The 56,507-nt window shown below is 42.4% G+C and carries 61 protein-coding genes and 3 pseudogenes (2 of these 64 cut by a window edge); 48 read left to right on the top strand and 16 right to left on the bottom strand.

Features of this window, described 5'->3' with window-relative positions:
• Positions 1-18, top strand: the 3' end of a protein-coding gene (locus L3V31_RS15570) for a VOC family protein (protein WP_237317182.1). Its footprint begins 363 nt before the window's first position; 18 of the gene's 381 nt are visible here — the last part of the coding sequence; its start codon lies beyond the left edge, outside the window; its stop codon occupies positions 16-18.
• 178 nt (positions 19-196) lie between these two features.
• Here L3V31_RS15570 and L3V31_RS15565 read toward each other — a convergent pair whose 3' ends face one another.
• Positions 197-436: an RNA-binding protein gene (locus L3V31_RS15565; protein WP_237317180.1), complete on the bottom strand. Its 240-nt coding sequence runs from the start codon at positions 434-436 to the stop codon at positions 197-199.
• A gap of 228 nt (positions 437-664) precedes the next feature.
• On the opposite strand from L3V31_RS15565, the gene L3V31_RS15560 reads away from it, so the two are divergent.
• Positions 665-955: a YkgJ family cysteine cluster protein gene (locus L3V31_RS15560; RefSeq protein ID WP_237317178.1), complete on the top strand. Its 291-nt coding sequence runs from the start codon at positions 665-667 to the stop codon at positions 953-955.
• A 103-nt stretch (positions 956-1,058) separates the two neighbouring features.
• Here the strand turns inward: L3V31_RS15560 and L3V31_RS15555 are convergent, their stop codons facing one another.
• The gene (locus tag L3V31_RS15555) at positions 1,059-1,613 is read right to left on the bottom strand and encodes a TetR/AcrR family transcriptional regulator (protein WP_237317176.1); all 555 of its coding nucleotides are present in this window, start codon (positions 1,611-1,613) and stop codon (positions 1,059-1,061) included.
• Between the two features lie 95 nt (positions 1,614-1,708).
• Here L3V31_RS15555 and L3V31_RS15550 point away from each other — a divergent pair, with 95 nt between their 5' ends.
• From L3V31_RS15550 to L3V31_RS15485, 14 genes are all read left to right on the top strand, one after another.
• Positions 1,709-2,161: an HPP family protein gene (locus tag L3V31_RS15550; RefSeq protein ID WP_237317174.1), complete on the top strand. Its 453-nt coding sequence runs from the start codon at positions 1,709-1,711 to the stop codon at positions 2,159-2,161.
• 34 nt (positions 2,162-2,195) lie between these two features.
• Complete coding sequence (locus L3V31_RS15545; RefSeq protein WP_237317172.1) at positions 2,196-2,774, top strand: DJ-1/PfpI family protein; 579 nt, start codon at positions 2,196-2,198, stop codon at positions 2,772-2,774.
• A 34-nt stretch (positions 2,775-2,808) separates the two neighbouring features.
• Positions 2,809-3,504 (top strand): aspartate/glutamate racemase family protein, encoded by a 696-nt coding sequence (locus tag L3V31_RS15540; protein WP_237317170.1) that lies wholly within the window; start codon positions 2,809-2,811, stop codon positions 3,502-3,504.
• Positions 3,505-3,514: 10 nt separating this feature from the next.
• Positions 3,515-3,952, top strand: a complete 438-nt coding sequence (locus tag L3V31_RS15535; protein ID WP_237317168.1) for a GNAT family N-acetyltransferase — start codon at positions 3,515-3,517, stop codon at positions 3,950-3,952.
• 76 nt (positions 3,953-4,028) lie between these two features.
• Positions 4,029-4,547: a GNAT family N-acetyltransferase gene (locus L3V31_RS15530; RefSeq protein WP_237317166.1), complete on the top strand. Its 519-nt coding sequence runs from the start codon at positions 4,029-4,031 to the stop codon at positions 4,545-4,547.
• A gap of 54 nt (positions 4,548-4,601) precedes the next feature.
• Positions 4,602-5,159: a GNAT family N-acetyltransferase gene (locus L3V31_RS15525; RefSeq protein ID WP_237317164.1), complete on the top strand. Its 558-nt coding sequence runs from the start codon at positions 4,602-4,604 to the stop codon at positions 5,157-5,159.
• A gap of 90 nt (positions 5,160-5,249) precedes the next feature.
• Positions 5,250-5,600 carry a hypothetical protein gene (locus L3V31_RS15520; RefSeq protein WP_237317162.1) on the top strand — a complete coding sequence of 117 codons (351 nt, stop codon included), beginning with the start codon at positions 5,250-5,252 and terminating at the stop codon, positions 5,598-5,600.
• A gap of 125 nt (positions 5,601-5,725) precedes the next feature.
• Positions 5,726-6,358 carry an HAD family phosphatase gene (locus L3V31_RS15515; protein ID WP_237317160.1) on the top strand — a complete coding sequence of 211 codons (633 nt, stop codon included), beginning with the start codon at positions 5,726-5,728 and terminating at the stop codon, positions 6,356-6,358.
• 46 nt (positions 6,359-6,404) lie between these two features.
• On the top strand, positions 6,405-6,734 hold the full coding sequence (locus L3V31_RS15510) for a VOC family protein (RefSeq protein ID WP_237317275.1): 330 nt from the start codon (positions 6,405-6,407) through the stop codon (positions 6,732-6,734).
• A gap of 17 nt (positions 6,735-6,751) precedes the next feature.
• Entirely contained in the window at positions 6,752-7,177 is a 426-nt protein-coding gene (locus L3V31_RS15505) for a GNAT family N-acetyltransferase (protein WP_237317158.1), read from the top strand.
• A 181-nt stretch (positions 7,178-7,358) separates the two neighbouring features.
• Positions 7,359-7,673 carry a hypothetical protein gene (locus L3V31_RS15500; RefSeq protein ID WP_237317156.1) on the top strand — a complete coding sequence of 105 codons (315 nt, stop codon included), beginning with the start codon at positions 7,359-7,361 and terminating at the stop codon, positions 7,671-7,673.
• 17 nt (positions 7,674-7,690) lie between these two features.
• Positions 7,691-8,110 (top strand): GFA family protein, encoded by a 420-nt coding sequence (locus L3V31_RS15495; protein WP_237317155.1) that lies wholly within the window; start codon positions 7,691-7,693, stop codon positions 8,108-8,110.
• 94 nt (positions 8,111-8,204) lie between these two features.
• Positions 8,205-8,534, top strand: coding sequence for a zinc ribbon domain-containing protein YjdM (locus tag L3V31_RS15490; protein ID WP_237317153.1), 330 nt, complete (start codon positions 8,205-8,207; stop codon positions 8,532-8,534).
• A 37-nt stretch (positions 8,535-8,571) separates the two neighbouring features.
• On the top strand, positions 8,572-8,967 hold the full coding sequence (locus L3V31_RS15485) for an ACT domain-containing protein (RefSeq protein ID WP_237317151.1): 396 nt from the start codon (positions 8,572-8,574) through the stop codon (positions 8,965-8,967).
• A 96-nt stretch (positions 8,968-9,063) separates the two neighbouring features.
• On the opposite strand, the gene L3V31_RS15480 is transcribed toward L3V31_RS15485, so the two are convergent.
• The 4 genes from L3V31_RS15480 to L3V31_RS15465 all read right to left on the bottom strand — a co-directional run bounded on the left by L3V31_RS15480 (position 9,064) and on the right by L3V31_RS15465 (position 13,327).
• Positions 9,064-9,264, bottom strand: coding sequence for a hypothetical protein (locus L3V31_RS15480; RefSeq protein ID WP_237317149.1), 201 nt, complete (start codon positions 9,262-9,264; stop codon positions 9,064-9,066).
• Between the two features lie 364 nt (positions 9,265-9,628).
• A complete protein-coding gene (locus tag L3V31_RS15475) occupies positions 9,629-10,183 on the bottom strand; it encodes a DUF3750 domain-containing protein (RefSeq protein ID WP_237317147.1) in 555 nt (184 codons plus the stop codon).
• Positions 10,184-10,489: 306 nt separating this feature from the next.
• Positions 10,490-11,965 carry a Na+/H+ antiporter NhaC family protein gene (locus L3V31_RS15470; protein ID WP_237317145.1) on the bottom strand — a complete coding sequence of 492 codons (1,476 nt, stop codon included), beginning with the start codon at positions 11,963-11,965 and terminating at the stop codon, positions 10,490-10,492.
• Between the two features lie 18 nt (positions 11,966-11,983).
• Positions 11,984-13,327: a glutamine synthetase family protein gene (locus L3V31_RS15465; RefSeq protein WP_237317143.1), complete on the bottom strand. Its 1,344-nt coding sequence runs from the start codon at positions 13,325-13,327 to the stop codon at positions 11,984-11,986.
• A 340-nt stretch (positions 13,328-13,667) separates the two neighbouring features.
• Between L3V31_RS15465 and L3V31_RS15460 the strand changes: the two are divergent.
• From L3V31_RS15460 to gabT, 8 genes and pseudogenes are all read left to right on the top strand, one after another.
• Positions 13,668-14,454, top strand: a pseudogene (locus L3V31_RS15460) (gamma-glutamyl-gamma-aminobutyrate hydrolase family protein).
• A complete protein-coding gene (gene puuR / locus L3V31_RS15455; protein ID WP_237317141.1) occupies positions 14,432-14,989 on the top strand; it encodes an HTH-type transcriptional regulator PuuR in 558 nt (185 codons plus the stop codon). Before L3V31_RS15460 ends, puuR begins: the two are co-directional and overlap by 23 nt.
• Positions 14,990-15,024: 35 nt before the next feature.
• Positions 15,025-16,509: an aldehyde dehydrogenase gene (locus L3V31_RS15450; protein ID WP_237317139.1), complete on the top strand. Its 1,485-nt coding sequence runs from the start codon at positions 15,025-15,027 to the stop codon at positions 16,507-16,509.
• A gap of 48 nt (positions 16,510-16,557) precedes the next feature.
• Entirely contained in the window at positions 16,558-17,835 is a 1,278-nt protein-coding gene (locus L3V31_RS15445) for an FAD-binding oxidoreductase (RefSeq protein ID WP_237317137.1), read from the top strand.
• A gap of 17 nt (positions 17,836-17,852) precedes the next feature.
• On the top strand, positions 17,853-18,719 hold the full coding sequence (aguB, locus tag L3V31_RS15440; RefSeq protein WP_237317135.1) for an N-carbamoylputrescine amidase: 867 nt from the start codon (positions 17,853-17,855) through the stop codon (positions 18,717-18,719).
• Between the two features lie 12 nt (positions 18,720-18,731).
• Positions 18,732-19,814 (top strand): agmatine deiminase, encoded by a 1,083-nt coding sequence (gene aguA / locus L3V31_RS15435; protein WP_237317133.1) that lies wholly within the window; start codon positions 18,732-18,734, stop codon positions 19,812-19,814.
• A gap of 71 nt (positions 19,815-19,885) precedes the next feature.
• Positions 19,886-21,313, top strand: a complete 1,428-nt coding sequence (locus L3V31_RS15430) for an NAD-dependent succinate-semialdehyde dehydrogenase (RefSeq protein WP_237317131.1) — start codon at positions 19,886-19,888, stop codon at positions 21,311-21,313.
• 14 nt (positions 21,314-21,327) lie between these two features.
• Positions 21,328-22,599: a 4-aminobutyrate--2-oxoglutarate transaminase gene (gene gabT, locus L3V31_RS15425; protein WP_237317129.1), complete on the top strand. Its 1,272-nt coding sequence runs from the start codon at positions 21,328-21,330 to the stop codon at positions 22,597-22,599.
• A gap of 94 nt (positions 22,600-22,693) precedes the next feature.
• On the opposite strand, the gene L3V31_RS15420 is transcribed toward gabT, so the two are convergent.
• Positions 22,694-23,560 (bottom strand): EamA family transporter, encoded by an 867-nt coding sequence (locus tag L3V31_RS15420; protein WP_237317127.1) that lies wholly within the window; start codon positions 23,558-23,560, stop codon positions 22,694-22,696.
• A gap of 119 nt (positions 23,561-23,679) precedes the next feature.
• On the opposite strand from L3V31_RS15420, the gene L3V31_RS15415 reads away from it, so the two are divergent.
• The 4 genes from L3V31_RS15415 (at position 23,680) to L3V31_RS15400 (ending at position 25,679) form a co-directional block, all read left to right on the top strand.
• Positions 23,680-24,162 carry a MarR family transcriptional regulator gene (locus tag L3V31_RS15415; RefSeq protein WP_237317125.1) on the top strand — a complete coding sequence of 161 codons (483 nt, stop codon included), beginning with the start codon at positions 23,680-23,682 and terminating at the stop codon, positions 24,160-24,162.
• Positions 24,163-24,182: 20 nt separating this feature from the next.
• Positions 24,183-24,539, top strand: coding sequence for an MmcQ/YjbR family DNA-binding protein (locus tag L3V31_RS15410; RefSeq protein ID WP_237317274.1), 357 nt, complete (start codon positions 24,183-24,185; stop codon positions 24,537-24,539).
• 159 nt (positions 24,540-24,698) lie between these two features.
• On the top strand, positions 24,699-25,133 hold the full coding sequence (locus L3V31_RS15405; protein WP_237317124.1) for an Mpo1-like protein: 435 nt from the start codon (positions 24,699-24,701) through the stop codon (positions 25,131-25,133).
• Between the two features lie 225 nt (positions 25,134-25,358).
• Complete coding sequence (locus tag L3V31_RS15400; RefSeq protein ID WP_237317122.1) at positions 25,359-25,679, top strand: hypothetical protein; 321 nt, start codon at positions 25,359-25,361, stop codon at positions 25,677-25,679.
• 2 nt (positions 25,680-25,681) lie between these two features.
• On the opposite strand, the pseudogene L3V31_RS15395 reads toward L3V31_RS15400, so the two are convergent.
• The 3 genes and pseudogenes from L3V31_RS15395 to metA form a co-directional block, all read right to left on the bottom strand.
• Positions 25,682-25,920, bottom strand: a pseudogene (locus L3V31_RS15395) (sulfate ABC transporter permease); the annotation flags it as partial.
• A gap of 164 nt (positions 25,921-26,084) precedes the next feature.
• Entirely contained in the window at positions 26,085-26,807 is a 723-nt protein-coding gene (gene pilW, locus L3V31_RS15390; RefSeq protein ID WP_237317120.1) for a type IV pilus biogenesis/stability protein PilW, read from the bottom strand.
• Between the two features lie 148 nt (positions 26,808-26,955).
• A complete protein-coding gene (gene metA, locus L3V31_RS15385; protein ID WP_237317118.1) occupies positions 26,956-27,897 on the bottom strand; it encodes a homoserine O-succinyltransferase in 942 nt (313 codons plus the stop codon).
• A gap of 364 nt (positions 27,898-28,261) precedes the next feature.
• Between metA and L3V31_RS15380 the strand changes: the two genes are divergently transcribed.
• Together L3V31_RS15380 and L3V31_RS15375 are read left to right on the top strand one after the other, a co-directional pair.
• Positions 28,262-28,618 (top strand): hypothetical protein, encoded by a 357-nt coding sequence (locus tag L3V31_RS15380; protein ID WP_237317116.1) that lies wholly within the window; start codon positions 28,262-28,264, stop codon positions 28,616-28,618.
• A gap of 388 nt (positions 28,619-29,006) precedes the next feature.
• Positions 29,007-29,957, top strand: a complete 951-nt coding sequence (locus tag L3V31_RS15375; RefSeq protein ID WP_237317114.1) for an LpxL/LpxP family Kdo(2)-lipid IV(A) lauroyl/palmitoleoyl acyltransferase — start codon at positions 29,007-29,009, stop codon at positions 29,955-29,957.
• Between the two features lie 77 nt (positions 29,958-30,034).
• Here L3V31_RS15375 and L3V31_RS15370 read toward each other — a convergent pair.
• A pseudogene (locus L3V31_RS15370) lies at positions 30,035-30,304 on the bottom strand (carboxypeptidase M32); the annotation flags it as partial.
• A gap of 89 nt (positions 30,305-30,393) precedes the next feature.
• On the opposite strand from L3V31_RS15370, the gene L3V31_RS15365 reads away from it, so the two are divergent.
• On the top strand, positions 30,394-32,301 hold the full coding sequence (locus L3V31_RS15365) for a recombinase family protein (protein ID WP_109173706.1): 1,908 nt from the start codon (positions 30,394-30,396) through the stop codon (positions 32,299-32,301).
• 105 nt (positions 32,302-32,406) lie between these two features.
• On the opposite strand, the gene L3V31_RS15360 is transcribed toward L3V31_RS15365, so the two are convergent.
• On the bottom strand, positions 32,407-33,054 hold the full coding sequence (locus L3V31_RS15360; RefSeq protein ID WP_109173707.1) for a HEPN domain-containing protein: 648 nt from the start codon (positions 33,052-33,054) through the stop codon (positions 32,407-32,409).
• Between the two features lie 170 nt (positions 33,055-33,224).
• Between L3V31_RS15360 and L3V31_RS15355 the strand changes: the two genes are divergently transcribed.
• From L3V31_RS15355 to L3V31_RS15330, 6 genes are all read left to right on the top strand, one after another.
• Positions 33,225-35,915, top strand: a complete 2,691-nt coding sequence (locus L3V31_RS15355; RefSeq protein ID WP_237317112.1) for a hypothetical protein — start codon at positions 33,225-33,227, stop codon at positions 35,913-35,915.
• The gene (locus L3V31_RS15350) at positions 35,908-36,816 is read left to right on the top strand and encodes a hypothetical protein (protein ID WP_237317110.1); all 909 of its coding nucleotides are present in this window, start codon (positions 35,908-35,910) and stop codon (positions 36,814-36,816) included. Before L3V31_RS15355 ends, L3V31_RS15350 begins: the two co-directional genes overlap by 8 nt.
• A 1-nt stretch (position 36,817) precedes the next feature.
• A complete protein-coding gene (locus L3V31_RS15345; RefSeq protein WP_237317108.1) occupies positions 36,818-37,393 on the top strand; it encodes a hypothetical protein in 576 nt (191 codons plus the stop codon).
• Between the two features lie 73 nt (positions 37,394-37,466).
• A complete protein-coding gene (locus L3V31_RS15340; protein WP_237317106.1) occupies positions 37,467-37,787 on the top strand; it encodes a hypothetical protein in 321 nt (106 codons plus the stop codon).
• Between the two features lie 93 nt (positions 37,788-37,880).
• A complete protein-coding gene (locus tag L3V31_RS15335) occupies positions 37,881-39,137 on the top strand; it encodes a radical SAM protein (protein ID WP_237317104.1) in 1,257 nt (418 codons plus the stop codon).
• Positions 39,125-39,703, top strand: coding sequence for a dTMP kinase (locus tag L3V31_RS15330; protein ID WP_109173712.1), 579 nt, complete (start codon positions 39,125-39,127; stop codon positions 39,701-39,703). Before L3V31_RS15335 ends, L3V31_RS15330 begins: the two co-directional genes overlap by 13 nt.
• On the opposite strand, the gene L3V31_RS15325 is transcribed toward L3V31_RS15330, so the two are convergent.
• Entirely contained in the window at positions 39,660-42,065 is a 2,406-nt protein-coding gene (locus L3V31_RS15325) for a hypothetical protein (protein ID WP_237317102.1), read from the bottom strand. The two genes, L3V31_RS15330 and L3V31_RS15325, sit on opposite strands and share 44 nt — an antisense overlap.
• Positions 42,066-43,510: 1,445 nt before the next feature.
• On the opposite strand from L3V31_RS15325, the gene L3V31_RS15320 reads away from it, so the two are divergent.
• The gene (locus tag L3V31_RS15320; protein WP_167419350.1) at positions 43,511-43,657 is read left to right on the top strand and encodes a hypothetical protein; all 147 of its coding nucleotides are present in this window, start codon (positions 43,511-43,513) and stop codon (positions 43,655-43,657) included.
• Positions 43,658-43,835: 178 nt separating this feature from the next.
• Here the strand turns inward: L3V31_RS15320 and L3V31_RS15315 are convergent, their stop codons facing one another.
• Both L3V31_RS15315 and L3V31_RS15310 read right to left on the bottom strand, forming a co-directional pair.
• Positions 43,836-44,336, bottom strand: a complete 501-nt coding sequence (locus L3V31_RS15315; RefSeq protein WP_237317101.1) for a hypothetical protein — start codon at positions 44,334-44,336, stop codon at positions 43,836-43,838.
• Positions 44,337-44,906: 570 nt separating this feature from the next.
• Positions 44,907-46,745 carry a restriction endonuclease gene (locus L3V31_RS15310; protein ID WP_017069321.1) on the bottom strand — a complete coding sequence of 613 codons (1,839 nt, stop codon included), beginning with the start codon at positions 46,743-46,745 and terminating at the stop codon, positions 44,907-44,909.
• 466 nt (positions 46,746-47,211) lie between these two features.
• Between L3V31_RS15310 and xseA the strand changes: the two genes are divergently transcribed.
• From xseA to L3V31_RS15260, 10 genes are all read left to right on the top strand, one after another.
• Positions 47,212-48,957: an exodeoxyribonuclease VII large subunit gene (gene xseA / locus L3V31_RS15305; RefSeq protein WP_237317099.1), complete on the top strand. Its 1,746-nt coding sequence runs from the start codon at positions 47,212-47,214 to the stop codon at positions 48,955-48,957.
• A complete protein-coding gene (xseB, locus tag L3V31_RS15300) occupies positions 48,941-49,150 on the top strand; it encodes an exodeoxyribonuclease VII small subunit (RefSeq protein ID WP_237317097.1) in 210 nt (69 codons plus the stop codon). Before xseA ends, xseB begins: the two co-directional genes overlap by 17 nt.
• Before the next feature lie 279 nt (positions 49,151-49,429).
• Positions 49,430-49,717, top strand: coding sequence for a hypothetical protein (locus L3V31_RS15295; protein ID WP_237317095.1), 288 nt, complete (start codon positions 49,430-49,432; stop codon positions 49,715-49,717).
• Positions 49,718-49,864: 147 nt separating this feature from the next.
• A complete protein-coding gene (locus L3V31_RS15290) occupies positions 49,865-50,776 on the top strand; it encodes a hypothetical protein (protein ID WP_237317093.1) in 912 nt (303 codons plus the stop codon).
• Positions 50,777-50,901: 125 nt separating this feature from the next.
• Positions 50,902-51,435: a hypothetical protein gene (locus tag L3V31_RS15285; RefSeq protein WP_237317091.1), complete on the top strand. Its 534-nt coding sequence runs from the start codon at positions 50,902-50,904 to the stop codon at positions 51,433-51,435.
• Between the two features lie 13 nt (positions 51,436-51,448).
• Complete coding sequence (locus tag L3V31_RS15280) at positions 51,449-51,748, top strand: hypothetical protein (RefSeq protein ID WP_167419344.1); 300 nt, start codon at positions 51,449-51,451, stop codon at positions 51,746-51,748.
• 231 nt (positions 51,749-51,979) lie between these two features.
• A complete protein-coding gene (locus tag L3V31_RS15275; RefSeq protein WP_029788674.1) occupies positions 51,980-52,714 on the top strand; it encodes an NYN domain-containing protein in 735 nt (244 codons plus the stop codon).
• 256 nt (positions 52,715-52,970) lie between these two features.
• Positions 52,971-53,951, top strand: coding sequence for a hypothetical protein (locus L3V31_RS15270; protein ID WP_167419342.1), 981 nt, complete (start codon positions 52,971-52,973; stop codon positions 53,949-53,951).
• Positions 53,944-55,056 (top strand): hypothetical protein, encoded by a 1,113-nt coding sequence (locus tag L3V31_RS15265; RefSeq protein ID WP_237317089.1) that lies wholly within the window; start codon positions 53,944-53,946, stop codon positions 55,054-55,056. The genes L3V31_RS15270 and L3V31_RS15265 overlap by 8 nt, the downstream gene beginning before the upstream one ends.
• Before the next feature lie 3 nt (positions 55,057-55,059).
• Positions 55,060-55,731: a hypothetical protein gene (locus L3V31_RS15260; protein ID WP_143693470.1), complete on the top strand. Its 672-nt coding sequence runs from the start codon at positions 55,060-55,062 to the stop codon at positions 55,729-55,731.
• Between the two features lie 125 nt (positions 55,732-55,856).
• Here L3V31_RS15260 and L3V31_RS15255 read toward each other — a convergent pair whose 3' ends face one another.
• Positions 55,857-56,507, bottom strand: partial view of a Y-family DNA polymerase gene (locus L3V31_RS15255; RefSeq protein ID WP_237317087.1) — the 3' portion only. It continues 609 nt past the right edge of the window; the window shows 651 of its 1,260 coding nt (coding positions 610-1,260); its start codon lies off the right edge, out of view — the gene reads right to left on this strand; the stop codon is at positions 55,857-55,859.

Here is a 56,507-nt window from a genome sequence, read left to right as displayed (position 1 = left end):
ACCCATATCATGGCTTAGGTAATCTTGCTTAACACTCAGTAAGTTAATCGATATTCGCAACGTATGGCATTTAGTTTGGCGTTGCGTTTTTTAATCTGGTCTGTCGAAGATATCAGATAGGGAGCAAGGGTTAAGGCTGGTAAAATTAAACAAAGGAACCTGTATAACGCTTGGTTAACCAGGCTCCGAAAGCTGCTTAGTTTTGAGCGAATTTAACTCTGATTGTGCTCTTGGCTACGCTAGTGTGATGAAGTTTTTCAAGTGCATTTTTCGCTTCATCTTTATCTGGCATCTCGACGAATGCGAAGCCTTTAGATTGCCCAGTTTCTTGATCTAATACTAGGTTGCACTCAGTGACGGTGCCGTAGGCTGAAAAAAGAACACGAATTTCATGTTCAGTCGTGGTTCGCGCAAGATTGCGGACTAAAAGTTTCATATTGTTTCGCCTGTAGTAAGTTGTGACCATTGTCTCAGGTAAGTTCTGACAAACCAAGTAAAGAATTGTCGTCACTAAGATGGAGCAAGCCTAAAAGCGTGTTTGCTATGCATTTTATTTTCGTAATAGCCAGTCCTAATCAATGCCAGCGTAAATATTTCTTATAAAGTTCCGAAAGTCCTATTAGATTTAAGGTATCATGCACGATTGACGAAATTGTAGTTACTCATGAATATACCGATTAAAAATACCTCTCCAGAAACGGCGTCTTGCTCAAACTGCAAAGCGTGTTGCTGCCGCCTCGAAGTCATGATCATTTCAGATACCGGCGTTCCAGATCAATTCATTTCCCGCGACCAGTATGGTGGTGAAACCATGATGAGACTGGATGATGGTTGGTGTGCGGCTTTAGACAGAGAAACGTACATGTGCTCAATATATGAAAACCGGCCCTGGATATGTCGCGAGTTCGAAATGGGGTCTTATGAGTGTATTGATGAGAGAGTAAAGTTTCTATAGGCTAGTTACCCCTTGATGATGCCGTATTTTTGCGATAGGGCATCGCTCAGAATAGTCATCATTTAATTAGCCTTAGCACCTTAGCTACTCGCTGCAACTACTGTTAACCGTCAATCATTTTGTTCAGGATTTGGATACATTGACTGGTAACATCTTGGTTATTTCCACTTACATGCGCCGTGACAATCGCACCTTCTTTTAAAATACAAATGGCATCAAGCAACGTACTCTCCGTACTTTTTAGATGGCTGGCGATGATTTGTCGGACTTCTTCTTTGTGATGTCCACAGAAACGTGCGATCTCACTATTTAAATCACTGAACTCTGCCGAGGTGTTGATAAAAAAGCAGCCTCTGAAGTTCCCTAAATTTTGTTCTTGATTGTTGAACCAGCTTTCTAACGCTGTAAATAATCTAATTATCAATTCTTTATCTGATTTCGAATCTACTAGTTTTTGATCTAGCCAGTTAGAAAACATCTCGTGCCTTTGTTGCAAGGCGGCCAACACCAGCGCTTCTTTACTTGAAAAGTGGGTGTAAAGTGTGCGTTTAGCCACGCCAGAGACACTCAAGATTTCATTGATGCCAATAGTGTTAATTCCGTTGGCATAAAAAAGCGATAACGCGGTATCCACTAATAACTGACGTTTTTTACTCATAAGGCTCCTCCTGTAAAAGTAGTTTGACAAAAGTAGACCAATTTGTCTATTTTAGTTTTGTAGACAAATCTGTCTACTTTTATTCGGAGAATAGTATGAAAAATCTTGGTCTATCTGTCATCGCAGGCATTGGAGCATTTCTGGCAATAGGATTGCTTTCATTTTTTGATTCCACAATGAGCGATGTAGCGCTGCTCATGGCGCCTTTTGGAGCGACGGCTGTACTGGTTTTTGGCGTACCCGAGAGTCCGTTGGCGCAGCCTAAAAATGTCATCTTTGGGCATTTAATTACTGCATTTGTAGGGTTGTTTTTTACTCAACATATTGGTGTTTCGCCTCTGACTCTGGCACTGGCTACTGGGATTGCAGTGAGTCTGATGCTAGTGACGAAAACCACGCATCCGCCAGCAGGGGCAAATCCGTTGTTGATTATGCTGTCAGGGCAGGGATGGGCTTTCCTTATTACTCCTGTTTTAGTGGGAGCTGTTCTTATTGTGCTAGTCGGAAAGAGCATGCAAGGGTTGCTCAAGCAATGGGTAAAAAGCTAAAGTGCTAACAATAGCTTATGTGCATGGAGGCACAATGAATATAGGCATATACATCTATGACGGGGCAGAGGTGCTGGATTTCTCCGGGCCTTTCGAAGTATTTAGTACAGCAAAGCGACTAGAGACAAGTGATTGGAATGTGTTTCTCGTCGCAGAAACTAAAAACACCGTTGCCGCAAGAGGTGGCTTCAACGTCTTACCTGACTATTCTATTCATGATCATCCCGATATTGATTTGTTGGTTGTTGTTGGCGGTTTACACACTGAGGAAATGACGAAGTTACCGGTATTGAACTGGATAAAATCGGTTGATCAACGTGCCAGTCGGGTCGTATCGGTTTGTACCGGTGCTTTTTTATTAGCCAATGCCGGTCTACTCAACGGCTTAACGGTCACAACGCACTGGGAGGACATCCCCGATTTGACGCGTCGCTTTCCAGATCTAATGGTGATCGATGATCAACGCTGGGTTACTTCAGGGAAATATACCACTTCTGGAGGCATCTCTGCCGGTATCGACATGAGCTTATATCTGGTTTCACAGCTACATAGTCGTGACTTGGCCGAGTTGGTCGCGCGTCAAATGGAGTATACGTGGCAGGAACGATCATAATTGAGCGATTGATGGTTCAAGTAAGGAAAGAAAAATGAAGACAGTAGGCATGTTAGGTGGGATGAGTTGGGAATCCACCGCCAGTTATTACAAAGCACTGAATGAAGGCGTCAAGTCAAGGCTAGGTGGCTTGCACTCAGCAAAAATCTGCTTATACAGCGTCGACTTTGATGAAATAGAAAAACTCCAGCATCAGGGTAAGTGGTCTGAAACGGCTCAGATTCTTGCTGAAGCAGCCAAGTCGGTAGAACGTGGTGGCGCAGATTTTTTAATGATATGCACGAACACGATGCATAAAGTTGTACCAGAAATTGAGTCGCACATATCTATTCCAATTTTACATATAGCTGATGCGACCGCAGAGAGCTTGGTTCAAGACGGGGTCACCAAAGTTGGCTTGTTGGGAACGCGTTTTACAATGGAGCAAGACTTCTACAAGGGAAGGATCTCAGAGAAATTTGGAATCGAGGTAGTTGTTCCAAACGTCGATGAACAAACCGTCGTTCACGATATTATTTATCAAGAGCTCTGCCTGGGTCAGATAAATACACACTCCCGAGAGAGTTATTTAAAGATCATCGCCAATTTGCATGCTCAAGGTGCGCAGGCTGTGATCCTGGGGTGTACTGAAATTGCATTATTAGTAAAGCAAAGCGACACGACGGTCCCTTTGTATGACACCACGGAAATTCATGCAGCGCATGGCGTTGAATGGGCATTAGGTAATTAAGGACCTTTACATGGACATTATTACTGGGAACAGCTCAGAGATCATTCAAAAAGCACAATCTATTCGCTATCAGGTGTTCACTGTAGAGCAGAAAATCCCGAGAGCCTTGGATCTGGATGGGTTAGATGAAGGCTCCATTCACGCATTGGTAGAGGACAAGGACGCTCTAGTTGCAACGGCACGATTAACGATAAAAGAGGGCGGTTCTTCTGTGATGGCCAGAGTTGCGGTTACAGAGCCTTATCGAGGAATGGGAATCGCGTCTAAAGTTGTCCAAGCGCTAATGGATTACGCTCGAAATGATGGGATAAGCTCTATCGAAATTCACGCTCATGGTTATTTACGCAATTACTATGAGAAGTTTGGTTTTGAGTTTATTCGAGAAGTTGAAATTGTTGGTGAACATCAGCTCATCGAAATGCAGTATCACATCAAAACGAAAGCATAACGATTGAATCGCTACGTGCGGCGCGTTTTGTGTCTGTGTTTCGGTTTAAGGCATTTTCATTTAAAAGGATTTTATCATGGAGTTAGTTGTACCATCAGTAGAGTTTGAGTCTTCCTTTGCTCACTTTTACGATGACTTTGCTCAACATGATGTTGAAAACTCAGAGTACTACCAAGAGGGTAAATCCAATTTCGTTCATTACGTTCAACTTCTGACTGATGAAGCGAATGGCGTTAACCTGAGAGAAGGATACGTACCCTGTAGTCATTTCTGGCTCGTCAATTCAGACAAAGCCATTATAGGTGCGATCCGTGTTCGTCATAATATCAACAACGATTTTCTGACATTAGAAGCAGGCCATATTGGCTACGACATTGCGCCTTCCTATCGGTCTCAAGGTCATGGAAAGTACATGCTAAGGCTGGCTTTGCGTAAAGCCAAAGAGCTAGGTATTGAGCAAGCGTTAATAACTGCAGATGACGACAATTTCGCTTCACGAAAAGTTATCGAAGCCAACGGTGGCCAACTTGAGAATGTGGTAATGGGTAAGGTGTTTCCCAATCTTTTGGCCAGATATTGGGTGGCTTGTAAGTGACGGTGTCACTAGCTTTAGTGCATCGAAGCGTACAATCCATTAAGAGAAAAACAAATGAAGATGAAAACCAGCAGATTGATTCTGCGTCAGTGGAAAGATGAAGATTTCCAGCCTTATGCTGAGTTATGTTCAGATCCGTTAGTGATGAGATATTTTCTCTCAACACTTTCCCAGCAGGAGAGCGACGAGCAAGCGAGTAAAATTCAGAGTCTTATTGCTGAAAATGGTTGGGGGTTTTGGGCGGTTGAACTGAAATCAACAGGCCAGTTTATAGGCTTTGTTGGGCTACATCAGCAAGATGAGAACAGTGGTTTTCCCAATGCGCCGTTCATTGAAATCGGTTGGCGGTTGTCATCTGAGTTTTGGGGACAAGGCTACGCGCCTGAAGCCGCGAATAAATCTTTAGAATTTGCTTTTAAAGAACTGGATGCGCCATCTGTTTATGCGTTTACGGCATTACAAAATGAGCCCTCTCTGCGCGTCATGCTGAAAATAGGTATGGTCGATACAAAGCAAAACTTCAATCATCCTAAGGTTGAAAAAGGCCATCCACTGGAAAGGCATTGCTTATACAAAATCTCGAAAGATAGCTGGTGTTCAAACCAACAGTGAGTAATTTAACGTGAAATGGCCTTAATGGAACGGTTATTCGTCGTGAGCTTTCGATGTCACTTAAAACGGATTTAACGCTAGGAGGAAGAGTTGCTTGATTTAATTAAAAAGGTGCTGCTCATTAACATGGTTGCCGCATTAACTGTGTTTGTTCTGTCGAAGTTTGTGCCTTTCTTTGCCACAACACAGCTTGTCGACTTTTTATTTTTTGTCGTCATCGTTATTTGGGTCTTGGCAAAGCTAATGTGGGAAGGGGGCGTACACAGTAAAGTATCTAGACTCGCCAACCCTAGAACTGACAAAGTCTACAAAATGGTAAAAGGCCATGATTTTGACAAAGAACAACAGGAGCTACGTCGGTATAATTATCAAGCCGGGTTAGTGTTGTTTATCGCAGGCTTACCAGCATTTGTGACTTGTTTGGTGCTGCAGTTTTTTTAATGACGGATATTGTGTTTAGTTTTGGCTTAACAAAAACTCGACGAAATACATGGTAACGATTGCTCTACTTAAAATAAGTAACCGTTACAAAAAATAATGCGCAAGTTGGTATCAAAGGAACAAAAATGAAATCGAACACTATTAAAAATGTCGTTTTTGACATCGGAAATGTGGTTGTTCGCTGGGCGCCGCTAGAAATCGTCAGGTTAACGTTTGGAAACATCGACTCCGCAGAAGAAAAGGTGAAAAGTATCTTTCAGTCAGACACTTGGTTAGATCTGAACAAAGGCATTATTTCTGAAAGTGAAGCAAAACTTCAATATCAACAACTTCTTGGTTTCTCCGAACTTGATTGCGAGCGATTGTTTTATTACGTGAAGCAAACCCAGATTCTAATTTATGGCTCGGTCGAGCTGATCAGGCGAGTTAAAGCGGCTGGCTATCGCGTGTTTGCACTCACGGATAATGTGCATGAAATTGTCTCGTACTTGAAAGAGACTTATGCGTTTTGGAATCTCTTTGAAGGGGCCACAGTCTCGGCTGAACTAGGGTTGTTAAAACCGCAACCAGAAATTTATCAGTCTTTGCTAACTCAGTACGCATTGAAGGCGTCAGAAACCGTGTTTATTGATGATATGCCATATAATGTCGAAGGCGCTGAAACGGTTGGCATGGCGGCAATTCAGTTTGAAAGCGCAGTGCAGTGTGAAGCGGACTTGAAGTCACTTGGGCTAAAGTTTTCATTTACAGAGAGTTAATGCCTAATAGAATTCACAAGGAAACGTAAAAACCACATCACAAGGAATTAGAGTGATCGATGACTTCTACCAACATGTACTGTCTCCACTTGGTATTAAATTAAAGTGGGCAGATGACTTTGCTGCAGGCTTTGGCTTAATCACAGAACCAAACGTCAGGTTTCTAATTGAAAAGGGTGATAACAACGCGAAAAGCCACATCGCTTTTTCTGCTCTTAATAAAGAACAAGTTATCGAGTTTCATCAAGCAGGCTTAACTCATGGAGCAAGTTGTAATGGGAAACCAGGGCTGCGAAAAAAGTACGCGCCTAACTATTACGCCGCCTTTTTGTTAGATCCTGATGGCAACAATGTCGAAGCCGTGGTTTACCTTTAGTGTTTAGCTGGAGAATGATGAACATTTCATTTCGGCCAACGACTGACTTTTCTGAGTCAGCTGAGATCACTTTTAATAATATGCTTTCTTATTATGAGCATTATTCGGTCGATTGGGATCAGAGAAATATATTGGAACACATTGTCAAACTGGAAAGCTGGGATATTTTGTTTGATGGGCAGATCGTTGGTGCAATCCGCCTGGAATATGATGATGGGCACTGCTACTTACGTGACCTTCAAGTCCGATCTTCATTTCAAAATAAGGGAATTGGTGCGGCAGCGCTGGCTGAAACTGCAAGATTGGCGAACGAGGCAAAACTAGCTCTTGTTCGGCTCAAAGTTTTCAAAATTAGTCCGGCTTACCACTTGTACCAGCGGAGCGGTTTTCAGGTGGAAAAAGAAGACGACAGGTTCTACTACATGTCCCGGGCAATCGCGTGATGTATATCATGAGCGTATCTTACTCAGTTAGATTTTCCCTGAGTTTAAAAATAATGGTCTATGGTTAAGAAGCTATCGTTCAACCCATTAATGATATGGGTTGAACGATAACATTTTTCGTATACATTCATGTTTAGCTAGGCGTTATTTTGTCGTGGTTCGGTATTAATTAGGGGATCTTATGACTGGAGAAATTATCAAATCGTCTACTGCTACGATACAGGTAGGTGTCGCAAGAGCGGATGGGAAGCTGTCTCTGACAGAGACAAAGATCATTTTTGAACCCTATAGTCAGAAACTTGCACTTGGTCCATACATTTTAAAGCGTGATGAAATTGTTTCGGTAGAAAAGTGCATAGGAAAAGGGGCAGGTATTATGCCCGTTACCAGTGACGCCATTCGTATTACGTTATCTGACGAACGCGCTTACGAGTTTATTATTGCAGAGCCCAATCAGTGGATAGCAGCGTTTGGTGCAACCAGTGTAAATAAGTAAAGGCAGAGGAGTGTTTTGTGGAAAGTGTACATAAAGGCTCGTGCCTTTGCGGCTGTGTGAAATACGAACTTACGGGCGCGTTTCAGCAATTCTTTTTATGTCATTGTACTCGCTGCCAGAAGGATACAGGTACAGTGCACGCTGCCAACCTTTTTGCGCAAGAGTCAACGTTAGTTTGGACTCAGGGTAAAAGAGACGTTAAGACTTATCAATACCCAAATACGTTACACAGCAAAAGCTTTTGTCAAAACTGTGGTTCAGCATTGCCAACGGTAGCAGAGAGTGTTGGTTTTATTGTCGTACCCGTAGGGAGTCTTGATAGCCCGGTACCTATCTTACCAACGGCAAAAATATTTACTGGTAGCTGTGCAAGTTGGGCAAAAGATTTGTCTCAAGTCCCGAGTTTTGAACAATTGCCAGAGCAAAATAAATATTAGAGCGTTAATGCGAGGGAAGATATTTAGGTATTGCGTGCATTTTATGCGTGACGTATTAACATAGCATTCAGATTTTTATAGAAAAGAGATAACTATGGCTTTCCCTCCTTGTCCAAACTGTCAATCCGAATACGTTTACCAAGACCAAAACCATCTCATTTGTCCTGAATGTGCTTATGAATGGAATCCATCTGAAGTCGAAGAAGTTTTTAGCGTCAATGACGCGAATGGCACTTTGCTCACAGAAGGGGACAAAGTAACTCTGGCGAAAGACCTAAAGGTTAAAGGCAGTTCTCTTGTTTTAAAGATTGGTACTAAAGCTGTAATTAGGCGCATCGTCGAAGGCAAAGATCATCAATTGGACTGTAAAGTAGACGGTGCTGGTGAAATGATGGTAACCGCTAAATTTGTCAAGAAGGCCTGAGTTTCATCAAATATTAAGCGATATGGAGAATACCTTTATGGTAGGGATAACCGAATTAGATGAACTGCTTCAATCATTACGCCCTCAGCTAGTAGACTCTGAGCTTGTGTTTTGTACCGTCTCAGGTGAGCTTAAAAACTATTTGTCGCTTAATCCTATTGCGACATTTACGGAAACTGAAGGTCTAACTCTAGTTATCGAAAAATCGGCTGCTCTGGAAGCGGGTTTATCTTTTGAAGGTTCATTTAAGCAAATTACACTTACGGTTCACTCTAGCTTGGAAGCGGTTGGGCTAACCGCTGCGGTGGCCACTAAACTGGCGTCAAAAGGCATCAGTGCTAATGTCATCGCTGCCTTTTACCACGATCATATCTTTGTCCAATCCTCTAAAGCAAATGCTGCACTCGAAGCGTTGTACGAGTTATCGGCGTAAGGTTTCATTTCTTCATTACAGTCCTTTGTAAAGAACGAGAATGTGCCCTACAACCGAAGTACACCGCAGGGCACATGTTGTGGAGCCGGTAGAGTATTAGTAAATATATCTTCGAAGTTCGTACGGGTATACTCGCATTCCATTTAACGTGTTTTCGTAAACGGCTTGTTCTTGGATATAAGACCAGATATGAGTATCTGTACCTGTTTGAGCGGCGAGTTGTGAGATCACCGTATCCACATCGTGGCCAGAGTAATCTTTGGGATGAATCAACATTTCCTTGATAACTGATAACATAATAACTCCCTTATATGTAATATAATTACCAAATAGTATGATTAAAACGTAGTTTGGTTTCTTTATGTGATCAAGTTCAGGATGAAATTTAATTTAAAAATTCATTTATGTAACTTATAAACACAGTTAGGGCGAATGATTAATCTCCCCAAGTTAAAGGCTATGTATTTAGTGATCATCCGTTTACGAAAAGACAACACTGTGTGGGTGGTGTGGAAAAAGAAAAACGGCGCAGGTTGCTAGCGCCGTTTTGATTCAAGAGCTCGTTGAGTTCTTTTTAGTCTAATCGATTAGAGTGTAGACGAGTTGGCCTTCTTTGTATGTTTTTAACACTTCATGGTATTTATCTTTCACTGCCCAACAATCAGTTGATGTAGCCGCTACCAATAGCACGAAATGGCATATCTAAATTGAGCTCCGGAACTTGCTGACCTACCCAGGCCGGAAAAGTGTTGCTGTTTGGCCCCGGAAATAGCGTGTATTCATTCGCCCAAGGGTAGTGCTCTACAACGCGCTGAATTTTAGGAATGAGCTCCTGGGCTTTTTCACCTTGTATCGACAGCACTTTTTCTGGAGGTGCACCATACCAATAACGATCAGGCGTAGCCGTTTGATACGTATATAATGCTGGTTGCCCACGGCCGACTCGCCACCCAACAACTTCATAGACGGTATATTCATTCGCATTCTCTGGCTTAATCGCAAGCCAAGTATGTACAGCAAACCAACCGCGCCAGCCAAAAGCGTCTGCTGCATAGAATTCGATTACCGCTTGTTTAACATCATTGGGATTAGGAGCAATGCCTGCTGGCTCGCGGCTTGCGGTGCGCCAGTCACTTTGAGTGCAGCCGCTTACCAGTACACAGAAAGCCAAGAGAATCGGCTTAAGCACCTGCGTTAAACACAATCTATATTTCATCGCTGTACTCCTAACATTCTTCTCATATCGACCAAGCGTTATAAATGCCATTGGCTACTCAGAGTCATGTCTTTAACATGTGGTCACCATAAAACTATAACGGTCTGTACGTATTTGTCATTGTCAGAGACCATATAGTCGTGCGTTTGTCAGTGAGATTGTTTAGAAGTTGATGTGGGAATTGTCTGCTAGTTATGGTTTATCTGGGACAAAAGGATAGTTGGAACGTAAGGGCTGAAAGGAGTGCTGAACCATAAAAAAGCCCTGCTATTGGTAAGCAGGGCTTTTGGTTATAACGGTCAGCGCTTATCCAATAACTAGGAAGAAAATTGCTGTCGCGATAATACCGATCAGTGCGTAAGGGAACTGGGTTGTTGCGTGCTGCATTGACGTACAACCAGAACCTTGTGCAGAAAGTACGGTTGAGTCACTGAAGAAGCATGAATGACTACCAGCAGCAGACGCAGAAAGTAGAGCCGCAACGGTTAGGTGTAGTGGCACGCCTAGTTGCTCACCCAATGGCAGAACGATTGGCATGGCTACTGCGAATGTGCCCCATGAAGATGCTGTCGCGAATACCAGACCACCCGTAATCAGGAAGATTATTGCAGGGAAGTAACCAGCGTTCAGATACGGACTCACGGTTTCAATAACGTATTGTGTTACCCCTAATGAGTCGTTAACATTTTTCAGCATGAAGCCGCCAATTACAGTAGCAAGGGGTAGTAGCATAACTTTAATGCCATCATAAACAGCTTCAAACATATCATTCATTGAGATAAGTCGTTGGAAACCGTAGAAGCATACTGTGAAAATGATCGCGACAAACACACCTGCCAATAGGTCAATGCCGAAGTACCAGCTTGCCGCCACTAGAACAACCATAGGCAGTAGGAAGTTGATTAGACCCATTGTTGGATTAGTATGAGCCGCAATATCAGAGCCAAAATCTACATCAGTTGCGCCTTCAGGACGAACTTGACCATTCTTCGCTCGTTGCTCTGCTGCTTTCATCGCACCTAAATCTGGGATCTTTTCCATCGCAACTAACAGAACGATGGCTAACGTTACCCAGCCATAAGCCATGTATGGGATCGCCTCAATATAGGTTTGAATCCCTTTGCCTGCCTCAGCGACGCCATTGGACTCTAGAAGAGAGCTAAAGAAGATTGCCCAGGTCGAGATTGGCACAAGAATACAGATTGGTGCCGCAGTTGAGTCAACGAGGTAAGACAGTTTTTCTCGAGAGATTTGGTAACCGTCTGTTACCTTCTTCATTGAAGAAGAGATAGCAATGGCGTTTAAGTAATCGTCGATAAAGATAACAATACCGAGTAAAAACGTCATTACCATTGACTGTTTACGGCTCTTAACCTTTGTCACCAGCATATCTGAGAAGCTTAAGATACTGCCGCCTTTCTCAAGAATCGCTATCAGGCCGCCCATCAAGCCACATACAAGGATGATCCAAGCAATAGTTTCATCCATCATAACCGTCATTGAGATATCAACGATTTGTTCAACCGCTTCAGCTGGGTTAAGCAGTAAAACCCCGGCAATTGCGCCGCTGAAAAGTGCTTCTACCGTTCGGTGCGTCGTTAAAGCGAAGACTAAAACCAATGCAGTTGGCAGAAGGCTCATCCATCCGTAGGCTTGCCCCTCTTCGTGATTCAATCCGATCGTTGTAAAAAGTACGAATGTCGCAACACAAATTAACGAGATAATAATATGTTGCATGTTGAATTTTAACGGCGCATCCATCGCCTTTGTTTGCGTAGTCATAAAGTGCATTTCCTTTGTTTATGCCGAGTGCAACATCCAGTCAATTTCCAGTGGCGTGATAGCGCGCTCAAATTCAGCGAGTTCACTGCGTTTGCAAGCTAAATACATATCGATAAATTCCCTTGAAATGTATTGAGCCAGCTCACTGTGCTCTAACTGTTCTAGAGCTTCTGACATACGTACAGGTAAGTCAATCGCATCATCACTTAAGGTTGATGGACATTGGTCTTTGGTATAGTTTTCACTCGCTAATACTGCTGAAAGTACTACTGCTGCGAGGATGTAAGGGTTAACGTCAGCTCCTGCGATACGATGTTCTATGCGGCGGTTTTTGCTATCGCTGATAGGAACACGTAATGCGACACCACGATGATTTTCGCCCCAGTCCGCTTTCGCAGGAACGTAAGCACCAGGAACAAATCGGCGGTAAGAGTTAACATTAGGACAAATTAATCCCATGGCACCTGATGTTTGTTCGAGCATCGCGGCCATAGTTTGATAGAAGAGGGGACTCGCCTCGCCATCTTGTTGGCTAAAGTGGTTGTTACCAGCACTATCCATCAAGCTTAAGTGGATGTGCATACCGTTACCAGCTTGATCGCCGAAAGGCTTAGCCATAAACGTAGCATCGAACCCGTGCTGGTGGGCTACCTGGCGAATCAGTCGCTTGGCGATGATGATCTCGTCACACGCACGAAGAACGTCTTTTGAGTGGTTGAAGTTGATTTCAAATTGGCCTGGAGCGGATTCCGATAGTGCGCCTGAGGTATTTAAACCCTGATCCAATGCTATTTTGTTGAGATCAGATAAGAAGTCAGCATAGTCATCGAGACCATCCAAGTCATACACTTCAGTGTCTTTTTCTCGTGTTTTCTTAGTCGGGTTAATTACGGTTAAAGGTGTGCCATTCTCACCGCGCTGTTTATCAATCAAGTAAAATTCAAGTTCCAGAGCAACACAAGGGTACTGGTCTTTAGCCTTTAACTTCTCAAGCATCGAAGCGAGGATATTGCGAATGAACAAAGGATTTGGTCGCTTTCCTGAATCATCCATCATGCTTAGTAGCAATTGTCCAACTTGTTCTTTCGCGGTTGGCATCAATGTACCGCTGATCGGGAAGCACAGATTATCTGGTTCACCCAAGTCTTCGCCTAACCCTGCCGTTTCTACCACATTACCTTTAGTATCGAGCGTAATAGTTGAGAGAGGTAATGCGACACCTTTATTAAGCTTTTCCAGAGCCTCTACCGGGATACGTTTGCCTCTTGGTGTTGCATTGATATCGGTAAAAATGAGGTCGACGAACTCTATGTTGGGCCACTGTTGTTTAAAATTTTGAACTTCCTGTAGATACGATTCCATTTTTTTCTCCAATAGCCAGATTGAGTAGAAATTAGAGATAGCTAAATTAACAATTAAATTACAAAGCGTTAATTAATCTTCGTGTTAATTCAGTTATATTTAATTTAAACAGTCACTTATCTTGTGTTCTGACTTTTTAATGGGTTGTTTTTGTGTTTTGTTGTTAACTATTTTTTAACAGCTGTTTGTGTCTTGTTCAATATAATGAGCACAAATATTCAATTTAACGGCCTAAAAGGTGCTCTGTGTCACGTTGTGGCGATAATATCGAACATCAGTGTTGATAATTTTGTACACGATTTGTAGTGTTGGTGTTAAATAAATTGAACACGGATATGTTATGACAACGACACGCAAGCCCATCATTGGCGTTGTTAGCTGCACCAAGGAGTTAGGTGGCTACCAAATTCAAGCAGTAAATGACTTTTACCTACGCGCAGTTAAAGATTTCGGTGGTCTACCTGTTATGTTAGCGCCGGATATGTCGAGTGATGAAATCACCACAATCTTAGAACTTTGTGACGGTTTCTTGTTCCCGGGTAGCCATTCAAACGTTGCACCGCATCGCTACAACGCTAGCCATACTGAGAATAAGAAAGATGAAGCGCGAGATGAATTGGCACTAAGCCTGATTCGACGAGCTGTAGATAAAGACATTCCTTGTCTTGGTATTTGTCGCGGTTTCCAGGAAATGAACGTCGCATTAGGTGGCACCCTCAACCCTGCGGTTCACGATTCTGGTTTTAATGATCACCGCGAAGCACCCGTGGATGATTTCGAACAGAAATATGCGGCAGCACATGCAGTATTAGTTCAAAAGGAGAGCTTGTTTGAACAATGGTTAGTTAAAAATCATTGGGAAAATACGACCTTCTTTGAGGTCAATACGCTGCACAATCAAGGGGTTGATCAGTTAGCGCCACAACTCAAAGTCGAAGCAAAAGCCCCCGATGGTTTGATAGAAGCTTTTAGTCTCACAGGGCAAAAATATTTCGTTGGCGTGCAGTGGCACCCAGAATGGAAAGCGAAAACCAATCATTTCTCACAAATTTTATTTAAAGAATTTATCATGGCGGCTTCTCTTTAATTTTTGGAGCCACATGAATGGACAATCAAGAGATTGGTAAAAATATTGTTCAGTTAAGAAAAAAGCATGGATTGTCACAACGAGAACTAGCCGAGCGAGCGGGCATCACTCACAGTGCTATCTCATCGATTGAAAACGGCAAGGTGAGCCCATCGGTTAGCTCGTTGCAAAAAATAGTGAACGTATTTTCTTTATCTCTGTCGGAGTTTTTCATTTTTGAACAAACTCAGAATGATGAAGTGAAAGTTGTCGTCACGCCAGAAGAACTGGTCGAAATGGGCAGTGAAACCGTTTCGATGAAACTGGTGACGAACGGCACTAAAGATCAGGTGATCGGATTCTTGATCGAAGAATACGCACCACACGGAACAACAGGTTCAGCTGAAATAAAACACGAAGGCGAAGAAATTGGCACGGTATTAGAGGGTGAAATCACTCTGGAATACAAAGGTCTATCTTTCGTCCTCAAAGAAGGCGAGTCGTACGTTATTGATACGACGCAGCCACACAGATTTACGAATCACACAGACAAGGCTTGTCGATTGATAAGCGCGCATACGCCAACCACATTCTAAGTGGAGCTTGCCTTGTGTGATAACAAGGAGAGCGTATGAAAACTCAAGAACAATGGATTGAACTTAAGAACAATCTAAACATCGAAAACAGGGCGTACATCAACGGCGAATACAGTGCTGCACTAAGTGGAAAAACGATCCCTGTCGTTAACCCAGCAACAGACGAAATATTTACCGAAATTGCTCGTTGTGAAAATGAAGATGTCGATCTTGCGGTGTCATACGCTCGTAAAGCATTTCAATCAGGTCAGTGGAGTGAAAGCAGCCCTACACACCGCAAAGCTATACTGAAACAGTTCGCTGATCTGATAGACCAAAACCGTGAAGAGCTCGCTCTGCTTGAAACTCTAGATACCGGTAAACCTATTTCTCACAGCTTCTCTACAGATATCCCAGGCGCAGCCTCATCTTTACGCTGGTACGCTGAAGCGATCGATAAAGTCTACGGCGAAGTCGCACCAACAGAAAAAGACGTTCACGCTTTTATTTCTCACCAACCGATTGGTGTTGTCGCGGCGGTTGTTCCTTGGAACTTCCCACTTTGGCTTGCTTGTTGGAAGCTCGGTCCTGCGCTTGCTGCAGGCAACAGCGTGATCCTTAAGCCGTCAGAAAAGTCATCTCTCACTGCTATCTTCTTAGGTCAACTTGCTGAGCAAGCAGGTTTGCCAAAGGGCGTATTCCAAGTCATTACGGGCTTTGGTCACGAAGCAGGTGACGCGCTAGCAACACACGAAGACGTGGATTGTATCGCTTTCACCGGTTCTACGCGCATCGCGGGCCAACTGATGGTTCGTTCTGGCGAAAGTAACCTAAAACGTGTCTTTGCCGAAGCGGGTGGTAAGAATGCCAACATCGTATTCGAAGACTGTGACGATTTAGACCGCGCGGCGGCGGAAACGGCAGTAGGTTGCTTCTATAACCAGGGTGAAGTGTGTGTGGCAGCAACGCGTCTGCTGATTCATGAAAGTATTAAAGAGCAGTTTATTGAAAAAGTCATCGAGGCTGCTAAAGCTTTTGCACCAAAAGATCCAATGGATCCTAGTTCTTCTATGGGTGCTCTTATCGACCAAGACCACAAATCAAAAGTGTTGGAATACATTACATTAGGTCAGTCTGAAGGCGCAGTTTTGCGTTGTGGTGGCAATGTTGAAGGTCAAGGTGCGTTCGTCGAGCCAACTATTTTGGACAACGTGGATAACCAATATCGCGTTGCTCAAGAGGAAATCTTCGGACCAGTACTCTGTGTAATTCCATTCAAGGATGAAGCACAAGCCATCGAAATTGCCAACGACTCTAAGTACGGCCTAGGTGCGGCACTTTGGAGTAGCAACATCAACCGTGTTCACCGAGTCGCTAAACGACTACAAGCCGGCTCGGTATGGGTGAACAACTATAACGAAGGCGACATGACGGTTCCATTTGGTGGATTCAAAATGAGCGGTAATGGGCGAGATAAATCGCTACATGCTATTGAGAAATTCACAGAGACCAAAACCACTTGGATTCGCATTCACGCCTAGAAAGGCACACGTTCTAACCCAGCTGACGATTAATAAAGGAATATCACTATGAACAAGCATACGGATTCGTTCTACGCGCACTCTGTGACAAACATGCCGGACTACCCACAACTTCAAGATAATATTGAGTGTGATGTGTGTGTGGTTGGCGCAGGTTTCTCTGGTCTTTCTTCTGCACTGCATCTTGCAGAAAAAGGTTTCAAAGTAGTAGTGCTGGAAAGTGCAAAAGTAGGTTTTGGAGCAACTGGTCGTAACGGTGGCCAGATCGTCAACAGTTACAGCCGAGATGTTGACGTCATTGAAAGCCGTTACGACCAACACCAGGCAAAAGCATTGTGCGACATGATCTTTGAAGGTGGCGACATCATCCGTGGTCTGGTTGACAAATACGATATTGAATGCGATTTAAAACAAGGTGGCTTGTTCACGGCGTTAAACAAGAAACAGCTTAAAGGCCTCGAAGAGCATAAGAAAAACTGGGAACGCTACGGTAACGATCAGCTTACTTTGTTGGATGCCGGTGAAGTAGAAAAAGCCGTGGGTACAAAAGTCTATACTGGTGGCCTACTGGACATGCGTGGTGGCCATATTCATCCGCTTAAACTGGCGTTAGGTGAAGCGGCGGCATTCATTTCTCTAGGTGGTCAACTGTTTGAACAGTCAGCGGTAGTGTCGATTGATAAGGGCATCAATCCAGTGGTGAAAACTGCGCAAGGCAGCGTTAAGAGTAAATACGTTGTATTGGCAGGTAACGCGTATCTAGGCGGTCTGGCACCAAATATCAGTAACAAAGCAATCCCTTGTGGTACGCAAGTGGTAGCAACTCAGCCTCTAAGCGAAGATCAACTTAAGCAAGTACTGACCAGCGACTACTGTGTTGAAGATTGTAACTACCTATTAGATTACTTCCGTTTAACAGCAGATAAGCGTCTTTTATTTGGAGGTGGTGTTGTTTACGGTGCTCGAGATCCAGAAAACGTAGAGGCGCTTATTCGTCCGAATATGGAAAAAGTGTTCCCTCAATTAAAAGGCATTAAGATCGATTATGCATGGACAGGCAACTTCCTGCTGACTTATTCACGTATGCCTCAGTTTGGTTCTTTTGCGGACAATATTTACTACCTACAAGGTTACAGTGGTCACGGTGTTACTTGTACACACCTTGCAGGTAAGCTTTTAGCAGAAGCTTTAACCGGACATGCGGAACGCTTTGATGCGTTTGCAGCACTAAAACATTACTCCTTCCCGGGTGGCCGTCACTTCCAAATTCCATTTACAGCAATGGGTGCGGCTTACTACAACTTACGTGACAAACTAGCGATTTAAGAGATAAGGAATATCCAATGAGCAAAGTAGTTAAATTTGCAGCTCTTCAACTGACTAAGAGCTGGGATCTGGAAGATAACCTAGACAAAGCAAAAAAGGCGATTCGTGAAGCGGCACAAAATGGCGCGAATGTGATTCTTCCTCAAGAACTATTCGCAGCGCCTTACTTCTGCAAAAAACAAGAAGCGAAATATTTTGAATTAGCGGAAGAAACAGAGAATTGTCGTCTTATCAAAGAGATGAGTGCTTTAGCAAAAGAGCTGGGTGTGGTTATCCCTGTTAGCTATTTTGAAAAAGCGGGTAACACCTTTTTTAATTCGCTAGTGATGATTGATGCTGACGGCACGGTACTGGAAAACTACCGTAAATCTCATATCCCTGATGGCCCGGGCTACAGCGAAAAGTACTACTTTAGCCCTGGTGACACTGGCTTCAAAGTATGGGAAACCAAGTTTGGTAAGTTTGGAGCAGGCATTTGCTGGGATCAATGGTTCCCAGAGTTGGCACGCAGTCTGGCTCTGCATGGTGCAGAAGCGATTTTCTACCCAACGGCAATCGGCTCTGAACCACAAGATCCAACATTGGATTCTCGTGACCACTGGCAGCGTACGATGCAAGGTCACTCTGCAGCAAACTTAGTACCGGTAATCGCTTCAAACCGAGTAGGTACAGAAGTGGATGACGGCATCGAAACCACGTTCTATGGTTCGTCTTTCATTACTGACCACACGGGTGCAAAAATTGCGGAAGCACCACGTGAAGGCGAGACAATCATTTACGCAGAGATCGACCTAGCAGCAACAGCAAAAGCTCGTCACGCTTGGGGTCTGTTCCGCGACCGTCGTCCAGAGCTATACACGAGTGTTGGAAAGCTGGCTGTTTAAAGAGGCGTTACTATGAAGTTATCTACAACACCAGCACAAGATGGCTTCTATTTTCCGGCTGAATTTCAGCCGGTAAGTGAAGTTTGGCTAGCTTGGCCCGAAAGACGTGATAACTGGCGTGACGGTGCGGCTCCAGCTCAGGAGACGTTTGCCAGAATCGCCAACGCGATTGTCGAAGTAACCAAAGTTAGCGTGGCAGTATGTTCTCACAACTTTGACCGAGCACGTCGGTTACTTCATCCAGAAGTCCGTTTGGTAGAAATTCCATTTAACGATGCATGGATGCGAGATATTGGCCCAACCGTTGTTGTTAATCAAACTGGTGATAGCCGTGGTATTAGCTGGAAGTTCAATGCTTGGGGCGGAGAGTACAATGGCCTGTATGAAAACTGGCAGCAAGATGATTTAGTTGCGGGTTCCGTGTGCGACATCATCGGTATTGATTACTACCGCGCACCGTTTGTACTTGAAGGCGGAGCGATTCATACCGACGGAGAAGGGACGCTTTACACGACAGAAGAGTGCCTGCTTAGCCCGGGTCGTAACCCTCACTTGAGTCAAACGGAAATCGAAGAACAGCTAAAAGTTTATCTAGGCATCGACAAAGTCATTTGGGTACCAAATGGTTTATTCAATGACGAAACCGATGGTCACGTGGATAACCTGCTGCATGTGATTGCACCGGGTAAAGTCGTGTTGAGTTGGACTGACGATCCTAGTGATCCGCAGTACGAGCTTTCCAGACAAGCTGAAAAAGCGCTGAAGTCACAGACAGATGCGAAGGGACGCGACATCGAGATTGTTCGTTTACCTTTACCGGGTCCGCTACATTACAGTGAAGCCGAAGCCAATGGCATTGATGCGAGCGCAGGAATGAGCCGACTTGCAGGTGAGCGCCTCAGCGCGTCTTACGCGAACTTCCTCATTGTTAACGACCATGTTTTTTTGCCAATGCTTGATGAAGAAACAGATGCGCTCGCCATCGAAATTTTGCAAAACGCGATGCCAGAGCATCAAATCATTGCTATACCGTCAAGAGAAGTGTTGCTTGGCGGTGGAAATATTCACTGCATTACACAGCAGATCCCAGCTTAAAAAGCGAAATGCATCGCCACAACTTCCTTCATTAGTGTGGCAATGTTGAAAAGCGGTAAAAAGGAATAACCATGGAACAGATTAAAAACAAAAGCCTTCTTTCGTTCATGGTGGCGAGTGAAGTGCAGGGCACAGCAGTAACGAATCCAGCGACTGGCGAAGTACTTGGTTACGCGCCTGTGACGACTGAACACGACATCCTTGACGGTATTGAACGTGCGAGCGTTGCACAAAAAGAATGGGCAGCGCAGCCAGCAAAAACTCGCTCCGGCTTACTTAATCGCTGGTACCAACTTCTGCTAGAAAATAAAGAAGATCTTGGCCGCCTGATGACGCTAGAGCAAGGTAAGCCATTGGCTGAAGCGCAAGGTGAAGTCATGTACGGTGCCAGCTTTATCGAATGGTTTGCAGAAGAAGCGAAACGTACTTACGGTGAAACAATTCCAGCGCCAAGTGCAGACAAGCGTTTGGTTACCATCAAGCAGCCAATTGGCGTTGCGTGTGCAATTACGCCGTGGAACTTCCCGATTGCAATGATCACCCGTAAAGCGGGTCCGGCATTGGCGGCAGGCTGCAGCTTTATTGTAAAACCGTCAGAAGCAACCCCGTTCTCAGCATTTGCAGTGGCCGAGTTGGCTTATCAAGCTGGTCTCCCACGTGATGTTCTGCAAGTTGTGCTGGGGGAAAGCTCACGTCAGATAGGGGGTATCTTCACTTCACACCCACTGATCCGCAAACTTTCGTTTACCGGTTCGACTCAAGTTGGCAGTGTTCTAATGCAGCAAAGTGCGGGTGATATTAAACGCACATCGATGGAGTTGGGTGGCAATGCACCGTTCATCGTATTCGATGATGCTGACATTGATGCAGCGGTTGCTGGTGCGATGGCATCAAAATTCCGCAACGCAGGTCAAACGTGTGTTTGTGCCAACCGTTTCTACGTACACAGCAAAGTGTACGACGAGTTTGTTGCTAAGTTCGATGCCGCGGTGCAAAAGCTTAAAGTCGGTAACGGCTTGGAAGAGGGCGTGAACATTGGCCCGGTGATCAGCGAGTCTGCCAAGCAAGGTATCCAAGCCTTGATCGATGGTGCGATTGAACAAGGTGCGAAGCCAGTTTCTGAGCTGAAAGATCTTGATGGCTTGTTCATGCAGCCAGTGGTACTAAAAGATGTGACGCACGACATGAAGATTGTCTCTGAAGAAATCTTCGGCCCTGTCGCTCCGGTTATTCGCTTTGATACTGATGAACAGCTGATCGAAATGGCGAACGACACGATTTACGGCTTAGCATCTTATTTCTACAGCCAAAATATTCACCGTGTTTGGAAGATAGCAGAAGCGCTTGAATACGGCATGGTCGGTATAAACGAAGGCATGATTTCTACTGAAGTGGCTCCTTTCGGTGGTGTGAAACAGTCCGGTATCGGACGTGAAGGAGCAAAACAAGGTATCGATGAATACATGGACGTGAAATATCTCTGCTTTGGCGGCAACTAATTAAGGACAAAACAATGACAAATCAACAACTACACGAAAGAAGAAGCCAGGTAATTGCTCAAGGCATGGGCGCTCTATACCCACTTTACGTAGAGAAAGCAGAAAACGCGCACGTATGGGATATTGAAGGTAATAAGTACATCGATTTCGCAGCGGGCATTGCGGTGACCAATACTGGTCATTCTCACAAGCGCATCAGCGAAGCGGTAAAAGCTCAGTTAGATAACTTCTCACATACCTGTGCGATGGTAACGCCATACGCCTCATTTGTTGAGTTAGCGGAAAAGCTAACGGAACTTGCACCGGGTGAGACGAAGAAGAAAGCAATCTTTCTGACAACTGGCGCAGAAGCGGTAGAAAACGCAGTGAAAGTAGCACGTGCTCACACAGGTCGTAGCGGCGTGATTGCGTTTAAAGGTGGTTTCCACGGTCGTACGAACATGACAATGGGCCTAACGGGTAAAGTAGCACCATACAAAGCAGGTTTTGGTCCATTCCCGAATGAAATCTACCACGCACCATACCCAAATGCGTTCCACGACATCAGCGTTGAGCAAAGCTTACAAGCAATCGAGGATCTGTTTGCTTGTGATATCGAGCCTTCACGAGTAGCAGCAATTATCTTTGAACCAGTGCAAGGCGAGGGCGGTTTCTACAAAGCGCCGGAAGCATTTGCACAAGGCTTGCGTGAGTTGTGTGATAAGCACGGTATCATGCTGATTGCCGATGAAATCCAAACAGGTTTTGCCCGTACTGGCAAGATGTTTGCGACCGAATACCTAGGTATTGAACCAGACCTAATGACCATGGCGAAAGGCATTGCGGGTGGTTTCCCTATCTCAGCTGTGGTTGGTAAAGCGGATGTCATGGACTCTGCACTTCCAGGTGGCTTAGGCGGCACTTATGCTGGTTCTCCTCTAGGTTGTGTTGCAGGTCTGGAAGTTCTGAAAATCATCGAAGAAGAAAACTTGTGTGCGAAAGCGATGGGCATCGGTGAAGTGGTTAATGCACGTATGACTGAGCTGCAAAAATCCGTACCTGCTATTGGCGAAATCCGTACCATTGGCGCAATGATGGCGATTGAATTTACTGATCCAGAAACCGGTAAGCCTCTGCAAGATATGACCAAAGCGGTTATTGCTAAAGCGCAAGAAAATGGTTTAATTCTGCTTTCTTGTGGGGTAAAAGCTAACGTGATTCGTCTGTTGCCGCCACTGACTATCGAGTCAGAAGTACTGAACGAAGGTTTAGACAAACTGGAAAAAATCATTCTTGAGCTAGCGTAATACCCAGCAAACAAATCGAGCCGTAAATAAAAAGAGGAAGGCAGTGGCTTCCTCTTTTTGATCAATCTGTTCAGTCCTAAATAAGGTTGCTTGCCTACCTGAAAAACTTCATCACCAGTTGCGGCAGTAGTGATACCAGGATCATACCCATCATCAAGCTATACTGAAGAGGCGTGAAGCTTTCTCCGAGCAGTAACAAGCCAGATAAAATACCGGCAATCGGATTAATGATGTTGCCAAAGGTAAAGTCAACGACCGACATTCTTTGCAGAAGCCATACATACATGGTGTAGCTTAATGCGGTATTTAGAATAATCACCCAAAGCAGCCCCAAGATGTTAGCCAGCGACGTATTGCGCATTGCGCTTAGGTATGGCTCAGGATCGAGGCTAGCCATCCCAGCGGAAACAATCGTCAGAATCGCGCCACCAATGATCAATTGCCAAGTCAGGACCGTCCACCAATGCATTCTTGTACCGAGCGACTTGGTCACGCTGCTGCCGATCACAATACACATAATTGCAGAAAGCATGGCAAACAAGCCCACTGGATTCAGTGTGATGGTCGCTGGGTTAAATAACAACCACGCGAGGGCAACTAAAGTAAGGCCTCGGCATACTTGTAACGCATTGGGCTGGAGTTTATAGACCACCCAACTATACAGCATTGCAAACACCGGTAACGAAACCATACCCACGCCTGAAATCGCTGCTGGCAGCGTGAGTGCCATGACAAAGACAAGGGAGAAGAAAAGCGCAATGTTGATCGTGCCTAAAACCAGCAGTGCTTTCCACTCGTTCTTTTTCGGCAATGTCGGCTTTATTGCGAGCAGCAATAGTCCCGCAGGCAACGCGCGTAGTACACCCAGCAGAATAGGAGGCCAATCTGGCACCGTATACTGCGTAACCGCGTAAGTCGTGCCCCAGAAAAACGCCGGGATCATGGCGAGTAAAATGTTCATGTCAAATATCTTTACGTTAAGATAATTAAGTGCAAAGATACGCTTTAGGTTACTTTTTGTAAAGTATCTTGATTTTAAAGTAATTAGACAAGCCACGTTGCTTTGGAGACAAGTGAGTTATGGACGCAATTGATAGAGTGGTAGAGCAGTGGTTTAAAGAAAAGCCAGAGCTTGATACACAGCCGATGGCCATCATGGGGCGATTAATGAGAATTGCCAAGCATATGGAGACGCGCGTCGCAGAGCTTCATAAACAGTATGACCTAAAAATGGGTGAATTTGATGTGCTGGCTACTTTGCGTCGTGCCGGAGCGCCTTACTGCTTGACGCCTTCAGCCTTGATCGAGTCAATGATGCTCACGTCCGGAGCGATGACGAATCGTTTAGATAAGCTGGAAACGAAAGGCTTAATTGTCAGGGAACATAGTAAGGAAGACAGACGCAGTGTTACGGTTGAATTGACGGCTAAAGGTTTGATGCTTATCGATAAGTTGATTATTGAGCATGTTGAAGTCCAACGAGGCTTTATTCATGATCTTTCTGACGAAGAAAAGTCGCAGCTTAACATAGCGTTAAAAAACTTATTGCCACAGTTTGAATAGAATCAATGACGAGGTGTGGAATGCAAATCAAAGAGCTAGAAAAGTACCTTAATACGTTTGTGTGCGCAGAAAGCGACTTTCCGTTTGGGCCTGACGCCTTAGTCTTTAAGATCAAGGGAAAATTGTTCGCAATACTTGCCCATAGGAATGGTCGAGAGTACGTCAGTGTAAAAGTAAAACCAGAGGATGGCGAAGTTCTGACTTCTCAGTTCACTGATATCACCCCCGGTTACCATTTGAATAAACGACACTGGGTCACAGTGTATTTCAATGGAGATGTGGAGGATGGGCTTATCCAAGATTTATGTGAACGTTCATATGGACTTGTCATTGCTAAGTTGACTAAAGCCCAGCGTGCTTCGTTAGGTTTCGATTAGTCCGAGTGAAAATCAATCAGAGTATTGGCAGAGTAAACTGCTGATATCTCGCTCTTATCACTATGATCGAATCAAATTTTTAGCTCGTGTTTCAGAAAAACTCGCGCCTTTATTAAGTACAGACTATATAAAAAGTATAAGGGCAAAAAGGGAAATGATATGCGAGCACTATCTGATTGGCTTAAAGCCTATGGGGAAAGTCATCAAAACCCAATCAATCGAAAAATCCACGCGATAGCCGTGCCCGGTATTTATCTTTCTGTCGTTGGGATGATTTGGTCGATTCCTCAATTGTCGGTTCTCGGTTTTCAAATAAATTGGGTGTGGTTAGCCGTCATTCCCGTTTGGATATTTTATTTCCGGTTGTCTCTCAGTGTCTTCATGATGATGCTTGGCTATACATTGGCGTGTATTGGCTTCATTTGGTCATTGGAAATACTCCAACTTCCAGTTCTGTATCTATCTTTGCTGGTTTTTGGTGTGCTTTGGATGCTGCAGTTCATCGGGCACAAAATAGAAGGGACCAAACCTTCATTTTACGAAGACTTACAATTTCTTCTGATTGGCCCTATATGGGTATTTAGGAAGCAATAGCCATATCACGTTAGCTCTGAACCTTGTATGTAAGAAGGCTTGGGCTACATGGTTTTTCTACAATCAGTAGCCCCTCATGATTTTCCTCAAATCCATCCATGATTTTTAGTCTGTTCAGCTGGTTTGGACAGCAATCCCGTATGATTCAAACTATGCTTAAAGTGTTGTGGCGCACTGAAACCAAGTGGTTATGTGTCGAGTGACGATGTCACGTTGGGAGGGGGAATGTATAACCGCGAACATAAATATAGTTACTGGAAAGAGGAACGTAAAAAAGGCAAATGGCACTACATATTGAAGTCGTTTTTTATGATTTGTTGTGCGTTGCTGGTCGGTAAAGTTATCGGTTTATTCATTTTTGGCGACTTGCACTCCTTTATGGATATCATTGAACAGTTACCTGCGGATCTGTTTATTATGATGCTGGTGGGATTCCCGATCAGTGTATTAGGTTGGTATCACGAAGAGTCTAAATTTTTTAGAGCGTTAAGGCGAAAAGACAAGCAACTTAAAATGAAACAGAAAAGTATGAATCAACAAAAATAAAACTAGATAACAAAGTTGAGCATTAACGTAACCATGTTGGCATTGTCGTCTTCTGATAGTGAAGCAAATGCACCTATTCCATAGCTAAACGCCTAAAATATTGCCATTCTGCGTTAAGAGATACGTTGTATGCGATGTCATATCTCAAACCCCAAAGGTAACTGTCTCCGGTTTTCTTTTCTTTGTTATCAAAGGATTGCCCATAAGCGGCGTATGGTGTGAATTTATTCTTATTATAGCTAGCGGTCACCACTTATAACTGTTGATATGAAAATTTTAGTTTATTTAGCAAAATAGTTAGTCTGGCAAACAAAACTCTGACTAAATAGCGAAAAGAAGTGTGATACGACTTAAAACAGAACCCCTATTAAAGGCAGGGATTTTTGGGTTGATTCGTCCGCCCTGTTACATTTGTTCGAGTTGTGTTCTATACCTCTGTTCTAGTGCCTCGTTTCCAGCCACATGTTCTAGTTCAACCATTAGTTTTAATGATGTCTTTTTGACCCCATACATTTGATTGAAACGCATTAGGCGAATTCTGGCATCGGTAAAATCACCTGACTCAATTTCCAGCTTCGCGAGCTGTAGTATCGATTTTGGCCTGTGGGGATCATGCTCGATGGCACGATTAAAGTAATATCTTGCTTTGTCGTTGTCTTTGGATTTGAGAGAACAGAACGCAGCGTTTTCATAGCTTGCTGGGATCAAATAATAGTAGGGTTGCTCAATAGCTCGTGTAAACATGAGGTCTGCTTTTTCATATTTTCCGCGTTTACACAAAAACGTGCCGTAGTTGTTGAGCACGTTACCGTTTTTGGCATGTTGACGAAGTGAGCGTTTATACATTTTCTCGGCTTTTGATTCCTCGCCGACGGACTCGTAATAGTGTGCCATGGAAAGTTGTGCGCGGTAGTAGTTAGGTGCGTGGGTAAGGGCTTGTTGCAAATTGTCATGAGCGCGGATATTGCTGCCACCTTCCAGATAGCCCAAACCAAGTGCGATACGGGACTCTGCCATAGCAATAGGATCAGGTTTAATGATTGGAGCACCGCCTTCTTTAACGGTAACGCATCCTAGCAGTGAAAATTGAGTCATCAGCAAAAGTGTACCCAGCTTAATCGTTTTCATTTTCCGTCCCAGTTACCTAAATCTCACAGCATGATAAGAATTACGAGATAAAAACCTATTGGCGAAAAATTACTATGCGAGCGGGTTTGCAAACTGATATGAAAAAGCCGCCATATGGCGGCTCGGTTCACAAAGTTAACTCGTTGAATTAGTCATCTTTAGTGAAAGCAGACTCACTGAAATGATCAAGATCGTACGGTGTTTGTTGGTAAACACAGTAGTTTAGCCAGTTAGCGAACAGTAAATGACCATGGCTTCTCCAGCTTGCTGTCGGAACATTGTCTGGATTATTGTTCGGGTAGTAATTCACTGGTATTGCGGGTTCCATTCCTTCGCCTAAATCACGAATGTACTCATTGTGGAGAGTGTGAGAGTCATACTCAGGGTGACCAGTGACAAATACGTTTCGCTTATCTTTAGTTGTCGCTAGGTAAACACCCGCAACATCGGACGTTGCCAAAATATCTAAGTCCGTATGTTCCTCAAGGTAGTGAGGTGAAAAGTCCGCATAGCGAGAGTGGGGGGCTAAAAACGTGTCATCAAAACCGCGTAATATTGGGTGGTACTGGTTATGAATTTGATGGTGATAAACACCTGAAAGTTTCTCTTTACGCGTCTTTTTCGGTAGGTCGTAAAGCAATTTTAACCCGGCTTGCGCTGCCCAACATACATAAAGGGTAGAGGTCACATGATCTTTAGCCCACTCCATGATTGATTTTAAATGGTCCCAATAAAGCACATCTTCAAACTGTACTAAGCCAAGCGGTGCACCTGTGATAATTAAGCCATCAAAGTTTTTATTTTTGACCATCTCAAATTGACGATAAAAATTATCTAGGTGCTCGGTTGGCGTATTTTTACTCGGACGGTCATCAATCCGCAACAATTCGACATTGACTTGTAGAGGGCTATTCGAAAGCAAACGCAAAAACTGCGTTTCAGTTTCAATCTTCTTAGGCATCAAATTCAGAATCAGTACTCGCAACGGACGAATCTCCTGACTTGCCGCTCGAGTCTCGCTCATCACGAAGATGTTTTCTGTCCTTAGTATGTCGGTTGCAGGTAATTGATCTGGAATTCTAATTGGCACGACTTTCTCTCCCTAAATCTAGTCATCTAGACGTCTATACATCTAACGCTAACTCAAATCGGTATAGATGTCGATACGAAATGTGACTTTAAACAAGTTTAATACCTGCTCATTGATCTGAACAATAAATACATCTGAGCTTTTTAGTACTTGGATTACGTTCATCGCTGGCTAATTGTGACTAGATCAGAAGTTTTGATGAGACATCATTGAAACACGACGAACTGCATTTGAAGGTGATTATGTGATCACGCTAATATGGTTTTGATGACTGAGTAAGAAAAATTCGAGTCATGTGAAACTTATCCATCTCAAAACGATATTGTGATATGCAGTTTGAGATGAATCGTCATTGGAGGACACTATGTTCGGTATTTTTAAGCGAAAAACGAAAATCCAGAGCATCGCTCAAGAAGTTCCCAGTATATTGCTTAGCAAGTTTGGCGATAAAAGCACGTATGCTCCCGATGAAATTGATATTGCCTTGCTGCAACTTGGCTACGATAAGCAAAAAGATATCCACCACCACCAATATGCTTATGGCATGTTCAGTAGTGAATCGAGTTATCGACAGCTAGGCTTAATCGACGAACTTGGTGACTACAGACACTTTCAGCGTGAAGTTGGGAAGATGTTACTCAATACTCCTGAGCCTATTGATATGCATATTTATTTTGTTATCTCTCAGGAACATCACAAAGTAGCCAACACGCTACATTAATGCTTTCACTGTGCCGCGACTTTTTTCATCAGCGTGGCACAGTTTTCTAGCATAGTTTTCTAACATTGCTTTCCAACCCCTTTCTTTATCGTCCTTTCGAAAGCTCATAGCGGCTATGTTCGCTGCATTTTTGGGTAGGAAAATTCTATTTATTCAAAAGTTCATGAAAGTAAGTAGGCAAATTACTCTAACCAATGTTAACGTGCTCAATTCTTTTGTCGCTTTTACAATTTAATTCAAAGCCAGTTTCGGTTTTCCTGTGTAGCGTGTCGAAGAACCATAAAATACCCGCGCTTTAACTTTTTTTGAAGTGCAATCAATGATAAAGGTTTATGCAATTATCATTAATTTTAATTACTTATAGATGGGCACATCTGGCGATACTTTCATGAACAAACAAAAAGAGCCTGTTTTCGAGGCTCGGTTCCTAATGCCTCGGTACTGGGGAACTCTGCTAATCATTGGGGTGATGTATTTACTTAGCCTTCTCCCTTTCAAACTTCAATTATTCCTAGGACGCAATATTGGTCGTTTGGCCATGCGAATAATGAAAAAGCGTCAGGTCACCATTCGTCGCAATTTAGAGCTCTGTTTCCCGTCCATGGACGAGAGCAAACGAGAAGCGATCTTGAAAGCCAACATCGATAATTCTGGTATTGCGCTATTTGAGACAGCGATGGCTTGGTTCTGGTCGGATCGCAGGGTTAATAAACACGTAACGATAAAAGGGATGGAACACCTAGAAGCGTTAGAAAAGGACGGCAAAGGGGTGTTGATGCTTGCTGTTCATTCTATGAACTTAGAGCTTGGTGCACGTGCATTTGGCATTAAAAAGTCTGGAATGGGTGTTTATCGACCGAATAACAATCCTTGTTTTGACTATTTTCAGTATAAGGGCCGATCGCGCTCTAATCGCAAATTGATTGATCGTAAAAATGTAAGAGGAATGCTGGAGGCTTTGAATTCAGGGCGTCGTGTATGGTATGCGCCTGACCATGATTATGGATCCAAACGTTCGACCTTTGCGCCTTTGTTTGCGGTTAAAAACGCCTGTACAACAACAGGAACTAGTTTACTTGTCGATGCAACAGATTGCGCCATTGTGCCGTTTAGCATGGTAAGAGGGGATGATGGGCACTACACGTTAACAATCAGAGAACCAGTAGACGGATTTCCCAAAGGCGATACTAAAAACGCGGCGATTTTTATCAATAAAATTGTTGAAGAGTCGATTATGGCGAGTCCTAGTCAATATATGTGGTTACACCGCCGATTTAAAACCAGGCCGCAAGGTGAAGCGTGTTTATACAAGTCACCGTTAATCCAGGTGATGACATAGGTAGTGTACCGTTCTGATTTTCAGAACCAAATCAAAAGAGCGGCTTAAAGCTGCTCTTTTGGTTTTTATATGAAAGATTACAGATAACGAGTTTTTAAATGGTCTTGGAAGTGCTTCGCATTGAGTGTTTCTCCCGTCGCTTGCTTAACGAGTTCGTCGGTTGTTAATAAGCTTCCTTTACTCCAAATGTTGTCTGACAACCAAGTGAAGATAGGACTTAAATCACCACTTTGGATAGCGCCGTCAACGTCCACTGCTTTCTTCATCGATGCCATGAACTGAGCGGCGTACATCGCACCTAATGTGTAACTTGGGAAGTAACCGAATGCGCCATCCGTACAATGAACACTCATCATTTATTAAGGTTTTAGTATGGACTGATTGTAGATTGAACAGTCATACTTCCTCCAGATTTAGATTATTGGAATACTACATTATGCAGTTCATCTCGCATGCAAAACCTCAAATATATTCATACAGAAGGTTTTCCAACTTAAGGCAGGAGAAAGGGCGTTCTTTAGCTCGGCAGAAAAAACTTACAGAGGAAATTGCTGAGAAATTCAATTTATCGCTGAATGATGATTTCTTAATGACAGACAAGGGGCTATCAGCTTTTCATGGCCATCATAAATCAAAGGGGGCATTGGGTGTTTTTCTAGCCGCAGTTGAAAACAAAATGGTAAAACCTGGTTCGGTATTAATTGTAGAGTCGCTAGATAGATTGAGTAGGGAACAGCCTCATGTGGCGCAAGCGACATTAGCTGCTTTAGTTAGTTCTGATATTACAGTTGTTACTGCGACTGATGAAAAAATATACTCTAAGGAGACGATGGCAAAGGATCCCTTGGGAACAATGATTATGTCAGTTTTAGAGATGATTCGTGCTCACAACGAGTCTCTAGTTAAGACTGAAAGATCTGTAGATTTCATACATTCAGAAATTTTAAAACATGAAAATGGAGAGGTTGCGGATGTGGCTGGGGCTATTCCATTTTGGATTAGCAGAAAACCAAGTCCTAACAAGAAAGTCAAAGCTGGATTTGAGTTAAATGAGCACGAGTCAACTATTCGTTTGTTAATTGATATGTATCATGTCCAAGGTAAAGGGCTTCGAACAATTAGCCGCGAGCTACATAGCTTAGGTATAGAAGCTCCCAAAGGAGGAGGTGTCTGGGCTGTTTCGACATTATCGTCGATTTTCAGTAACTCTGCCTTATGCGGAAGACATGAGTTTAAGCTTGAATACCTTAAAGATGGAAAAAAGCAAAAAGAAACATATACGTTAGATTCGTATTACCCTGAAGTAATGACAATTGATGAGTTTGAGTCTATGGAAGCTTTAAAGAAAAGGCGCTCAGGGGCCCAAAAAGGTGATAAAAGTGATAAAGGTGGTTTGGTTTACCTCCTAACAGATTATGGAAAAAAATCATTCTGTGCTAAGTGTGGAAGTAGTATTGGTTCACAACCTCAGAGGCAAAAGTATCGTATTCGAAGACGACTACATTGTAGTAAGCACAAGGAAACTGAGAACTGTTGTAAAAGTATCGTACAAGACCATATTGAAGATGCATTTTTAGTGTCAGTCGCGAGGCATATTGATTACAACTTGATCAATACTCAAGTGAAACCAGAAGATATTATTAGAAACTCTGAAAGATTGAGCGATATTGATAACGAGATGGGAAATGTGCTCGATATGATTCGCATCGTAAAGGACTCAAAAAGTAAACTGAAACTTATGCAAGATTATGGTGCTCTGGAAAATGAAAAAGAAGAGCTCACCAAGCAAAATTCGGAGTTTAAGCAGTTTAAGATTAGTCCTGAGGACATTAAAGACTTCATTGGCAAAGTTAACGAGGCTAGAGATTACCAAAACCATGAAGCGAGGAAGTTTGTAAAGAGTATATTGATGCAGTGTATTCGAAAAATCTCAGTTCATATGGAGAAGAAAAAGTTAGAGTGTTATGGGTATCCAAATATTTGTAATAACTCTTTGGTCAATGTCGTAGATGTGGAATTTTATACCGATAAGACCCTAGAGATCTTTATTAGTGCAGAAACCAATGAGCTCTTGTTCTCTAAAATCTGCGATGACTTTGCTGATGATTCATTGGGTAGTTTTACTGAAGAGCAGTTACAACTGTGGAATAACGAAGGTTGGGAACAATTGCAGCGACAACTAGAGAAAGATAGCAGCCAAGACGATGACCCTACAAGCGCCGAAAATTTATGGTTGACCTCTGTTGTAGCAGAGGAAATATCAAAGGCATTTTTGGAATGCGCTGACGATGAAGTTATCGAGTCAGTACTGGAAAATGTAGATGGTAACCAATCGTCAATCTGAAGCTTACAGGTTATTAATTTTCGACACTGCCATTAATGTCAATCAGCCTGGGTGAGTACGCAGGCTGATTGATATGAGATGACAATTATTGTGCTCCTTTACCCACTACGGTGACACTAATGGATAAACCGCATCCCCCCAAAGCTCATCAGCCCCATCCATCATAATTCCTATAATTGTTGGAACAACATTTTCCAGTAACGCAGTACAGTCACGGATTTGTTCCCTGTTTGCTGAGCTGTTATAGGTTGCACCACCATGGATTAGCTGGTTACGCAGAGTGTAGAGCCGTGAAAAAACCACACTCAGCACAGTGACGGTGTCACCTCCAGATAACGCTTTGTTTGCTATAGCTTTGGCTTGTGATAGATCTTTCTTCCATTGTTCTTCAGTGATATCCCCTGATTGATATTTCCAAAATGACTGGAGAATGAATTCATTACCTAGAATCAGCCTTATGGAAGATGAATATTGAGACCAAACCAGTTCTGACAACTTATTACCGTGGTCTAAAGCCACGATCTTGGTGAGAAACTCTTGGTATAGGCCTCGTTCACCGAAGTCGATTTTGTATTCGAAATCCTGAGCATATGCAGCGTTGAAGGCTATCCATAAAAATATGTATCGTGAGTCGTGGTCATCGCACATCTCTGCCTTATTGAGCCAACTGAGGGCTCTATGGACACGCAGGGATAGAGCTTGGGGGTAAGTGTCTCGTTCTTGGCGGTGGCGCTCTTTGAGAACTTGATACATAGGTCGACCTTTAAATTATTGAATTTATTTAATATTGCACCTGCCGTCAGCTTATGCAAGTAGATTGCTATGATTGTATGAACGCCGTAAGTACGGTAAAAAATTGACGATAGTTTTGAGATAATCGTAGACGGTTATTGGCTAGGATTATTATAAAATGGAAATTAAAAATGTATGGAAGTATTGAAGAGATCGCAGCGTTTGAATACTTGGTTAGGCAAGAGGCTGATAAACGAAAACGACTGAAAAATAAGTGGGTTGAACTTAGTGATAAAGCCAAAAAGCTTATAGGCATGAAGGATAAAGCATCGCTTGTAGAGGCCGAAAGCTTGATGCTCAAAGCTCTGAAGTTAACGTCAACAAACCCGTTAGCAAAAGCATCAACTTGCCATGATTTGGGGGTATTGTACTTCTCATATCATGTCGATCTACCTGGCGGAACTTACGGTAATCTGAAGAAAGCAATTCAGTATCTAAATCGTGCGATAGACTCACCTCAACGACAGAAATATCCTGATAAACATGCCTCAAGTCTCTCACAGTTGGCTGCAACCTATCGAAGAGCGTCCCATGAACACCTGTGGCCAGAAAAGGACGTTGACTGCCTTACAAAGGCAAAATCGTTGCACTTTAAAGCGGCAGAGATAGTGAAAAACAGTAACATTCCACGTGCCATAAAAGACGGCCAATTATCTATAATTTACTTCAACCTAGCTAGTGTCCTCTTTGAGCAAGGACGCAGCGAAATGGCGTGTGGATACCAAGCTAAGTCGGCACAACTTTATTTGGCTTATCATGCTCACAATTTGCCCCAGTTCATGGAGGTGATGCCGCCGTTGCAAGCTTTAGGGATTAGTTTTGCAAGGTTGATGCACTTTTCAAATTTCAATGAGTATCGAGAGATCTGCGATCTTATATTGGAAGTTGCTCCTTCATTTAGGCTGGAGCCTTCAGCTTTGATGGGAATTAACCCTGTAGCCGACATATCGAATCCTGAAAACCAAGTCACTTACATGATTGCTAGAGCTATAGAAAAGCCCAATAGAGAAAATCTTAAGTCACTAGTACGAAAACAGTTCGAGTTAATGGATAACCGCCGCTTTTGCCGAACTGACGCAGAAGCAGATTCATTGGCATCTTTGGCACAAAGGGTATGCTCTGGCCTAGCGCGTATACTAGTTAAGGAGAACGATCCGCTAAGTGCCTTAAGATTCCTGGAAAACTGTAGTGCTTTACGTTTCTGTGAGAGTGCAAACAAGTATTGGCAAGTACCAACAAATAAACTTGGGTTTACTTTATGGTATGACTTGCTTCAAATTGGTTCAACTCATTACAACCTAACTGAACTAGCATTAATGCTTGAACATGTGAGTGAATCTGATATTAAACCAGCGATTCAAGAGTGCTACGAAAGGGGAGTAAAGCCATCGATAATTGAGGAATTAACCCAATCTACGGTCTTTTACAACGCACATAAATTTCCTGAAGTTCTATTGAATGCCTTAAATGACAAGGATCCTATTAGATACATCCTTAAGCAAGCAGACTATTGTTTGGAGGATTTTCAGGAAATAGAGCAGTTAATCGACCAACTTGATCCAAAATTTCTTCATCATAGACAGAGTGATTATGGTATTGAGATAGCTCATTTTGAGAAAGCATTACGCGAAAATGATGACTTGACTCTTGTAAGATTAGATATCGAATCAGGGTATAATGATGCGCTGATACTGGTTGCCAAATTATTCAATGGTGAGCTTGTCGTCACAGGGCATTCAGTTGAGGTACCAGAAGGACTGGTTAACCGTATCGCTGAATTTGTTAGAGGAACCTCTGATACGGGTGAGCATTGGTCTCTAGATTTTGTCGATTGGAGAAAAATCCTACCTGATGACTGTAAACGTGTTGGTTTGTTAACCTCATTTTTTGCATCACAGATACCGTGGGCTGCCACGGGCATTAAGGGGGAAGAGTTGTATACATTGGTTGATGAGGTGAACTGGCTTCCAACAGTTCTATACCTTTGTAACCATGTAACGCACTTTAATAAGCGTAGTGGTTCTAAATGTATCAATGGCGGTGAAACACGTTTTCACAATGTAGCGAACAAACACGCTTCAGGTCTTATGACTGATGTACAAAAAGATGACTTTGTTGAAGTGGTTCGTACCAGTGAAGTTATATCCTATTATGGCCATTGTGCACATGAACTTCCTAATAGGCCTTATCTGAAAACGAAACACTTCGACATGAATGACTTAGAACTGGTTAACCAAGTTGCTGGAATGGAGCGCGTTGAATTCTGGGCTTGCCAAAGCGGTAGCAATATCCCCCTGAGTGTCTTCTCTATCCCTGTAAACGAGGCATTTGGTTTTGATATGCGGATGATAGAGTGGGGCGCTGTTAGCTCAATTGGTTCATTGTGGGCTTTACCTGATATTGTTACAGCACATATCAAATCTCACTATGACCAACTTGTGAATAATGGTATTTCACCATCAAAAGCTCTACTTGCAGCTCAAAGCTGGTGGGTTTCACAAGGAGCAAAAGCCGAACTTAACAAAATGAGAGAGTTAGGGTTGTCGCCATACCTCAACACCCTAGGATGTAGTGAATCTCTTGATGGTTTATTGGGGCCAATGAAGACAAAAGAGTCGCGGAATGAAGATGAACTAAAACAAGCTGAGAAATTATTCCTGCATCCTTCCTCTTGGTGTGGTTTAAGGTTCTGTGGAGTTGCAGATCAAATCAACAGAGCTGTTTGTAAAGAACAAGTAGAGCTGACAGCTGATGAAATGAATTCCCTAAAAAATCATTTAGCACAACAACAACTAAAGTCTGGATTTATTAAGTATGCGTGATGCAGATTTGTCGCAAATTAACGATTGGAGCGTAGAAGGTCGAAAACAGTATCTTGAGGAGCACAGAATAACGATTGAGGTGATTTTATCTAATGCTCTAGAAGAGTTTTATGGGCCAAAGCTATCAAGTGTTTTTGGTTGTCAGGATAAAGCGAAAGATAAAATTCTAGATATGTTTGTCTCTGAGAGGCTTGATCAGAAAGAGCTGCTCAAAAGAAACCTTCCTTGTAATTTGGGGCTTTTCAATCAAATCGATTTCTGGTGTAAATACAAAACTGGTATCAGTGTTAAAGGTATTCAACAAATATCGTTAGATTCCAATCTTTTGGATCATGATGGTTTGACAGGCAATGATATTGAGCACGATATTGAAAAGCTCTCGAACTACTTACCTTTGTACAGTCATTCTGTCGCGCCAGACATGGTTGGTTATTGGTTCCTAGCGAACAAAAAATTATTAGATGAGCTGAGCGGCTTTATCAATGTTGGCGCAAATGTTGCTCAAGAGCTAAAGGGGTCACCCGCGAAATTGTCCAAGTACAAAGCTGATGCATCTTTCAGGTATCTTTGCCTTTATCTTAATGTTGAATCAAAAGTTTCTGATTTTCATAAGTATCAGAGGAAGTACTTAACTAGAGGAAAAAATGAACCTCAGTATGTAGCGGATGGAAATGAATCACACATAGAAAAACTTGAAGTTCGTAAATCAGTCGCTCAAGTTATAGGTTATTTTCATCGTGTTAACAACGATGGCACCTCGGCTTTATGCCATAAATTACTCAAATCTGCTGGCAGAAAAAGCTTATTAGACCAATATGAGATTGGTCGTGACTTTGCTCAGTATGAAAAACTAAAGAATCAGCTCTCAGAATTGAAGTCCTCAAGAAAGGAGGAGGTTTGATATGGCGTTAGATAAACTTTCATTGGATGAGATGGTTCAAGGTCGAAACAGCAATACTGATGACTGGAAAGAACTAGTTAAAGATCCAGAGCGTGAACGAGCCTGGACTGAAGCTGTTAGGCGTAGAGAGCATCTTGATCAGTTTTGCTATTTTGCTGCCAAGTGGCCACAGTTTGTGCGCTATTATCAGCAAGCAAAGTGCTTTGTTAAACAGTCTATAAATTCTCCAATAGTATCTCTGATGCGTGATGATGATCTTTTAGGTGATTTAGCTTTATCATTAAATGAGAAGGACGAGGTAAAGGAACCACTTTTGATTACCGTCGAGTGGGGAAATCAGCAGTTAATTGAGATTCAAGGTGAGCAAACAGTATCGTTCAACACCGAATCACAGGTTCAAATACACTATAGATACGAGGACTTAGAAGGCTGGATAACTTCTGATGATAAGTGGGAGTTTTCACCTGATGAAGGAGCTGTAATACTCACATTTATAGATGGTGATGTGATAAATGACGATCTGGCTTCAAGTTTAAATAAAGCAAAATCAGTAGGTTACATTGTTTTGTTGCCTTAGTTGAAATAAAAAAGCGAAAAAAAACAATCTTTCATGCGTATAGACGTACCAATACAAAAGAAGGTGCGTCTATATGCAAAACGTCATATTCAAATCTAAACTCCACGGTAAAAACTTAGCCAGTTCAGCTTCAGACTATGTCTGTCATGTTAATAAAAAGATCTGGCGTGATCTCCCAAACTCGCATCGTCAAAAAACACTAAGTGTCGTAAACTCAATTGCAGACGGTACTCCATTTACAGTGCTTGGCGGAAAAAACATTAAATCTAATCCATCACTGATTCGGTTCAGAATCGGGCGTAGCTTTCGCTTAATCCTATCAAAAGGGAATAACCGACTGACTTTCAAGCTTTGTCGACGACAAGGCTATGAACAACATTTGAAGCATTTTTAATAGTGTTATTAATTGGTTATGAGAGTACGAAGCTTGAACAAGTAAGTTTTACAGCTTTGCGGTTGGTACATAGTTAGGACTATGGGTTTAGTTATGAACAAGAATAAAAAATGCCTGCTAGTTACGTTTGATTACACCCAAAAAGGTAAAAGTGCGACCAGTTTTGCAGCAGGGGTGCTGCTATCCGAGTGCAGGCAACACAAGGACTATGGTAAGAAGTTTACTGCTGAGCACCTGTCAATTGATATGAATAAAAATAAGGCATTTAACCTGTCAGCAGGGGAGATAGCAAACAGAATTAATGTTCAACATAAGCTGGAAGAGATTGATGGGTTAGCGTTAGGTTGTTACGTATGGAACACCGAGCTAATTGAGCCCTTGATCACTCAACTTAAGGATAAAGGCTTTAAGGGAAACATTATTCTTGGGGGATACCAGGTTCATGAGTCGAGCTGTGAAGCACTCTATCCTAGTGGTGATATCTATTTGCCCAGCTATGCAGAAGCCTCTTTGCCAGAAGCGTTTATGCAGGACAAATTGATCCGCAAACTTATTTTAAACAACAAGTTTGAGTTTGCTTCACGTCATTCACCATATTTAAATGGTTCGATTGAGCTTGATGAATACCAGCCAATGGTGCACTGGGAAACGCAACGTGGTTGTTATTATGCGTGTTCATTTTGTGCTCATCGTGATGTAGCAAGCAATAAAGTACATGATTTCTCGATGGAAACAATTAAGAAGGAGCTGGACTTATTCAAAGAGAAAAACGTTCAGCGAATTAATGTTTTAGACCCAATCTTTCGAAAAGGACGCAGATCATACGAGATATTGGAGTACGCAATTGGGATTGGATTAGAAGCAGAACTCGTCTTTCAAGTGCGTTTTGAGGACATCAATGAGCGCTTGTTAGCGTTGTTTTCAAAGCTAAATACTCATCTCGAGTTTGGTTTACAGACTGCAATCAAGTCTGAATCTATCGTCATCAATCGACGCAATAATATTGAGAAAGTATCTTCGGCCATCTCCAAGCTTCAGGACAAGAACATGTCTTTTGAGGTCAGTCTAATTTATGGGTTACCGACGCAAACGCTAGAAAGTTTTTTCGAGAGTGTTAATTTTCTTAAGCGTAGAGGAATTTCAGATGTAAAGGCATTTCCGTTGATGTTGTTAGAAGGCACGCAATTAGCTGCTGATAAAGAGTTATTCGGTATCAAGGAAGGTCATATCGATGACTCGGGGATTCTACATGTCATCGAAAGCGATAGTTTCACAAAAGATGAGTGGAAGGCAATGAGAGAATTAGCCATGAAACTAACAAGCCTAGAGGAGTCTGCATGTTTATCGTAATCGAAGGGCTTGATGGAAGTGGTAAATCTACAGTGTCAAAACATTTAGCAGAAAAGTTAAATGCGAAATTATTAACAACACCAGGAGCGGATTTTAAAGAAATACGCACAAAACTTGATATGTTGTTCGAACATAATACCAAAGCGAGGCAATTGTTCTACATGGCTACAGTGCTCAACGTGGCAGGTGAAGCTCAACGTTTGATAGATTCTGGTCAGCACGTAGTGGTTGACCGCTACTGGTTGTCAACTCAAGTGTATCATCACTGGATGAGCAATGGGCAATGCTACATACTTGATGAGGTCGAAAGTGAACTCCTTGCACCAGATCTGACAGTCTACCTTGATTTGTCTGTTGATGAACGCATTGCAAGAATTAACAATAGAAAACACTGTACTCTCGAAGACAGACAAACACTGACTGAGCAGGCAAATGATGAATTGCGAGGTCTTTATGTTGGTATGTGTGATGGGAAACCCGTAGGGGACTGGCTCATTATCGATGCTTCCAAGAGTGTAGACATTATCGTAGATAACATATTGAGTAGAGTGTGCAAAAACCTGTAACCTGGTGAAAATCGGGCGCATATGTTGCCCGATTTTCCACCCACTGGTGTCTGTTACACAAGGCTATTTTTGTAGGCCAGTGCCCTTGCATCCAACGAAATTGTGACCTTTTTAGGCTCGCCTTTGAAGCCCCCTTTGGCCAGATATACCCTAATGACGTCATCAAGGCCTTGAAGAGTTTGGTTGCTGCCCACTGCGTACAATCTTCTTTATGTTCGTTATCTGGTAGTAAGTGTTTGAATGTCTCCCAATTGTCGAAAATTATTATGGCGATGCCATGAACTTGGGGGCGAGAAAGTACAAGTGTGTCATTATCACCTTGGTAGTCTGGATTTTGTAAAATCCGTGACTTAATGAGTTTCGCGGGTTCAACAAGGCACTTGTTTTGGTTAACCTCTTTGGGGTTCCAAATTTGTTTATATAGTAGCTTGTTCCGAAATGCCTCATCGAAGAGAATGTCCTGCTTGGTGATCTCCTCTAGTTGATAGTCGCGCATAATCTCGAACTTCTTAAGCATTGCCAGTTCTTCAAAACCGATTTGGTTGCTCATTAGTAGCCTTTCAGCCTCGGCTCGTGTAATCAGGCGTGCCGCCAAAATAGCCTTGATTCGTGCTTCGAGATCCTTAACCTTCAGCAGGTTGAATCGAAAAACACCTTCTTCAAGCTGCTCTTTGCTTGATTGCTGTACATTGACATTGAAACCAAGCCGCTTCAGGTTCCACATCATGCTAAGAGGTTGATTCGCGTTGAATAGATTTTTTTTGTCTTCAAACTCTTTACGAAGTGTGTCGCGGTCGGAGTCAGTGTCACAAGGCAGAGTAGGGACATAATTAAAATGGTCATTTTGAGTCAAGTAAAACGTAATATTTTTACTTGCACGGAAACGCCTTGAAAAATTGACCAATTCATCAATCCCCAGCACTAGGTCACTGACTACGTTAACATTGTCTGTATATTCAGCTTCACATGAGTAGCCAGAAGCTAGGCACGGTGACGCCATAATTATGTTGTACTTGGAGCATTCTTCTGAAGGTGATGTCAGAAATCCAGATTGAGCTTCCATGTTCTTATTGCTGCCAGTGAGTACTAAAACCTTTTTCTTTAGTGCAACTTTTTCACAAGCTTGCCCACTCTTATCAGTCAACCCCATGTCGATCATTGTCATGCGCATTGATTTAAGAGAGTCAAAAAGGATGACCTTTTCAGCTTTTAGCTTGTTCGAAGTGTTGCCAAATACGGCAAATTTATTTGCGATAGTGACGTTGATGTTGGCGTATGGGTTTTGCGTCGCGCGGATGATTTGGATGCTTTTACGATGCTTACGCAACCAGCGTAGGGTGGTATCTGTAATATCAGCATCGGCAACAACGACTTTGGGAACCTTCTGGATCGCTAGAGTCAATACGTCAAATACCTCGTCACGCATCGTGTCGTTATGCCCACAGACATTCGTCATAACCTTTTCAAATTCATCAATAATGAGTATGTCGCAGTTCAGGATGACTGAAGCTAGATGATCTTTATAGACACTGTTAACGACAACACCCAGTGACGTTGCGTTTTCGATCTCAAATAATGAGTTATTCTTGTAATTTACTGCTCCAACAGATTTACAAAGCTGCTTTACGAGGGGAATTAGGTACGAGAGATAGACTACCCTCTTGTTTTCAGTGGCTGACCTTATCATTGGCTGCAATGCAAGTTTTGTTTTCCCTGTGCCTGTTTTTCCCAGCAATACTGTTGTATCAAATTGAGTGTCTTCTATGAGGTAGCTGACATTGTCGAACGACTCAACTTCAACTAATCGGTCGAATTCAGTCACTTTCGTAGCATCACTAAGCATCGACTCATAATTGGCTTTTGTTTTGTTTAAGGCGTTGAGCAGCTTTTGGTAACCATTCGAACCCGCATCAAGGTAGTGCGATAGGCAAGATTCGGAAGTTTCGAAATGGAGTGGAATTTTCTGAATCAGATTCCTCGAGATTGAGTCAGCAAGCGTTGTACTTTTGAAAAGTTTGTAGCCTTCGAGCAGTGTTTGAACTGTGCTGAGCCTGTCAAAATGGATTCCAGTTGCTAAATCAAATATTGGCAAACGAGCATTTTCCACGTTCTCCGCTAGTGCCTTTTCTGAAAGTTCAGGGTGCATCTTAGAATCGATTACTATTTCAATGTCTCGAATATTGGCTTGCTTGTAAGAGCTCGCGACCTCAAAAAAATTATTTTTGCCGTACATCGGTGCGACGATTCTTCGGTCAGAACATTCGTAATTAATACCATTGGATATGAGAATAGAGATTTTGTTTTCCTGAAGGTTTTTTATTCCGATGTGTTCGCTATTTGTTGATTTATTTAGAATTTTCATAGTGTAATTTTTTATTGTTATGATTTTTGGGTACACCTTGCCTGATGTCAGATACACGATCACTCAGTAACTGAACGTTAGAACAAGGGATTGGATATTGATTGAACTAGGTCTGCTATGTGAGCAGAACTGTGCCACTCAAGCTGTTGAACCTGCTTGAGGGCATTGCATTGTGTAGAAGCAAGTCACCTTGATGCCAGCCAAACCAAAACTTCGTTTTGAATTGTTCGATATGGCTCTTTAGGCGGTGTATGCACTTAAAGTTCAACCAATTGTTTAGCGTGAACGAACTACGCCTAAAAATGGGGGAGCCTGATTTGGTTGAACTATTGTTCTCGCTTGATAAGACTATTAAAAATGTGTTTTTTGTTGTGTTCCTGAAAAAGATTTTCATGATTATGTATCGTTGATTTGAGCGAATCATACACGCCAGATAATATGGTTTCCATTCGCTACTACTAATAAAATCAATGGATTAGGACATTGTTTTTGGATTCAGTGTGTAATCAATCATTTATCTGATGAATTTTTTGGATTGAGGCTATCAAAGTTAGAACGATACATTTCAGTACTTCACGCGAGGAAATTAGTAGTTTGCAAAGTGCGGTTCGGGATTTAGGAACTGGTAGGTGGGAGGCTGAAAGACATTCAATCAAACTTTCTCCAGACCAAGGATCTGATAGCTGCCCGTGGAACGCTTGAGTTTGAGTGTTTCCTAAATGAGCCACTTTCTCTATTTATATATAAATACAGAAAAGTGGCTAAACCAAAGCTGCGCTTTGAAGGAGTCGAATAGTTCATGAGCGCAGCTCATGGTGTTGCTTCTCTGAAGTTTTTACGGGGTTTATGGCTTTTTAACTTGGGTAAGAAACGGTAAAAATCTTTAGGCTACGGGGGTAGCCTTCACCAAACTTTTTGGAGCAGAGAAATGTCTTTACAGGCAGCACTTCTTGCGTCACAAAGGATTTGAACACGAATCGTCAAGCGCATCTTTGTCCCATTATCTTTTAGTTCAAACTATCAATACATAATTGATAGATACCAGTTGCCCTATTTCTTCTAACAAAGCATACGGTACTCACAAATCTATATGTAGTGGCTAGATGAATTTGGCCACTCAATTAGCGGTATAGCAATATCTAAGACAATCCGTTAAATGCTAATTTAGCGAAAGCTGTATATCATTTTTGTGTAGACCTTTGCTGTGTTCGACCTTTCTTTGGGTATACGGCTTAAACTTTGATACTGCTGAGATGAATTGATACTCTGAAAACTCAGATATCTTGTTTAAGGTCAAAGCGGTGCCATATTGCAAAACTGCCATAGTCGTTAATCAGCAAATGAATACTAGAGAAGTACTAGATCAATTTGCTCGAACAAAATTCAAAACGGGTTGCGCTGTTCAATGTGAGTGGAATCATGCCCAATTTGTGATAGACAATGGTATGAATAACGTTCGTGCAGTCGTTGATACAGAGAAGGGGCTCATTACGCTGTGTTGCCGTTATTCTCATTACATCGATATCGGAGAGGAGTTGCTCAAACAGTTTGCCGACGAGCAAGGTTTTTCAACTAAAAGGTTGGAATGCTAGCTTGCACGAAAGTACTTCGTTATTACTCTTTCATATCGTCTTCTAACTCCAAAGCAACTTACGATTCTTGCTCACCGTTTTTGGTGCTCGGTGTTGGTGGTATTACCCTAAATTGAGTCAGCCTAAAACCGACTGACTCTTGTTCGTGAATATGTCACAGGTGAATACAAAGTACTTATCAAATTGAGTAGTTAGCACCAAGCCGATTGATTACTTCGACATGTCCACCAAACTTCCTAATACTTAAAGCGTCAACGGCGATTCCGCTGGCTACCTGGAGTAGGTCTAGGTTCTTACCCTGCCTACTATAATCATCCAATAATTGCTTCTTTAGACTTAAATCGAACTCAAATCGATCCCTAGGCTCGCCAAAGCAATTTTCATCAAGAATAACAAGATATTGGGAATAACAGCTAAATTGAGACGAGTAAAGCTCGAGCAGCTCGTGAACTCTATCAGCGTCTTCGGGGAGAAAAATATATTTATTGTTTTTGACATCAAAGTCAGTGATTGCTAGTGCATTCAACAACTTAATTAACAGTATGTAACAGACGACTTTAGGAGCTTTGATATAGGCTTGTCCATAGGCAGGTAACCTATCGGTGATGTAAACGTTAGATTTTGAGTTAATGGTTAAATGAGCAATTTTTGTTACTTCACTGATGTCAAACTTGATCATACTTACCGTACTCCTGTGCTTGTTATCTTAGGTTGATTTCTATATTTGAACTTCTTTCAGACACGACTGCGCCACCGCTGTTAAGCAGTGTTGAATAAATGTCTGAGTTTGATAGCTGAGTGGTTCATCATGTCTCCAATTTGCCAATAAAAATACAGTTCACACTTACTCGACGAATCGAGCATTTAGTTATTAGTATTTTTATTAACAGTCGGATACACGAATCACTGGAAAGGTATATCTGAACACCAAAGCGTAATCTTTGGATGGGATTAATTTAGTCAGTAAGATTTCATCGACAAGACATAATGAGCAAAAAATCCATAAATGTGATCTAGATCTCCAAGTTGCGGGTAATAATTCTAAAGCTGTTCAAGCCACTATCAATTTGATAAAGAGGGGGCCACTTTCTCCATTTATATATAAATATCAAAAAGTGGCTAAACCAAAGCTGCGCTTTGAAGGGAGTCGACTTCTTCATGAGCACAGCTCATGGGAGCTTAGAGACATAGTTGGCAGGAAAAATAGTGTCAGCAAATGACAGGCTAAGGTGCTAGCCTGTCATCCATATTAGATTGACTTTGATATGAGTTCAGCTTTCAGTAATCCACCCTTGGTGAGTAACTTTGGTGAGAAGTTTGGATTTCTGCGCTGTTTGTATGCCGTGAGTATTTTTTGCAGACCGCTGGCTTCCAGAAGAGATATATTTACCTCGGTATCCATGTCTGCCGCATCGATAAAGTCTTTAGAGAACTCTGGTGCAACGATCAGTACCTGAGCAACTCGATGGCCATTTTGTTCGCAGCGCTTTGCGTAAGCTTTTACTTGTCTTGACGTTGTAGAGTACTTAGCATATTGACCATTTTTAAATGACTTAGCCTCGCCAATGATGACGTCATCGTTATCTAGAGATATGATGATGTCTGCTTTATCCTTGGCGGTGTTTATGTCCTTTCGTAAGTCCTCGTCAACATTCATTCCAAGCTGCTCTAGAATTGAACGAGTAATTTCTTCGAATTTCACACCAATATCAGACTCTTTTATATCTATGCCTGCTCCATGTAAACCTTTCAGGTCGCGTGTCGCGAGCAGATTGTAGTTTTCAATTAATCGGTCATTGGCACTGGCAAAAGATTCTATGATCTGACTGCGAGGGTTCCCTCTCCTAGACAGCCCCATATCATTTCTGATGGTCTTAATTTCATCGTTTGTATAAAGATACAAAATATCGAGTGGGGTAATACTTAGTGCTTTCAGCCTTTCTGGGTCGAGAGTTTCTTTGTTTTCTATTTCAAAGTCTGTTCGAATGCGTTCTTCAACATTAAGATCTGAGCTTGATAGTGACTCCAGAAGTTCTTTAAAGCCACTGACACTTAGGGCATTAAACTCATCTTCTTCAGAATTTTTAAGATGTTCGATCAAAACATCTATGCGGTCATGAAGTCGAGTGCCAATTCTGGGTATGTCGAGATCCATTTCATCAATCAGTTGCTTGATTCGTTCTTTTCTCTGATTTTGTGTTGCGTTGTCTGAATGAATGTCATTGAGCAGAATATTTCTGATTGAAAGTCCTGAGTGAGCGATGGTGGTGATTTTTTCTTTTCGGTCAACACCTCTAGTTTTGCAGCCATGATTTTTTAAGATGCTAGAGAGTTCCGCATCAGATAAAGAGCGAAGAATTCTAAGTACATATTTGTCGTGAATTTCTTTACCTAGCACCTCATGTAGGATATCTACAACCTCGTCAGCGACCATGACCTCTGAACGTCGGCGATTGATCATGATAATGCCGTTTTCCCTTAGATATTCGAGGGCGTCATCTATGCCAAGCTGTGGTATTGGATCGATTGAGTGTTCAATGGCATTAACCTCTTCTCTAGACAGACCTAGTCGTTGTGCAAGAACATTGAGTATGCTTCGCTCGTCTTCAGAAATCTTGGCTGTCCTATTTGATTTGAGGTCGTTCTCGAAGGCGGTTTTCATGCAATTGCGATAGATATCGAGTCGGTTTAGTCTATCAAAATCACCGAACTCATTGGTGGTAAGCTCTGTTAGAAGTTCCTGGCTCAATGTATCTATCTCTGCATATTCTTTGGCATAAAGACTCTCAATCCACGGTATGGTAGAGATACAGTTCCCATCCCTAGCTAAGATATTTATCAGTAGTGATGCCTGAGGGCCACCCGTCGCTACTTGTTCTACTACATGCTTTTTGAAGTGCTTTCTGACTAGATTGAATAGCTCTTTGATCTCATTGCCAGAGGCCGCTTTAAGCTGACCATCTATTTTATCCAATTGCTTGACCAACTCGGTGTCACTCTTGTTGTCTTGGCATAGCTTGTCTATGCAGTTGATGAACTTTGAGCGTTCAAATTGATTTGTATGATTTAAAACTTGGGTTAGTTTCATAGCGCGTCCTGCATTTAAACAAAATAAATTGCTTTGAATGTTAACGGTATATACGGCTGAGATGTGATTTTTGAGGTAAGAGTGATGATTATGTCACTGGTTTTATATTGATTGTATTTGGAAGTTTGAAGTCAGTCTTACTGAATAGGCCACTTTCGCCATTTATATATAAATATCCAAAAGTGGCTAAACCAAAGCTGCGCTTTGAAGAGAGTCGATTGGTTCATGAACGCAGTTCATGGGGTACTTCTTAGTAATTCTTAGCGAGTTTAAGAATTCTTAATACCAGTAAGAAACACGATACGATATGGTGATTATGATCACAGATTTTTTGGTAGATAGAAAAAATCTGTACAAATCACTACTCAAATTGAAATTTATTTCTATGTTTCAATACCACCAAGGCCGCGGTGTTAATGAGACATTTACGGTCTTATCTTAGTTATTCTTTCTTGAGGATATAGTCATGTTGATAAGCCAGGATCAACAAATAGGTTTGCGAAGCCTCAGTGAGTTACTTGATCATGTCGCTGACGTCATTCGTCAAGGTGTTCCTGGTCGGCATTGGGTGACTGCTGACGTTACCAGCGTGAATCGAAATCGCTCTGGTAATGTGTATTTGCAGTTAGCAGATAACGGTGATGAAGGGTCGGAGTCGCAAGCGCGAGCGGTTGTTTGGTCAAATAGAATCTCTATCATTGATGCGTTTGAAAAGAGTACTCAAATGACATTTGCAGAAGGTTTGAGCATTCTTTGTTTAGTAGAAGTTCAGTTTCATACTACGTATGGACTCAACTTAACTATCGTAGATATTAATCCCAGCTATACGATTGGGGCATTTGAGCTAAAACTACAGATGATCCGCAATTGGCTGGTCGATAAGAGCGAAGCAGAGTTAAATCAACGCTTGAGAACACCAACGGAGTTTACAAAGGTGGCCGTGATTGCACCGCGAAATGCCGCTGGCTTAAATGACTTTCGAAGTGTCGCACACTTGCTTGAGCAGCACGAGTTATGTCAGTTCGATTATTTCTACGCATCATTCCAAGGTAACGCGAGGATACGCGCTATTGAGATGGCGTTTACTGAATTAGTTCAAAATGAACATGCCTATGATGCAGTGTGCGTGATTCGAGGGGGAGGTGACAAAGCAGGGCTTAACGAACTTAGTGAAGCAAAGCTTGCTCGGTTGGTTTGCCGTTGTCCATACCCTGTTTTCACTGGTATCGGGCACAGCACGGACTCTGTCATCCTTGATGAATTTGCTAATCAATCCTTTGCGACGCCGACTAAGGTCATTGATCACATCAAACTCACCATAATTCAAAACGCGCAGTCTGTTAGCGCGAATTACTCTAAGCTGCATAACTCAGCGCAATCGCTGTGTAATCATCAGCGACAGTCTATTGCGCAGCAAAGTGAACGTATAGAGAAAGGAAGAAGCAACGCTTTAGCCTGTTGGCGTAATCACGTTGAACAGTTCGGTCATCGTTTGTTCGAGCGAGCCCAAAACCGAGTGAGAGAAAATGGAGACTTGGTTAATCGGCAGTTCCAATACCTTAGTTCCAACGCAAACCAGAAATTTAATTCATCACGTATTCTGCTTAATCGCCTTCATGAGAAAGTGTTTCATCAGGCAAACAAGGAACTATTTAGTGCCAAGTCTGCCGCCTTTGCGGAGCAGCAGATTATGAAACAATCGAGTGCAGCGATAGTGATGTTGACGAAGCAAAATGTTTTAGAGGATTACAGAGACTTAAAACAGTTATCTAAGCATCAGATACATAATCATAAACGAGATACGCGTCAACGTTGGCACAGCTTGAGTCAGTCTTCTAAAACCGCGATACAAATTGCCAGTCATCAGGCGGTTTCTGCCTCAAATACATTGGTAATGTATGCGCGTATGCATGTGCAAAGCCAACAGAGTCAGATTCAGCAAGACAAAGATACCCTCTTTGTGAACGCGAAGAGGAGCTTGGCTACTCACCAAGAATTAATCCGAAATGGCAAGCGATTAATTGAGGCCTATGACCCTAAAAGGGTTTTAGAGCGTGGCTATGCGATGGTGTGTGATGATGCAGGCCACGTAATTAAAAGCACTAAACAACTTCAAAATAATCAACAGTATACAGTCCTATTGCATGATGGCAGTACGACGGTAACCAACCATTCGTTTCAGAAGGATCCGCAACATGAACCAACAAACTAGCAGTTACATGGATAATTACTCAAAGCTAAAATCAGCAGCAGAGGAGCTGTCTCAACAAAACGTTCCAGATGTTGATCGCATCATTCCACTGGTAAAACAAGGAACACAAGCGTATCAGCACTGCATGAACCGTATTCAAGAGGTGGAAAAAATGCTGCATGAGATAGAACAGCAGGCAAGTCGAGAAGAGTGACACTCTCTATGTATTAGTGGCTTGTGGTGCTTTGGAAATGACTGCAAGCTTCTGATTAAATTCATTATTTCCGATGAGTTTTATCCCCTCCCTCCGTTTCGAACAAGTCATTTCCTTTTACCAACAAGCTTACTCACTAAAAGCCCTACACGACGAGACCATAAATTAGTCCCGTATTTTTTACGGCATCTGTTGATATCCCGTAAAAAATACGGCATCATATATTCATACCTTGAGTACTTTGGGTTTACTCAATTGGATTACGAAAGAGTAGCTTTTATGAAAAAAGACGAACAATTAGAAGAGCGTTTATCTGACTTTGTTGCTTTTTGCAATGTATACGGCCTAACGAAATCAAAGCGTTATGCGGGAAAAAATATGATCACACTTGATTATGATCAGGCAATGAAGGTGTTTCCTGTTAAACGCTCTGCATTAGAGAAATTTTGGACGGGCAAAAACACGATTCCAGATTACTTTGTAACGATTATGAAATTGCATACAGGGCAAATTGAACCGTTCCATAGCGTTTTTTCTGAGTCCAGTATTTGCTTAACTATTAATTGATCGGAGTTACTAGATATTGGTTTCACAATCTATCTGAGCTGGTTGAAGCCAAACTGATTCGCTAATAATCGAATTTCCATAGATTAATAACTGTTCATTTTTGTGAGCGGTAGGGATTCGTTCACCCCAAAAATAAAAGGAAACTAAATGAATTTAAGGCCAACTAATCACCTAAATACCATATCTAAACGTTACCCAGGTATCTGGAAGAACGTAGATCTCTTCAGGAAGAGCAAAGGAAAAGATTTGGGTGATTGGCCAGAGTGGTGTTTCCTTCCAATGGCGGCGAGCTACGCTATAGCAAGTAATGGTGGTGGCATTTCTTTAAGTGCTGCATCTGATATATCTACGATATCAGCGCTTACTGCGTGGAGATATACACAGGGAATCTATTGTTTCGACTCGGATGTATACGCAGAAATCGTTAAAACAACAGTGGATAAAGATATTCCTGTGGATGTGCTTTATAGACTCCCTGAATGGGGCGTTTATATTGAATTACTAGATGTTGATGGATGCTATGGCTTTTTTGCACATTTAGAGTTTGATATGACAACAAAACGTTCGGAGCTCCGATTACTTATTGATTCTGAAGATATGTTAATACCCATCATACTTCACCTCGGAGACTGGGGAGTGGCTGAGGCCATCGACAGAGCTGTTGAAGTTGCGTACAGCCGACTTTCTTTATTGGAGGCGTTTATGGCCGACTCCGTTGAGTGGCAGAGAGGGATTGCTCAAAAGTGTTTAAGCCTCTTACTTTACCTCTGTTCTGAAAAACCAGATATAGAACGTGTTGAAGGTAACTTGCCAACAAATCCAACCCCAAAAAAGTTAAAAAAAGACACAAATTTTTTGCTCCCAACAAACCTAAGATTTGGAACGTTGGGAAAAAGATTGCAAATCTTGTTGCACAAACTCCCTCTGAGAGTCAGAGCGGAACTCATGCGAGTCCCAAAGCCCATATTCGACGAGCTCATTGGCATGGTTATTGGTCAGGGCCGAGAAATAGTATTGAACGTAAATTTATCTACAAATGGATCCCGACGATGGTTGTGAATTCCAAATAATTCAAGACGTCACCGCAATCAAATACCCATCTAAATTATTGGAAGCTTGCTGCTCCTATGTAGTGCGGCTGGCTTCTTTATACCACCAACAATTGAAAATAAAGGTAATCTACAATGAATGAAGCAGTAATGTTGAAGGTAGGTCAACGTTATCCAATGCAAATCCAAGCTCATAGAGAAGGTGCTACAGCAGAGCTGATGCGACCATTTGGTCATAGGCTGATAATTGCTATGCCTGACATCTCTCAATATGAAGAGGACATCTTACGTCGTGGTGAGTTGCATTGCGGTCTCCTTGAAAAGGATGGTGCTATTTTGTTGCTTTGGCAATTCCTAGATGGCAAGACAAAGGTAACGACATTTGATAGCCCGTTTGACGCGAGGTTGATTCCTGACATTGTTATGGGGGAACTGAATACTCCAGAATCGAGATATTGGATTGATATCCATATTGTTGACTCTTCTAATAATGTAGTGAGGGGATTGCGCTCTATAACAATGCCAGCAGGGTTTTCGCGAGAGTTGATGAATGCTGTTAAAAAACAACTAGGAAGCCATTCAAATGGTGAAGCCCAAATGAGCCGATGGATGCAGAAGGCTCCACATAAATTAGCGAAAAAGACTCTGATGTGGAAAATGGGAAAGTAACGGATTGCTCTCGATGATAACTCTAAAGAATACAAAAACTAACCAGACTCTAAAGATCTTTGAAGCAAAAGTACTAACCGACTTAGGCGGTATGGCAAAAGGAATGACTGAATCTGGATTTGAAGATGCAGTTAGCCTAGGAATGAAGCACTTCGTCTCGATGGTTGATGGAATTTTGGAAGAAGGACTATTACTTGCCAGCGTTAGTCCGATCAGTGATAAAGAGCTCATTGAATATATGACTTCGAGCGGAGATGGTTGGGAGCGCCATGAGGTCGACAACATCTTACAGTTTCCCAGCCGACGATTTTAAGAACGACTCTAGCCGCTGAACTTCTATAGGCCACTTTCTCTATTTATATATAAAAGAGTAAAAGTGGCTTTTTCCTTAGCCAAAGCTGCGCTTTGAACAAGTCGACTAATTCATGGGCGTAAGCCCATGGGATTTTAGTACTTTCAATTTTTATTTAATCTCATAAGCATACAGTGGCATTTGACTGATGGCTTGGATACTATGTCTTTGTATTGAAGAAGGAAATGGTACATGGGAAGTCGTAAAATTGCCGTTCTGATTGATTCAGAGAACACGCCACATTCTAAATTGAGCTCTATCATCGAAGAGCTCTCAAGCTACGGACAAATCATCGTCAAGCGTGCATACGGTGACTTTTCGACTGAGCAACTCAAAAACTGGAAACAACCCCTCAATGAGCTTGCTATTCAAGCGAAGCAGCAATTTGCATACACAACAGGCAAAAACTCCACTGACGCGCTAATGATTATTGATGCTATGGATCTCCTTTACAGCCAACGGTTCGATGCTTTTGCGCTTATCTCAAGTGATAGTGATTTCACTAGCCTTGCAACAAGGCTGAGGGAGTCTGAAATGTTTGTGATAGGTGTTGGTAAGGCAATGACTCCAGCTTCGTTTAAAAATGCCTGTGATGATTTTGTCGCCATTGAAAACCTCAACGGAGATAAGCCACAGGAAGAGTCCCCGCAACCTCCTCAACAATCTACTCAAATCAATGGGGTAGAGAAAGAAATTTGGCAACTAATGCATCGCGCATGGCAAAACTATCGTGATGAATCTGGCTGGGCCAAACTAGGTGAAGTAGGGCAGTACCTTAAACGCTTAAAGCCTGACTTTGACCCGCGCAATTATGGTCTCAAGAAATTGTCTGACTTTTTCGACAAGTTCCCTAACCGTTACTCCACTCGTCAATCAAAGCAATCTGGATTGGAATTTAGGCTCGTGACCAAAGGCAGTAAGCAGTGAGAGCTACGTGATCGTGCTCACGGGAACTGTAGCTCGTAAGTGGACAAAATCAGTTTCGGAGAATTGAACATTCGCAATAAATGAATAACTACAGGTATTGTAAATCACTGAACCTGCTGTCCAGAGCTGCTAATGCAGTTCAGTGTTGATATTTTGCGCAAAGTCAATTGTTGCAAACTTAAGAATGAATTAATATCGCATTATAAAACTTGTTTAGTACGCATCGTGTCGCGGTGCCTGTGTGGGAATATGAGTAATGGCAGAAACTGGGAACATAGAGAAGCTAGCAAAATTAGTTTCCAAGGACATATTTAAGTGGTTCAAATGGGAAACTTGTTTGCCAAAGGATGAGAACTGGGAATGTGTGACAGATCATCATGGCAAAACTACTCACCCGTCAGATGTTGTGTTTTATTATGATGACCCATACTCGGGTAATACTAAATATTTAAACACTGACCTTAAGAGTTACAAGGCTGGGACTATTAATACCAGCTCTGTCTCAAAAGCTCTTAAATCACTTGCAATGTCAGTTGAATGCGCAAACATCAGTGAAAGTTGGCAAAGTACATTTCTTCTCGACGATGTGGGTTTTGGGAGTGTTGCAGGATTATTGTTCATCTACAACCATGACGACAAATACGACTACGACTTTTCTGATTTGATGGGAAGAGTGGATTATCGGGAAATCCCACTTTTGGAAGACAAAGAAATTGTTGTAATGGGGCCACACTTAATTAAGCGTCTTTGTGACGTCGTAAGTGATATGCAAAAGCTGAAGGCTGATGATAGTTTCCCTAGTCCTAAAGATTTCACTTTCTTTTACCCTGATTTGATTCGTGCTCGTCGTTGTGGCGACGAATGGGATAAGCCTGCTACGGTTGAAGCACTAACATCACCTTGGTTAATTATCAAGCATCGAGCGGGGGATGACTTTGATAGTGGTTTTGTCATCTATTACCACCAGTCAGGGGAAACGGTTGATGAGTTTATTTATCTTATCGACGCTATGTCGCATTATCAGATGCTCAGCAGTGATTATACGATACGAGTTCGGTTTACTGATGCAACTAAGCATGCCTCAGTCAATTTTGACAAAGCAAAACGTGAGTATCTAAAAATGTGGGGTAATGACGATGCCCGTGAGAAGCAGATGGCGGCTATTGAAGCTGAAACTATCACTAAGTTCACAACTTGCTTTAATCCAATGGAAATAGGAATGCGAGAAGATGTCTAAACTCAAAACTGGCCCGTCTATCTATATCCCTACTGATAAGAACATATTTGACGCTTTACAGCACAAGAAAGTAACTCACAGTGAGCTAGTTTTATTCCTAAGAGGAAGAGGTATTTTAGTCTCCAGCAGCACTTCTAAAGATGCGCTAATTGAAAAAATTAGCTCTTTGACCCTTAGCTATTCTGATTTCAACTGGATTGGTAAGCTACTAGAAAATCCAAACAGGAAAGACAAAACAACGCATTCCAAACTTAAAGGAGAAATTGAGGACTCACAAATCCAAGCTGCTTGTTCAACAGTAAAAGCGAATTTGACCGCAATTGGTGATGATTCTGTAAAGGTTACTAAAAGTGGTGATACAACTACGCTAACAGTTAGTTATGTTGACCATGACTTCACAAAAACAGAGATGCGTCAGCGCACACTTAAGACTTGCGAAATAAAGCTTGAGAAAGGTAAAGACGGAGTTGTGATGAAACTTCCATCAACAAAAAAAGCTAAAGAAGTTTCTGAGACACTTAAAAAAGCTGTTCAAGCACAAGTAATAAAAGCCACGGGTAATGAGCTAGAAGAGTTTTCCATTTCGTTACAATCTATCACTGATGCTGAATGTAGAAGTGAATTTTTTGATAGCTTAATTCGCAATGTTCCTGGCTTTGAGTTTGATAATGTTTCTAGCGTGGATGTTTATCATTTGGAACAGGAAGAGAAAGACGAGCTTGATGAGGATGATACTGTTGAAGCAAGATTAGCTTCCTATATCAATAAAGCAGCGCTGGCAGGAGAAGGAGTGTTAGATTCAACAGAATTTAAGCAGCTTCATAAACGAGGCTTTTATATTTACAAAATTATCTGGACAGCAATAGATAGTGCTCATGAAGGGCCTAAGGTGGAATTTGAAGCTCGTTTTGGTCGACCTGATTTATGCACGGAATTTATGTACACCGTTAGAGGACTATATCCGTACAACTCTAGAACTGTCGAGTACAACGTCACCAGAAAAGCTGCGACTCCTTATGAAAATGAGAAGTACAACGTCAGTCTGAGAGATGCATCAGAGAAGGCTTTGGCTAAAACCATTGAAGCGTATGACAAGAAGGTGTAGATAATGATTAAAGCAAAATGGCTATACTCTGAACTTCCTTTAACTCTTATCGAGTTGTCAAGATTGATGAAGGAACAACAATATTCAGAAGAAACTGGTTTGGGCTTTTTGCTTTCTGTATCTACTCCGTCAAAGCTTTCAGGTAAATACGTTGAGAAGCAAGTCCAACGAAGTGTGGTTGAAGATCCATTTGGCGAGGTTACTGAGGTTGAATCAGTAAGCTATTACACATGTCAGTTTAACTGGTCTTCGAGCTCTAAATATATGTACATCACTAATCCTCCTCGCTCGTTAAGGAAGTTTTTAAACAAACTACACGACATGACTGGTTTGGGGTTAGTGCTATCTGAAGTTAACGTGGCCCCCGAGCGTTGGGTTGGTTACTTGGAGCGCTCGGCTGATTCTTTGAAAGTTACTCAATTATCCTCATATGGCATCCGTGTTTCTCAGGGTGCTTCTGCGAAAATTACAGTGAATGGTATAAAAGACATTAGAGATGATTTTAGTACTATCATTTCAGATAAGCGATATTTGGTTGATAGCGTGAAATTTAAGGCTGAGTTTGGCAGTTTAGAGTTATTGTGTGAGTTGACTAGGCTAGGTGTTTGTCGCTTAAAGTCTGCCAATGTTAACTTTGTGCTCGACAAGCTTAGAGAGGCTTTAGAGGGGGTGTAACTCTCCCTGTTTTAGTGGCACTTCTTTCTAGTTGCTAGCACGTAGCTAACCACTCCGTGCTAGCTACGATAGTTAATAAGCACCTGCAAAGTCTTCATAACCCCATAGCATTAACCATGACTTTGCTACTCGCACTTGATAACTGGCAAGTCTTGCCATTTAGTTGTGTAGTGGGGCGTTAACATCTCACGCCGCATGCCCCATTTCTGCGCTATTCCTTGTGCTCCCAGAAATAAGGTGTCAGAACCATAACGTTGGTTCAACGAATCATAAACAGACATGAGTTTTGGGTCGTTGGGCATGGGGTTAAATAGATCTGACTGCTCGTTCTTCCCATCAGTTAAATCCAACAATCCGACGCCAATTTTGTAAAAGCGAACATCTTCACAAAATAGTTCTTCTGCGAGTAAAGTGGCAGCTTTGGTGATCTGTGTGACATCTGAAGTAGGGTAGGCAAACCTATGTATCGCTCTACGCGTTACAGCCTTCTCATCGAAGGGGGAGCTATTGGCGAAGCATAACATCACTTTACACAGACTGTTTTGCTGACGCGCCTTTGAAGAGGCTATATTCGCATGCTTTGCCAAAGCCTGGCGTAATGATTCTAAGTCGGTAATACGCTGACCTGCGCTTCTCGTAGAATAGATTTGTTTTTTGTCTGCCCTTGATTGATCCCAAACTTTACATGGTTGGCCATTGAGTTCACGGATAGTGCGTACGATTTCGACGTTAAACTCTTTACGAGCTAATGCTGGTGGATAGTCAGCGAGTTCTAA

The organism is Vibrio sp. J1-1 (assembly GCF_021728395.1).
Classification (GTDB): domain Bacteria; phylum Pseudomonadota; class Gammaproteobacteria; order Enterobacterales; family Vibrionaceae; genus Vibrio.
Note: the sequence above shows the minus strand (reverse complement) of the source record. Positions and strands in the feature narration are given on the sequence as shown.

What these genes read in the sequence shown, in the direction of transcription:
- L3V31_RS15505 (WP_237317158.1), top strand. Translation starts at nt 6,752, where the DNA reads ATGAACATTTCATTTCGGCCAACGACTGACTTTTCTGAGTCAGCTGAG.
- L3V31_RS15355 (WP_237317112.1), top strand. Translation starts at nt 33,225, where the DNA reads ATGTATGGAAGTATTGAAGAGATCGCAGCGTTTGAATACTTGGTTAGG.
- L3V31_RS15325 (WP_237317102.1), bottom strand. Translation starts at nt 42,065, where the DNA reads ATGAAAATTCTAAATAAATCAACAAATAGCGAACACATCGGAATAAAA.
- L3V31_RS15500 (WP_237317156.1), top strand. Translation starts at nt 7,359, where the DNA reads ATGACTGGAGAAATTATCAAATCGTCTACTGCTACGATACAGGTAGGT.
- L3V31_RS15365 (WP_109173706.1), top strand. Translation starts at nt 30,394, where the DNA reads ATGCAGTTCATCTCGCATGCAAAACCTCAAATATATTCATACAGAAGG.
- L3V31_RS15415 (WP_237317125.1), top strand. Translation starts at nt 23,680, where the DNA reads ATGGACGCAATTGATAGAGTGGTAGAGCAGTGGTTTAAAGAAAAGCCA.
- gabT (WP_237317129.1), top strand. Translation starts at nt 21,328, where the DNA reads ATGACAAATCAACAACTACACGAAAGAAGAAGCCAGGTAATTGCTCAA.
- L3V31_RS15540 (WP_237317170.1), top strand. Translation starts at nt 2,809, where the DNA reads ATGAAGACAGTAGGCATGTTAGGTGGGATGAGTTGGGAATCCACCGCC.
- L3V31_RS15535 (WP_237317168.1), top strand. Translation starts at nt 3,515, where the DNA reads ATGGACATTATTACTGGGAACAGCTCAGAGATCATTCAAAAAGCACAA.
- L3V31_RS15545 (WP_237317172.1), top strand. Translation starts at nt 2,196, where the DNA reads ATGAATATAGGCATATACATCTATGACGGGGCAGAGGTGCTGGATTTC.
- L3V31_RS15430 (WP_237317131.1), top strand. Translation starts at nt 19,886, where the DNA reads ATGGAACAGATTAAAAACAAAAGCCTTCTTTCGTTCATGGTGGCGAGT.
- aguB (WP_237317135.1), top strand. Translation starts at nt 17,853, where the DNA reads ATGAGCAAAGTAGTTAAATTTGCAGCTCTTCAACTGACTAAGAGCTGG.
- L3V31_RS15475 (WP_237317147.1), bottom strand. Translation starts at nt 10,183, where the DNA reads ATGAAATATAGATTGTGTTTAACGCAGGTGCTTAAGCCGATTCTCTTG.
- L3V31_RS15270 (WP_167419342.1), top strand. Translation starts at nt 52,971, where the DNA reads ATGGCAGAAACTGGGAACATAGAGAAGCTAGCAAAATTAGTTTCCAAG.
- L3V31_RS15310 (WP_017069321.1), bottom strand. Translation starts at nt 46,745, where the DNA reads ATGAAACTAACCCAAGTTTTAAATCATACAAATCAATTTGAACGCTCA.
- xseA (WP_237317099.1), top strand. Translation starts at nt 47,212, where the DNA reads ATGTTGATAAGCCAGGATCAACAAATAGGTTTGCGAAGCCTCAGTGAG.
- L3V31_RS15555 (WP_237317176.1), bottom strand. Translation starts at nt 1,613, where the DNA reads ATGAGTAAAAAACGTCAGTTATTAGTGGATACCGCGTTATCGCTTTTT.
- L3V31_RS15515 (WP_237317160.1), top strand. Translation starts at nt 5,726, where the DNA reads ATGAAATCGAACACTATTAAAAATGTCGTTTTTGACATCGGAAATGTG.
- L3V31_RS15285 (WP_237317091.1), top strand. Translation starts at nt 50,902, where the DNA reads ATGAATGAAGCAGTAATGTTGAAGGTAGGTCAACGTTATCCAATGCAA.
- L3V31_RS15490 (WP_237317153.1), top strand. Translation starts at nt 8,205, where the DNA reads ATGGCTTTCCCTCCTTGTCCAAACTGTCAATCCGAATACGTTTACCAA.
- L3V31_RS15480 (WP_237317149.1), bottom strand. Translation starts at nt 9,264, where the DNA reads ATGTTATCAGTTATCAAGGAAATGTTGATTCATCCCAAAGATTACTCT.
- L3V31_RS15410 (WP_237317274.1), top strand. Translation starts at nt 24,183, where the DNA reads ATGCAAATCAAAGAGCTAGAAAAGTACCTTAATACGTTTGTGTGCGCA.
- L3V31_RS15335 (WP_237317104.1), top strand. Translation starts at nt 37,881, where the DNA reads ATGAACAAGAATAAAAAATGCCTGCTAGTTACGTTTGATTACACCCAA.
- puuR (WP_237317141.1), top strand. Translation starts at nt 14,432, where the DNA reads ATGGACAATCAAGAGATTGGTAAAAATATTGTTCAGTTAAGAAAAAAG.
- L3V31_RS15470 (WP_237317145.1), bottom strand. Translation starts at nt 11,965, where the DNA reads ATGACTACGCAAACAAAGGCGATGGATGCGCCGTTAAAATTCAACATG.
- L3V31_RS15420 (WP_237317127.1), bottom strand. Translation starts at nt 23,560, where the DNA reads ATGAACATTTTACTCGCCATGATCCCGGCGTTTTTCTGGGGCACGACT.
- L3V31_RS15265 (WP_237317089.1), top strand. Translation starts at nt 53,944, where the DNA reads ATGTCTAAACTCAAAACTGGCCCGTCTATCTATATCCCTACTGATAAG.
- L3V31_RS15450 (WP_237317139.1), top strand. Translation starts at nt 15,025, where the DNA reads ATGAAAACTCAAGAACAATGGATTGAACTTAAGAACAATCTAAACATC.
- L3V31_RS15380 (WP_237317116.1), top strand. Translation starts at nt 28,262, where the DNA reads ATGTTCGGTATTTTTAAGCGAAAAACGAAAATCCAGAGCATCGCTCAA.
- xseB (WP_237317097.1), top strand. Translation starts at nt 48,941, where the DNA reads ATGAACCAACAAACTAGCAGTTACATGGATAATTACTCAAAGCTAAAA.
- L3V31_RS15560 (WP_237317178.1), top strand. Translation starts at nt 665, where the DNA reads ATGAATATACCGATTAAAAATACCTCTCCAGAAACGGCGTCTTGCTCA.
- L3V31_RS15405 (WP_237317124.1), top strand. Translation starts at nt 24,699, where the DNA reads ATGCGAGCACTATCTGATTGGCTTAAAGCCTATGGGGAAAGTCATCAA.
- L3V31_RS15400 (WP_237317122.1), top strand. Translation starts at nt 25,359, where the DNA reads ATGTATAACCGCGAACATAAATATAGTTACTGGAAAGAGGAACGTAAA.
- L3V31_RS15525 (WP_237317164.1), top strand. Translation starts at nt 4,602, where the DNA reads ATGAAGATGAAAACCAGCAGATTGATTCTGCGTCAGTGGAAAGATGAA.
- L3V31_RS15260 (WP_143693470.1), top strand. Translation starts at nt 55,060, where the DNA reads ATGATTAAAGCAAAATGGCTATACTCTGAACTTCCTTTAACTCTTATC.
- L3V31_RS15345 (WP_237317108.1), top strand. Translation starts at nt 36,818, where the DNA reads ATGGCGTTAGATAAACTTTCATTGGATGAGATGGTTCAAGGTCGAAAC.
- L3V31_RS15360 (WP_109173707.1), bottom strand. Translation starts at nt 33,054, where the DNA reads ATGTATCAAGTTCTCAAAGAGCGCCACCGCCAAGAACGAGACACTTAC.
- L3V31_RS15330 (WP_109173712.1), top strand. Translation starts at nt 39,125, where the DNA reads ATGTTTATCGTAATCGAAGGGCTTGATGGAAGTGGTAAATCTACAGTG.
- pilW (WP_237317120.1), bottom strand. Translation starts at nt 26,807, where the DNA reads ATGAAAACGATTAAGCTGGGTACACTTTTGCTGATGACTCAATTTTCA.
- L3V31_RS15275 (WP_029788674.1), top strand. Translation starts at nt 51,980, where the DNA reads ATGGGAAGTCGTAAAATTGCCGTTCTGATTGATTCAGAGAACACGCCA.
- L3V31_RS15530 (WP_237317166.1), top strand. Translation starts at nt 4,029, where the DNA reads ATGGAGTTAGTTGTACCATCAGTAGAGTTTGAGTCTTCCTTTGCTCAC.
- aguA (WP_237317133.1), top strand. Translation starts at nt 18,732, where the DNA reads ATGAAGTTATCTACAACACCAGCACAAGATGGCTTCTATTTTCCGGCT.
- L3V31_RS15485 (WP_237317151.1), top strand. Translation starts at nt 8,572, where the DNA reads ATGGTAGGGATAACCGAATTAGATGAACTGCTTCAATCATTACGCCCT.
- L3V31_RS15320 (WP_167419350.1), top strand. Translation starts at nt 43,511, where the DNA reads ATGAATAACGTTCGTGCAGTCGTTGATACAGAGAAGGGGCTCATTACG.
- L3V31_RS15465 (WP_237317143.1), bottom strand. Translation starts at nt 13,327, where the DNA reads ATGGAATCGTATCTACAGGAAGTTCAAAATTTTAAACAACAGTGGCCC.
- L3V31_RS15565 (WP_237317180.1), bottom strand. Translation starts at nt 436, where the DNA reads ATGAAACTTTTAGTCCGCAATCTTGCGCGAACCACGACTGAACATGAA.
- L3V31_RS15280 (WP_167419344.1), top strand. Translation starts at nt 51,449, where the DNA reads ATGATAACTCTAAAGAATACAAAAACTAACCAGACTCTAAAGATCTTT.
- L3V31_RS15445 (WP_237317137.1), top strand. Translation starts at nt 16,558, where the DNA reads ATGAACAAGCATACGGATTCGTTCTACGCGCACTCTGTGACAAACATG.
- L3V31_RS15340 (WP_237317106.1), top strand. Translation starts at nt 37,467, where the DNA reads ATGCAAAACGTCATATTCAAATCTAAACTCCACGGTAAAAACTTAGCC.
- L3V31_RS15295 (WP_237317095.1), top strand. Translation starts at nt 49,430, where the DNA reads ATGAAAAAAGACGAACAATTAGAAGAGCGTTTATCTGACTTTGTTGCT.
- L3V31_RS15290 (WP_237317093.1), top strand. Translation starts at nt 49,865, where the DNA reads ATGAATTTAAGGCCAACTAATCACCTAAATACCATATCTAAACGTTAC.
- L3V31_RS15315 (WP_237317101.1), bottom strand. Translation starts at nt 44,336, where the DNA reads ATGATCAAGTTTGACATCAGTGAAGTAACAAAAATTGCTCATTTAACC.
- L3V31_RS15550 (WP_237317174.1), top strand. Translation starts at nt 1,709, where the DNA reads ATGAAAAATCTTGGTCTATCTGTCATCGCAGGCATTGGAGCATTTCTG.
- L3V31_RS15350 (WP_237317110.1), top strand. Translation starts at nt 35,908, where the DNA reads ATGCGTGATGCAGATTTGTCGCAAATTAACGATTGGAGCGTAGAAGGT.
- L3V31_RS15375 (WP_237317114.1), top strand. Translation starts at nt 29,007, where the DNA reads ATGAACAAACAAAAAGAGCCTGTTTTCGAGGCTCGGTTCCTAATGCCT.